Origin of the sequence: uncultured Vibrio sp. (assembly GCF_947488985.1) — a bacterium.
Lineage (GTDB): Bacteria > Pseudomonadota > Gammaproteobacteria > Enterobacterales > Vibrionaceae > Vibrio.
The window spans coordinates 1-57,671 of record NZ_CANLBV010000010.1 but is presented as its reverse complement, the minus strand read 5'-3'; the positions used below and the strand labels follow the sequence as shown (position 1 = coordinate 57,671).

Annotated in this window: 50 protein-coding genes and 2 pseudogenes; 26 read left to right on the top strand and 26 right to left on the bottom strand. The window is 44.2% G+C overall.

All coding sequences use genetic code 11. The features are described 5' to 3' along the window. Positions 1 to 51: 51 nt before the first annotated feature. The 6 genes from odhB to sdhC all read right to left on the bottom strand — a co-directional run bounded on the left by odhB (position 52) and on the right by sdhC (position 7,421). Entirely contained in the window at positions 52 to 1,260 is a 1,209-nt protein-coding gene (gene odhB, locus Q1A70_RS03935) for a 2-oxoglutarate dehydrogenase complex dihydrolipoyllysine-residue succinyltransferase (RefSeq protein ID WP_299687143.1), read from the bottom strand. Between the two features lie 21 nt (positions 1,261 to 1,281). Continuing rightward, positions 1,282 to 4,098, bottom strand: a complete 2,817-nt coding sequence (gene sucA, locus Q1A70_RS03930) for a 2-oxoglutarate dehydrogenase E1 component (RefSeq protein ID WP_299687145.1) — start codon at positions 4,096 to 4,098, stop codon at positions 1,282 to 1,284. A 96-nt stretch (positions 4,099 to 4,194) separates the two neighbouring features. Next, positions 4,195 to 4,908: a succinate dehydrogenase iron-sulfur subunit gene (locus Q1A70_RS03925; protein WP_299687147.1), complete on the bottom strand. Its 714-nt coding sequence runs from the start codon at positions 4,906 to 4,908 to the stop codon at positions 4,195 to 4,197. Between the two features lie 12 nt (positions 4,909 to 4,920). Beyond that, positions 4,921 to 6,687: a succinate dehydrogenase flavoprotein subunit gene (gene sdhA / locus Q1A70_RS03920; RefSeq protein WP_299687150.1), complete on the bottom strand. Its 1,767-nt coding sequence runs from the start codon at positions 6,685 to 6,687 to the stop codon at positions 4,921 to 4,923. Beyond that, complete coding sequence (gene sdhD, locus Q1A70_RS03915; protein WP_299687152.1) at positions 6,688 to 7,035, bottom strand: succinate dehydrogenase, hydrophobic membrane anchor protein; 348 nt, start codon at positions 7,033 to 7,035, stop codon at positions 6,688 to 6,690. Continuing rightward, positions 7,029 to 7,421 carry a succinate dehydrogenase cytochrome b556 subunit gene (gene sdhC / locus Q1A70_RS03910; RefSeq protein ID WP_299687154.1) on the bottom strand — a complete coding sequence of 131 codons (393 nt, stop codon included), beginning with the start codon at positions 7,419 to 7,421 and terminating at the stop codon, positions 7,029 to 7,031. Before sdhC ends, sdhD begins: the two co-directional genes overlap by 7 nt. Positions 7,422 to 7,837: 416 nt before the next feature. Here sdhC and Q1A70_RS03905 point away from each other — a divergent pair, with 416 nt between their 5' ends. Next, on the top strand, positions 7,838 to 9,127 hold the full coding sequence (locus Q1A70_RS03905; protein ID WP_299687156.1) for a citrate synthase: 1,290 nt from the start codon (positions 7,838 to 7,840) through the stop codon (positions 9,125 to 9,127). 282 nt (positions 9,128 to 9,409) lie between these two features. On the opposite strand, the gene Q1A70_RS03900 is transcribed toward Q1A70_RS03905, so the two are convergent. Beyond that, positions 9,410 to 10,168: a Nif3-like dinuclear metal center hexameric protein gene (locus Q1A70_RS03900; protein WP_299687158.1), complete on the bottom strand. Its 759-nt coding sequence runs from the start codon at positions 10,166 to 10,168 to the stop codon at positions 9,410 to 9,412. 168 nt (positions 10,169 to 10,336) lie between these two features. Between Q1A70_RS03900 and Q1A70_RS03895 the strand changes: the two genes are divergently transcribed. Further along, on the top strand, positions 10,337 to 11,095 hold the full coding sequence (locus Q1A70_RS03895) for a DUF1853 family protein (RefSeq protein ID WP_299687220.1): 759 nt from the start codon (positions 10,337 to 10,339) through the stop codon (positions 11,093 to 11,095). Positions 11,096 to 11,245: 150 nt separating this feature from the next. Here the strand turns inward: Q1A70_RS03895 and pgm are convergent, their stop codons facing one another. Then, the gene (gene pgm / locus Q1A70_RS03890; protein ID WP_299687160.1) at positions 11,246 to 12,892 is read right to left on the bottom strand and encodes a phosphoglucomutase (alpha-D-glucose-1,6-bisphosphate-dependent); all 1,647 of its coding nucleotides are present in this window, start codon (positions 12,890 to 12,892) and stop codon (positions 11,246 to 11,248) included. An 89-nt stretch (positions 12,893 to 12,981) separates the two neighbouring features. Next, positions 12,982 to 13,521 (bottom strand): replication initiation negative regulator SeqA, encoded by a 540-nt coding sequence (gene seqA, locus Q1A70_RS03885; protein WP_299687162.1) that lies wholly within the window; start codon positions 13,519 to 13,521, stop codon positions 12,982 to 12,984. A 93-nt stretch (positions 13,522 to 13,614) separates the two neighbouring features. Between seqA and Q1A70_RS03880 the strand changes: the two genes are divergently transcribed. The 3 genes from Q1A70_RS03880 (at position 13,615) to fldA (ending at position 15,294) form a co-directional block, all read left to right on the top strand. Further along, on the top strand, positions 13,615 to 14,376 hold the full coding sequence (locus tag Q1A70_RS03880; RefSeq protein ID WP_299687221.1) for an alpha/beta fold hydrolase: 762 nt from the start codon (positions 13,615 to 13,617) through the stop codon (positions 14,374 to 14,376). A gap of 107 nt (positions 14,377 to 14,483) precedes the next feature. Then, positions 14,484 to 14,702, top strand: a complete 219-nt coding sequence (locus tag Q1A70_RS03875; protein ID WP_299687163.1) for a DUF2788 domain-containing protein — start codon at positions 14,484 to 14,486, stop codon at positions 14,700 to 14,702. A gap of 58 nt (positions 14,703 to 14,760) precedes the next feature. Then, positions 14,761 to 15,294 carry a flavodoxin FldA gene (fldA, locus tag Q1A70_RS03870; protein ID WP_004737899.1) on the top strand — a complete coding sequence of 178 codons (534 nt, stop codon included), beginning with the start codon at positions 14,761 to 14,763 and terminating at the stop codon, positions 15,292 to 15,294. A gap of 85 nt (positions 15,295 to 15,379) precedes the next feature. Here the strand turns inward: fldA and Q1A70_RS03865 are convergent, their stop codons facing one another. Beyond that, positions 15,380 to 15,886: a DUF4442 domain-containing protein gene (locus Q1A70_RS03865; RefSeq protein WP_299687166.1), complete on the bottom strand. Its 507-nt coding sequence runs from the start codon at positions 15,884 to 15,886 to the stop codon at positions 15,380 to 15,382. Between the two features lie 204 nt (positions 15,887 to 16,090). On the opposite strand from Q1A70_RS03865, the gene fcrX reads away from it, so the two are divergent. Further along, positions 16,091 to 16,537 (top strand): ferric iron uptake transcriptional regulator FcrX, encoded by a 447-nt coding sequence (fcrX, locus tag Q1A70_RS03860; RefSeq protein WP_299687168.1) that lies wholly within the window; start codon positions 16,091 to 16,093, stop codon positions 16,535 to 16,537. A 169-nt stretch (positions 16,538 to 16,706) separates the two neighbouring features. Here the strand turns inward: fcrX and glnS are convergent, their stop codons facing one another. Continuing rightward, positions 16,707 to 18,374: a glutamine--tRNA ligase gene (gene glnS / locus Q1A70_RS03855; protein ID WP_299687170.1), complete on the bottom strand. Its 1,668-nt coding sequence runs from the start codon at positions 18,372 to 18,374 to the stop codon at positions 16,707 to 16,709. Positions 18,375 to 18,676: 302 nt separating this feature from the next. Then, positions 18,677 to 20,236, bottom strand: a complete 1,560-nt coding sequence (nagE, locus tag Q1A70_RS03850) for an N-acetylglucosamine-specific PTS transporter subunit IIBC (RefSeq protein WP_299687171.1) — start codon at positions 20,234 to 20,236, stop codon at positions 18,677 to 18,679. A 476-nt stretch (positions 20,237 to 20,712) separates the two neighbouring features. Between nagE and nagA the strand changes: the two genes are divergently transcribed. The 4 genes from nagA to asnB all read left to right on the top strand — a co-directional run bounded on the left by nagA (position 20,713) and on the right by asnB (position 26,642). Then, positions 20,713 to 21,849 carry an N-acetylglucosamine-6-phosphate deacetylase gene (gene nagA / locus Q1A70_RS03845; RefSeq protein WP_299687173.1) on the top strand — a complete coding sequence of 379 codons (1,137 nt, stop codon included), beginning with the start codon at positions 20,713 to 20,715 and terminating at the stop codon, positions 21,847 to 21,849. Between the two features lie 2 nt (positions 21,850 to 21,851). Beyond that, positions 21,852 to 23,066 carry an ROK family protein gene (locus Q1A70_RS03840; protein WP_299687176.1) on the top strand — a complete coding sequence of 405 codons (1,215 nt, stop codon included), beginning with the start codon at positions 21,852 to 21,854 and terminating at the stop codon, positions 23,064 to 23,066. Positions 23,067 to 23,149: 83 nt separating this feature from the next. Next, positions 23,150 to 24,751 (top strand): cation:proton antiporter family protein, encoded by a 1,602-nt coding sequence (locus Q1A70_RS03835; RefSeq protein WP_299687178.1) that lies wholly within the window; start codon positions 23,150 to 23,152, stop codon positions 24,749 to 24,751. 226 nt (positions 24,752 to 24,977) lie between these two features. Then, positions 24,978 to 26,642 carry an asparagine synthase B gene (asnB, locus tag Q1A70_RS03830; RefSeq protein WP_299687180.1) on the top strand — a complete coding sequence of 555 codons (1,665 nt, stop codon included), beginning with the start codon at positions 24,978 to 24,980 and terminating at the stop codon, positions 26,640 to 26,642. 134 nt (positions 26,643 to 26,776) lie between these two features. Here asnB and rfaH read toward each other — a convergent pair whose 3' ends face one another. Continuing rightward, positions 26,777 to 27,283 (bottom strand): transcription/translation regulatory transformer protein RfaH, encoded by a 507-nt coding sequence (gene rfaH, locus Q1A70_RS03825; RefSeq protein WP_299687182.1) that lies wholly within the window; start codon positions 27,281 to 27,283, stop codon positions 26,777 to 26,779. Positions 27,284 to 27,719: 436 nt separating this feature from the next. Between rfaH and Q1A70_RS03820 the strand changes: the two genes are divergently transcribed. Continuing rightward, on the top strand, positions 27,720 to 29,117 hold the full coding sequence (locus Q1A70_RS03820) for a peptide MFS transporter (RefSeq protein ID WP_299687184.1): 1,398 nt from the start codon (positions 27,720 to 27,722) through the stop codon (positions 29,115 to 29,117). A 198-nt stretch (positions 29,118 to 29,315) separates the two neighbouring features. On the opposite strand, the gene hemH is transcribed toward Q1A70_RS03820, so the two are convergent. From hemH to htpG, 3 genes are all read right to left on the bottom strand, one after another. Next, positions 29,316 to 30,278: a ferrochelatase gene (hemH, locus tag Q1A70_RS03815; protein WP_299687186.1), complete on the bottom strand. Its 963-nt coding sequence runs from the start codon at positions 30,276 to 30,278 to the stop codon at positions 29,316 to 29,318. Positions 30,279 to 30,654: 376 nt separating this feature from the next. After that, positions 30,655 to 31,299 (bottom strand): adenylate kinase, encoded by a 645-nt coding sequence (adk, locus tag Q1A70_RS03810; protein ID WP_299687188.1) that lies wholly within the window; start codon positions 31,297 to 31,299, stop codon positions 30,655 to 30,657. A gap of 347 nt (positions 31,300 to 31,646) precedes the next feature. Next, positions 31,647 to 33,551, bottom strand: a complete 1,905-nt coding sequence (htpG, locus tag Q1A70_RS03805; protein WP_299687190.1) for a molecular chaperone HtpG — start codon at positions 33,549 to 33,551, stop codon at positions 31,647 to 31,649. A gap of 268 nt (positions 33,552 to 33,819) precedes the next feature. Here htpG and Q1A70_RS03800 point away from each other — a divergent pair, with 268 nt between their 5' ends. From Q1A70_RS03800 to Q1A70_RS03790, 3 genes are all read left to right on the top strand, one after another. Continuing rightward, positions 33,820 to 34,719, top strand: a complete 900-nt coding sequence (locus tag Q1A70_RS03800; RefSeq protein WP_299687192.1) for a transcriptional regulator — start codon at positions 33,820 to 33,822, stop codon at positions 34,717 to 34,719. A gap of 1 nt (position 34,720) precedes the next feature. Then, the gene (locus Q1A70_RS03795) at positions 34,721 to 35,236 is read left to right on the top strand and encodes a regulatory protein ToxS (RefSeq protein ID WP_299687194.1); all 516 of its coding nucleotides are present in this window, start codon (positions 34,721 to 34,723) and stop codon (positions 35,234 to 35,236) included. 146 nt (positions 35,237 to 35,382) lie between these two features. After that, positions 35,383 to 36,138, top strand: coding sequence for a sulfite exporter TauE/SafE family protein (locus Q1A70_RS03790; protein ID WP_299687196.1), 756 nt, complete (start codon positions 35,383 to 35,385; stop codon positions 36,136 to 36,138). A gap of 166 nt (positions 36,139 to 36,304) precedes the next feature. Here the strand turns inward: Q1A70_RS03790 and yfcE are convergent, their stop codons facing one another. From yfcE to Q1A70_RS03775, 3 genes and pseudogenes are all read right to left on the bottom strand, one after another. Beyond that, positions 36,305 to 36,853 (bottom strand): phosphodiesterase, encoded by a 549-nt coding sequence (gene yfcE / locus Q1A70_RS03785; protein WP_299687198.1) that lies wholly within the window; start codon positions 36,851 to 36,853, stop codon positions 36,305 to 36,307. Between the two features lie 47 nt (positions 36,854 to 36,900). Next, a pseudogene (locus tag Q1A70_RS03780) lies at positions 36,901 to 37,035 on the bottom strand (CBS domain-containing protein); the annotation flags it as partial. 5 nt (positions 37,036 to 37,040) lie between these two features. After that, positions 37,041 to 37,172: pseudogene (locus tag Q1A70_RS03775) on the bottom strand (DUF1538 domain-containing protein); the annotation flags it as partial. A gap of 300 nt (positions 37,173 to 37,472) precedes the next feature. Here Q1A70_RS03775 and Q1A70_RS03770 point away from each other — a divergent pair. From Q1A70_RS03770 to Q1A70_RS03745, 6 genes are all read left to right on the top strand, one after another. Continuing rightward, positions 37,473 to 38,387 (top strand): TIGR01777 family oxidoreductase, encoded by a 915-nt coding sequence (locus Q1A70_RS03770; protein WP_299687200.1) that lies wholly within the window; start codon positions 37,473 to 37,475, stop codon positions 38,385 to 38,387. Positions 38,388 to 38,429: 42 nt separating this feature from the next. Beyond that, positions 38,430 to 39,257 carry an SDR family oxidoreductase gene (locus Q1A70_RS03765; protein ID WP_299687202.1) on the top strand — a complete coding sequence of 276 codons (828 nt, stop codon included), beginning with the start codon at positions 38,430 to 38,432 and terminating at the stop codon, positions 39,255 to 39,257. A gap of 398 nt (positions 39,258 to 39,655) precedes the next feature. Next, positions 39,656 to 40,510 (top strand): co-chaperone YbbN, encoded by an 855-nt coding sequence (locus Q1A70_RS03760; RefSeq protein ID WP_299687204.1) that lies wholly within the window; start codon positions 39,656 to 39,658, stop codon positions 40,508 to 40,510. 217 nt (positions 40,511 to 40,727) lie between these two features. Further along, entirely contained in the window at positions 40,728 to 41,657 is a 930-nt protein-coding gene (locus Q1A70_RS03755; protein ID WP_299687206.1) for an SPFH domain-containing protein, read from the top strand. A 3-nt stretch (positions 41,658 to 41,660) separates the two neighbouring features. Further along, positions 41,661 to 42,110, top strand: a complete 450-nt coding sequence (locus Q1A70_RS03750; protein ID WP_299687208.1) for an NfeD family protein — start codon at positions 41,661 to 41,663, stop codon at positions 42,108 to 42,110. 319 nt (positions 42,111 to 42,429) lie between these two features. Beyond that, complete coding sequence (locus Q1A70_RS03745) at positions 42,430 to 42,618, top strand: hypothetical protein (protein ID WP_299687210.1); 189 nt, start codon at positions 42,430 to 42,432, stop codon at positions 42,616 to 42,618. Positions 42,619 to 42,701: 83 nt separating this feature from the next. Here Q1A70_RS03745 and cueR read toward each other — a convergent pair whose 3' ends face one another. The 5 genes from cueR to zipA all read right to left on the bottom strand — a co-directional run bounded on the left by cueR (position 42,702) and on the right by zipA (position 48,977). Next, positions 42,702 to 43,094: a Cu(I)-responsive transcriptional regulator gene (gene cueR, locus Q1A70_RS03740; RefSeq protein ID WP_299687211.1), complete on the bottom strand. Its 393-nt coding sequence runs from the start codon at positions 43,092 to 43,094 to the stop codon at positions 42,702 to 42,704. Positions 43,095 to 43,216: 122 nt separating this feature from the next. Continuing rightward, positions 43,217 to 44,020: a DUF2057 family protein gene (locus Q1A70_RS03735; protein ID WP_299687212.1), complete on the bottom strand. Its 804-nt coding sequence runs from the start codon at positions 44,018 to 44,020 to the stop codon at positions 43,217 to 43,219. A gap of 95 nt (positions 44,021 to 44,115) precedes the next feature. Continuing rightward, positions 44,116 to 45,261, bottom strand: coding sequence for a porin (locus Q1A70_RS03730; protein WP_299687213.1), 1,146 nt, complete (start codon positions 45,259 to 45,261; stop codon positions 44,116 to 44,118). 525 nt (positions 45,262 to 45,786) lie between these two features. Next, a complete protein-coding gene (gene ligA, locus Q1A70_RS03725) occupies positions 45,787 to 47,799 on the bottom strand; it encodes an NAD-dependent DNA ligase LigA (RefSeq protein WP_299687214.1) in 2,013 nt (670 codons plus the stop codon). A gap of 92 nt (positions 47,800 to 47,891) precedes the next feature. Then, positions 47,892 to 48,977: a cell division protein ZipA gene (gene zipA, locus Q1A70_RS03720; protein ID WP_299687215.1), complete on the bottom strand. Its 1,086-nt coding sequence runs from the start codon at positions 48,975 to 48,977 to the stop codon at positions 47,892 to 47,894. Between the two features lie 229 nt (positions 48,978 to 49,206). On the opposite strand from zipA, the gene cysZ reads away from it, so the two are divergent. From cysZ to crr, 5 genes are all read left to right on the top strand, one after another. Then, positions 49,207 to 49,962, top strand: a complete 756-nt coding sequence (cysZ, locus tag Q1A70_RS03715) for a sulfate transporter CysZ (protein ID WP_299687216.1) — start codon at positions 49,207 to 49,209, stop codon at positions 49,960 to 49,962. Between the two features lie 219 nt (positions 49,963 to 50,181). Continuing rightward, positions 50,182 to 51,150 carry a cysteine synthase A gene (gene cysK, locus Q1A70_RS03710; protein ID WP_017061934.1) on the top strand — a complete coding sequence of 323 codons (969 nt, stop codon included), beginning with the start codon at positions 50,182 to 50,184 and terminating at the stop codon, positions 51,148 to 51,150. Between the two features lie 299 nt (positions 51,151 to 51,449). Further along, on the top strand, positions 51,450 to 51,707 hold the full coding sequence (locus Q1A70_RS03705) for an HPr family phosphocarrier protein (protein WP_004734263.1): 258 nt from the start codon (positions 51,450 to 51,452) through the stop codon (positions 51,705 to 51,707). A gap of 136 nt (positions 51,708 to 51,843) precedes the next feature. Then, positions 51,844 to 53,568 carry a phosphoenolpyruvate-protein phosphotransferase PtsI gene (ptsI, locus tag Q1A70_RS03700; protein WP_299687217.1) on the top strand — a complete coding sequence of 575 codons (1,725 nt, stop codon included), beginning with the start codon at positions 51,844 to 51,846 and terminating at the stop codon, positions 53,566 to 53,568. Positions 53,569 to 53,674: 106 nt separating this feature from the next. Beyond that, positions 53,675 to 54,184: a PTS glucose transporter subunit IIA gene (crr, locus tag Q1A70_RS03695; RefSeq protein ID WP_004737851.1), complete on the top strand. Its 510-nt coding sequence runs from the start codon at positions 53,675 to 53,677 to the stop codon at positions 54,182 to 54,184. 397 nt (positions 54,185 to 54,581) lie between these two features. On the opposite strand, the gene Q1A70_RS03690 is transcribed toward crr, so the two are convergent. Next, positions 54,582 to 55,715 carry a flagellin gene (locus Q1A70_RS03690; RefSeq protein WP_299687218.1) on the bottom strand — a complete coding sequence of 378 codons (1,134 nt, stop codon included), beginning with the start codon at positions 55,713 to 55,715 and terminating at the stop codon, positions 54,582 to 54,584. 294 nt (positions 55,716 to 56,009) lie between these two features. Continuing rightward, the gene (locus tag Q1A70_RS03685) at positions 56,010 to 57,143 is read right to left on the bottom strand and encodes a flagellin (protein ID WP_299687219.1); all 1,134 of its coding nucleotides are present in this window, start codon (positions 57,141 to 57,143) and stop codon (positions 56,010 to 56,012) included. A gap of 190 nt (positions 57,144 to 57,333) precedes the next feature. On the opposite strand from Q1A70_RS03685, the gene Q1A70_RS03680 reads away from it, so the two are divergent. Further along, positions 57,334 to 57,671, top strand: a 338-nt coding sequence (locus tag Q1A70_RS03680) for a transposase domain-containing protein (protein WP_299696570.1), incomplete at its 3' end; no start/stop codon positions are given.

Here is a 57,671-nt window from a genome sequence, read left to right as displayed (position 1 = left end):
TTGAAACTTTTTACGTCTAGCTAACGGGGTTAACTAGACGTTTTAGCGATACTAAACGTCTAATAGCAGACGTGCAGGATCTTCTAACAGCTCTTTAATGGTCACGAGGAAGCCCACCGATTCACGGCCATCGATGAGACGATGGTCGTAAGAAAGCGCTAGGTACATCATTGGTAGAATCTCTACCTTGCCATCAACTGCCATTGGACGGTCTTGGATTTTGTGCATACCCAAAATTGCCGCTTGAGGCGGGTTGATGATTGGCGTAGACATTAGAGATCCAAATACACCACCGTTGGTGATAGTGAAGTTACCGCCCATCAGTTCATCAACCGTTAGCTTGCCGTCACGGCCTTTGATTGCTAGCTCTTTGATGCCTTTTTCGATATCCGCGAAACCTAGTGTGTCACAGTCTTTCAGTACTGGAGTCACTAGACCACGTGGCGTAGATACCGCCATGCTGATATCGAAGTAGTTGTGGTAAACGATATCTGTACCGTCGATAGAAGCGTTCACTTCTGGGAAACGTTTTAGCGCTTCTGTTACTGCTTTCACGTAGAAAGACATGAAGCCAAGACGCGTATCGTGACGCTTCTCGAATTGGTCTTTGTACTGTTTACGAAGGTCCATGATTGGCTTCATGTTCACTTCGTTGAAAGTCGTCAGCATTGCTGTGCTGTTCTTCGCTTCTAGAAGACGATTTGCAACTGTCTTACGTAGGCGAGTCATAGGCACGCGCTTTTGACTACGAGCTGTGGCTGGCGCTTCAACGGCTGGTGCAGATGCGGCTGCCGGAGCCGCTTTCGCTGCGGCTAGGTGTGCGTCGATGTCTTCACGAGTAATACGACCACCAACACCAGTACCTTTAACGTCAGCGGGTTGTAGGTTGTGCTCTGCAAGCAAGCGACGAACCGCTGGGCTTAGTGCGTCGTTGCTCTCTTCGGTTAGCGCAGCTTTGTGGCGCTTATCAGGAGAAGCTTCTGTATCTTCAGTTGTATCTTTCGTTGGTTCACCAGCGACAGCACCCGGCTTAATTTTAGCCAGGAGTTGCTTAGAAAGTACCGTCGCACCCTCTTCTTCGATGATTGCTTCCAGAACACCCGCTTCAGGAGCTGGTACTTCTAAAACCACTTTATCTGTTTCTATATCTACAATGACTTCATCACGTGCAACCGATTCACCCGGTTTTTTGTGCCAAGTAGCAACGGTTGCATCAGCCACAGATTCAGGTAAATCTGGAACCAGAATTTCAATTGTCATGTCTGTGTTTTCCTTTTACTTCTAGTTCTTAAGTAGGGTCAAAGCGTCGTCAACTAACGCTTTTTGTTGTTTCAAGTGTACCGACATATAGCCAACAGCGGGGGACGCTGATGCAGGACGACCTGCATATTTAATATCAGCGCCCACAGGAATCGCAGCTCGGAAATTATGTTGGCTGCTGTACCAAGCACCTTGGTTCTGTGGCTCTTCTTGACACCATACGTAGTCAACAACATTCGTGTACTGTGCGATGGCAGCTTTCACGTCCTCGTAAGGGAACGGATAAAGTTGTTCAATACGCACAATCGCGACATCGTCTTGTTCGTTCTTGCGTCTTTGCTCAAGCAGGTCAAAGTAAACCTTACCGGAGCAGAACACGACGCGTTTTACGTTTTCAGGCGCGAGATCATCAATTTCGGCGATAGCGGGTTGGAACGTGCCCTCTGCTAAATCTTCCATTGAAGACGTACACAGTGGGTGGCGAAGCAAAGACTTCGGTGACATTACGATCAGAGGACGACGCATTGGTCGCACAACTTGACGACGGATCATGTGGTAAACCTGCGCTGGCGTTGAAGGCACAACAACCTGCATGTTTTGTTCAGCACATAACTGAAGGTAACGCTCAAGGCGTGCAGATGAGTGCTCAGGGCCCTGACCTTCATAACCGTGTGGCAACAGCATAGTTAGACCACATAAACGCGCCCACTTTTGCTCACCTGATGAAATGAACTGGTCGATAACCACTTGTGCACCGTTTGCGAAGTCACCAAATTGTGCTTCCCAAAGGGTTAGACCGCTTGGCTCCGCAGTTGCGTAACCATACTCAAATGCGAGTACCGCTTCTTCAGACAACACAGAGTCAAACACTTGGAATGGCCCTTGTTTATCATGAATGTTCGCCAGAGGCACATAGGTGCTTGCGTCTGATTGATTGTGCAGTACTGAGTGACGGTGGAAGAAGGTACCACGGCCTGAATCTTGGCCTGAGATACGGATACGCTTGCCGTCATCAACCAGTGTTGCGTAAGCCAGAGTTTCAGCCATACCCCAATCGACTTGTTTCTCACCATTCACCATGGCAGTACGATCGTTGTACAGTTTATTGACTCGGCTTTGCAGCTTGTGGCTGTCTGGGTATTGGCAAAGTTTGGCACCAAGCTCTTTCAGGCGCTCGATATCAATCTTGTTGTCCCACTCAATGTTCCAGTCGTGACCTAGGTAAGGAGACCAGTCTACGGAGTGAAGAGCCATTGGACGCCACTCTTTAACCACAACTTCACCGTGATCAAGGGCATCACGATATTCGTTAACGAGTTGAGTCGCGGTATCAATACCAAACTCCCCGCGCTCCATCAGCACGTCAGCGTAAAGCTTACGTGGTGTTGGGTGCTTTTTGATTTTTTGGTACATCAAAGGCTGTGTTGCATTAGGCTCATCGGCTTCGTTGTGACCGTGGCGACGGTAACAAACCAAGTCAATAACCACATCACGCTTAAACGTATTACGGTAATCTAATGCAAGGCGTGCTACGAAAGCCACGGCTTCTGGATCATCAGAATTAACGTGGAAAATCGGAGCCTGAACCATCTTCGCAATATCAGTACAGTACATCGTAGAGCGTGTATCGCGCGGGTTAGACGTTGTAAAACCGACTTGGTTATTAACAACAATACGTACCGTACCACCAACACAGAAACCACGCGCTTGAGACATATTAAACGTCTCTTGTACGACACCCTGACCCGCAATCGCAGAGTCACCATGGATGGTAATTGGAAGTACGCTGCTGCCATCTTTATCGCCTAGACGATCTTGACGAGCACGTACGGAACCGATAACTACCGGGTTGACGATTTCTAAGTGAGATGGGTTAAAGGCAAGTGCTAAGTGAACGTTGCCGCCTGGCGTTGCGAAGTCCGCAGAGAAACCTTGGTGATACTTCACATCACCCGTACCCCATGTGTCATCGTGCTTACCCGCAAACTCGTCAAACAAGTCTTGGGGCTTTTTACCCAGCACGTTAACCAACATGTTAAGACGACCACGGTGAGCCATCCCAACAACCACCTCACGCATGCCCTGACCACCCGCATGGCGAATGATTTCTTTCGTCATTGGGATAAGCGCATCACCACCTTCCAACGAGAAGCGTTTCGCGCCAGGGAATTTTGCACCAAGATAACGCTCAAGACCTTCAGCTGCTGTTAGCTCTTCGAGAAAAGCTTGCTTTTCTTCTTGATTGAAAGAGGGTTGACCAGATACAGACTCTAAACGTTGTTGGATCCAACGTTTTTGTTCTGTATTTGTCATGTGCATGTATTCAGCACCAATCGAGCCACAATACGTTTGTTTTAAAGATTTGTAGAGATCTTTTAGCACCATCGTCTCTTGGCCAATGGCATAAGAGCCGACGTTAAACGTCTCATTGAGGTCATCTTCGGTAAGAGTGTGGAAAGAGGGATCCAGTTCAGCGACTGTCTCTCTTTTCCATAAACCTAGGGGGTCTAAATTTGCAGCTTGATGCCCTCGGAATCGATAAGCATTGATAAGTTGCAGAACCTTTACTTGTTTCGCATCGACATCTGGATCACTAACTTGGACACTGTAATGCTTTGTTTCTTGAGCGAGTCGACGGAAGTATTCACGAACACGAGAGTGTGGTTGTTCCACTGTCTGAGAAGCTTGCACAGGCAGTGCTTCAAAAACACTTCTCCATTCGTCACTTACCGAATCGGGATCACTTAGATACTGTTCATAGAGTTCTTCTACGTACGTTGCATTGGCGCCAGCCAAGTGTGAAGACTCGAGCCATGCCTTCATCACGCCGTTGTGCATATTTTCCCTTAACCAGTAGTTTTCACGTTTGCTGCGGTCTTAAAGCCGAGCTATTAAAAGGCCGCCCAACACGATTAGGGCGGCAATTTTTGTTTCTTAAACCGAACGATTCACAAGCATGGTCTTAATGTGACCAATCGCTTTCGTCGGATTTAATCCCTTAGGACAAACACTTACACAATTCATGATACCATGGCAACGAAAAACACTAAATGCATCATCAAGATCGGACAAACGTTCATCTGTCGCTGTATCTCGGCTATCAATTAGCCAACGGTACGCTGCCAAAAGGCCTGCTGGTCCGATAAACTTATCCGGATTCCACCAGAACGATGGGCACGATGTTGTACAACAGGCACACATGATGCATTCGTACAAGCCATCTAAATGCGCTCGCTCATCTGGACTTTGCAAGTTTTCACGCGCCGGCGGCACATTGCCATCAGACACTAAGAATGGCTTCACTTTTTCGTAGTTATCGTAGAACTGAGTCATGTCGACAATCAGATCACGAACAACAGGCAAACCCGGCAGTGGACGAATCACAATCTTGCCTTGACCAGAAAGTGCAGACAACGGTGTGATGCACGCTAGGCCATTTTTACCATTCATGTTCAAGCCATCTGAGCCACATACCCCTTCACGGCATGAGCGACGAAATGAGATAGTTGGATCTTGCTCTTTCAACAGAATAAGCGCATCCAGTAGCATCATGTCTGAACCTTCATCCACTTCGAGTGTGTATTCCTTCATATAAGGCTTCTGGTCGACATCAGGGTTGTAACGGTATAAAGAGAAATTCAGTTTCATGGTCATATCTCCTTAGTACGTACGTGCTTTTGGTGGGAACGCTTCACGATGGATAGGTTCCATGTTTACACCACGCTTAGTCATGCTCTCTGACTCTGGGTTGTAAAGTGAGTGGCATAGCCATTGCTCATCATCACGGTCAGGGAAATCGAATCGAGCGTGTGCGCCACGGCTTTCTGTTCGGAAGTTTGCCGCTACAGCGGTTGCGAATGCGGTTTCCATCAAGTTTTCAAGCTCTAGACACTCGATACGCTGAGTGTTGAACTCGGTAGACTTATCAGATAGGTGTGCATTTTTTAGGCGCTCGCGAATCGCTTTAAGCTCTTCTAGGCCTTCGGCCATGGCTTTGCCTTCTCGGAATACTGAGAAGTTATTCTGCATACATTGCTGAAGATCTTTACGAATTTGCGCAGGGTCTTCGCCGTCAGTACTGTTTTCCCAACGGTTGTAACGTTCTAGTGAACGTTCAATGTCAGCTTCAGTTGCGGGTTTGGCTTCGTCTTGTTTCTTCAGTGTCTCACCAAGGTGCAGACCTGTTGCACGACCAAATACCACCAAATCAAGCAGTGAGTTACCACCGAGACGGTTGGCACCGTGTACCGATACTGATGCGATTTCACCACAAGCAAATAGGCCTTGGATTTCAACATCGCTGCCGTCTTCACTTTGCTTAATCGCTTGACCAGAAACTTGGGTTGGAACCCCCCCCATCATGTAGTGACAGGTAGGAATCACTGGGATTGGTTCTTTCACTGGATCAACGTGAGCAAAGGTACGAGACAGCTCACAGACGCCAGGCAAACGAGATTCGAGCGTCTCTTTACCTAAGTGGTCTAGCTTAAGCTTGATGTGTGGACCCCAAGGACCATCGCAACCGCGACCTTCACGAATTTCAACCATCATTGAACGAGCAACAACATCACGACCCGCTAAGTCTTTAGCGTTTGGTGCGTAACGTTCCATGAAGCGTTCACCGTCTTTATTGAGAAGGTACCCCCCTTCACCACGACAACCTTCCGTTACCAATACACCTGCGCCAGCAATACCCGTTGGGTGGAACTGCCACATTTCGATATCTTGCATAGGAACGCCAGCACGAATCGCCATGCCAACACCGTCACCCGTATTGATGTGCGCGTTAGTTGTTGAAGCGTAGATACGACCAGCACCACCAGTAGCAAGAATGGTTGCCTTCGCTTTGAAGTAGCAAACTTCGCCTGTTTCCATACAAAGCGCAGTGGTACCTAAAATTGCACCGTCTTCGTTCTTAACAAGATCCAGTGCATACCACTCAGAGAAAACCGTCGTTTTGTGCTTAATGTTTTGTTGGTAAAGCGTGTGAAGCAATGCGTGGCCAGTACGGTCGGCTGCAGCTGCAGTACGAGCGGCTTGCTCACCACCAAAGTTTTTAGATTGACCACCGAAAGGACGCTGGTAAATCGTACCGTTGTCAAAACGAGAAAAAGGCAGACCCATTTTTTCAAGTTCGATTACCGACTCAGGACCGTTTTTACACATGTATTCGATAGCGTCTTGGTCACCGATGTAATCCGAACCTTTGACTGTGTCATACATGTGCTGTTCCCAATGGTCTTCGTGCGCGTTGCCAAGAGCAACAGTGATACCACCTTGCGCTGAAACCGTATGAGAACGAGTAGGGAAAACTTTAGAAAGCAATGCACAAGATAGGCCTTGCTCAGAAATCTGCAGTGCAGCTCGCATACCAGCACCACCAGCACCGATAACTACGGCATCAAACTCACGAACAGGAATAGTCACTTACGCACCCCACAAAATAAACAGACCAGAGAAAAAATATCCAAGAAGAACCGCAACGACACCGACTTGAAGAGCGACGCGCAATTTAGCGCATTTGATGTAGTCAGTGAGTACTTGCCATAGGCCGATCCACGCATGAACCAGAACAGAGGTAAGCGCTAACATAGTGAAGACTTTCGTGAAGGTTCCACCAAAAAATTGCGTCCAAGATACGTAAGAGATATCACCAGAGAAAACACAAAAGCTCACTAGGTAGATAGTGTAAAGTGTCATAATGATGGCTGTTGCACGAATCAATAGATAATCGTGGACACCATTACGACCAAAAGTAGAAACGTTGTTTACCATACTAAGATCCCCGCTAGTAGAGACAATACCGCTGTTGCTGCGAATGCAACCTTCGCACTCTTAGCGCCAGATTCCAGCTCTTCAAAGTGACCTAAGTCCATAAGAAGGTGACGAATACCACCAGCAATGTGGTAAGCCAACGCGGTTAAAATGCCCCACAGAACAAACTTCACGAAGAAGCTGTCGACAATGTCGCTCGCTTCCATAAAGCCGACTGGGGATGAGAGGGAAATGGATAGTAACCAAAGCAAAATTCCAATCGCGACAAAAGTTATCACCCCAGACACACGGTGTAGGATGGAAGCTATTGCGGTGATGGGAAAGTGGATGGTCTGTAAATCTAAATTAACAGGTCTTGTCTTTCTTTCTTTCACGGGCTTGCTCACTCAGCTCCATTGAGCATTATGGTCATTAAATAACCTTAGATATTGTTATGGACAAAATTCGATCGCAAACCGTCAAAAATTAACACTAACCTAACAATTAGCCCAGGTTGAGCCTCAGATAATTGTAAAAGCATTGTTAACTACTAGGATGATAAAGATACCTTAAATATCTCCTCAGCCTAGCGTTTATAAGGTTTTAACCAAACTTTTCAGTGCCACTATACGACTGGCAACATTCTAATACAATTGATGCAACAAATAATGCTACATAGAACAGATTTTTAACGAATTTAATGTAAAAAGTACTAACAAGTGCACACAAAGCTGCAGAAAAATTGACTTTCGCACCTAAGACCAGTAAAAAAATGGCATATAAACATCCTGGACGGATTAAATAATAAACAAAGGAGATTGTTATGGCGGATAAGAAAGCTACCCTTCATATTGAAGGTCAAGCGCCAATCGAGCTGCCGATTACAGAGGGTGTACTCGGTACACCAGTGATCGATGTTCGAACACTAGGTTCTAATGGTTTTTTCACTTTTGACCCTGGTTTTCTTGCCACTGCATCTTGTGAGTCTCAAATCACTTTTATTGACGGTGGAAAAGGTATCCTTTTACACCGCGGTTATCCTATTGACCAACTTGCCAATAACGCTGATTACTTAGAGGTATGTTACATACTTCTTTACGGTGAAGCCCCATCTCGAGCTGAATACGAAAAGTTCAAGACTACCGTGACACGTCACACTATGGTGCACGAGCAAATCGCGAGTTTCTTCCACGGCTTCCGTCGTGACGCTCACCCTATGGCTGTAATGTGTGGTGTTGTCGGCGCTCTGGCGGCGTTCTACCACGACTCACTTGATGTCAACAACGACACACACCGTGAAATTGCGGCTTACCGCCTGATTTCCAAAATGCCAACCTTGGCTGCAATGTGTTACAAATATTCAATCGGCCAACCGTTTATTTACCCACGTAACGACCTAGGCTACGCAGAAAACTTCTTACACATGATGTTTGCTAACCCATGTGAAGAGTATGAAGTGAACCCTATCGTTGCTCGCGCTATGGATAAAATCTTTACCCTGCATGCTGATCACGAACAGAACGCTTCAACGTCTACCGTACGTCTAGCAGGCTCATCGGGTGCTAACCCGTTTGCGTGTATCGCCGCAGGTATCGCATCACTTTGGGGCCCTGCTCACGGCGGTGCAAATGAAGCGTGTCTGCGTATGCTTGAAGAAATTGGCAGCGTAGATAAGATCGAAGAGTACGTGGCAAAAGCCAAAGACAAAGATGACCCATTCCGTTTGATGGGCTTCGGTCACCGTGTTTACAAGAACTACGATCCACGTGCAACCGTTATGCGCGAAGCGTGCCACGAAGTGCTTAGAGAATTGAACATTCAAGATCCACTGCTTGATGTTGCAATGGAACTGGAGCGTATTGCCCTTTCTGATGAGTACTTTGTTTCTAAGAAGCTATACCCGAACGTCGATTTCTACTCAGGTATCATTCTGAAAGCGATTGGTATTCCAGTATCTATGTTTACTGTAATATTTGCGATGTCTCGCACTATCGGTTGGATTGCACACTGGAACGAAATGCACAGCGATCCTACCAACCGTATCGGTCGTCCTCGTCAGCTATATACTGGTGAAGAGCAACGTGACTTTAAAGCGCTTCACGAACGTGAATAGTTGCTATAGAGCATAATGTTAAAAGGGGTTGATGTAAGAACATCAACCCCTTTTCTTTTGTACGAGATGCGAGATGCGAGATGCGAGATGCGAGATGCGAGATGCGAGATGCGAGATGCGAGATGCGAGATATTTTAAGGCTTAATCTAGCCTCATCAACCACAATCTAGTAGAAATATCTTCCTATACAATAATTATCAGCGTCTAGAGATTCCCTACTTCTTTCCCCATCCAAGCGGACAAATTTACAGTTTGCCATTATCCCTCATCTCGCATCGGCTCTTATACCGGGTTATCGATATCGATAAACTCGACATCTAAACCGTGCTCTTTCGCTAACCATTCACCTAGAGCTTTCACACCATAACGCTCTGTCGCATGATGGCCTGCTGCAAAATAATGAATGTCTTGCTCACGCGCTGAATACGTTGTGCGTTCTGAAATCTCACCAGAGATAAACGCATCGATACCTTGAGAAGCTGCAAGCTCAATGTAGTCTTGGCCACCGCCAGTACACCAACCTACTGTTTCAATCATTTTATCGGCGTTCTCCGGGGCAATATGTAACGGCTTACGATTCAGAACTTGATCAATTTTTGCTGCAAACTCAGTACCTGTTATTGGCGCTTTCAACTTACCAAACATTGCAACCGATTGTGGGTGCCCTTCCAGACCACCTTCTACTTCAATATCAAGCAGTTCAGCGAGCTTGGTGTTGTTACCAAGTTCAGGGTGGATATCGAGAGGTAAGTGATAACCTAGCAGGTTGATATCATTCTTAATCAGAGTACGAATGCGCTTGCCCTTCATGCCACGAATGGCTTCTGACTCACCTTTCCAGAAAAAGCCGTGATGGACCAACAAAGCGTCTGCGTTCAGTTCTACCGCTTTATCAATCAGGGCTTGGGAAGCGGTCACACCAGTAACGATTCGCTCCACTTCTGTTGCACCTTCAACTTGCAGGCCATTAGGACAGTAATCTTTAATCTGCTGTGGCTGCAGTTTTTCATTAAGTAGCGTTTCTAATTGTAAGTTATTCATTTTTCTTTTCCGGCTTACCTTTATAATAACGTCGTTATATCAATTTACGGGTAGAATGTCGAAAGCCCTTGGGGCGATGTTTATAAAGATCTACGTTTACAAAGAGCTATGTTTATGAAGAGCAGATCTATTTATCAAGACCATATGACTGAAGTTGATGAGGAACCGATGACTGCACTGCAACGTTTTTACCAATGGGTCATCGACTCACCACCGCTACTCGACATCAAACCACCAATATCTGATATTAGTGCATTCTCAAGCCAGCATGCCATCGACGCATCACAGGCTTATCATGGTAACCCTAGACTCGGCTTCCTCTACCAATATCTATGTCAACAAGTGATCACTGCCTCAGCGAATTACTCAATAAAACATGATGAGATTCAGATCAACGTGGAAGGCCGAACACTAGGCGCTATCGACTTTATTGTTGAAGAAAAGAACAGCCACAAACTGCAGCATTGGGAAGTGGCGATTAAGTTTTACCTACTCTATGAACAGACCTGGTTTGGCCCCAACTCTCACGATCAATTGGATAAAAAGCTCGACCGGATGCTCAGCCACCAGCTCAGTATCTCCTCTTCAGCTGCTTTTGTTGAGCAATATCCAGAGATCAATGTCGACTCTAAACACTTACTCATGCAAGGCCGTTTATACACCAACCCATTCTTGGAGCAAAACGTACCTAATGAGTGTTTGGGTTACGACATTAATCCAAGCCAAGTAAACGGTTTTTGGTGCTATCAAAATCAAGTTCATCTAATCACTGAAGCGCTCTACCCTCTCACCAAAGAACAATGGGCTGCGGGGACGGATGATTTCAGCGGTGAGCCTATTACTGAGTTTGGTGAGCGCTTCGTGCATGGGCAAACCAAATCTGGGCAATTCTGGTTTGTGATGCCACAAAGCTGGCCACACGGTTAGTCATCTAAGCTAACTCACTCACCTTTTCACTCTTACACTAAACTAGCACCTAGCACCTAGCACCTAGCACCTAGCACGAATAAAAAAGGGCTGATGCTTTCACATCAACCCTTCGACTATTTGCTTGATAAATCCATGAATCTTATTAGATTATAGACCGGCTGCGGCAAATACTTGGTTCACAATCTCTTGAGCTTCTGCTTCGATGGCTTTCAGGTGCTCTTCACCCTTAAAGCTTTCACAGTAGATCTTGTAGATGTCTTCTGTACCTGATGGACGAGCTGCAAACCAACCGTTCTCAGTCGTCACTTTTAGGCCGCCAATCGCAGCACCGTTACCTGGAGCGTGTGTTAGGCGCGCAGTAATGGTATCACCCGCAAGCGTCTCAGCAGAAACCATCTCTGGAGATAGCTTTTTAAGCACGTCTTTTTGCGCGCCATTTGCGACTGCTTGAATACGGTTGTACTTAGACTCACCGTGTTTCGCCGCTAGCTCTTCATAGTATTCTTGTGGGTTCTTACCAGTAACCGCTGTGATCTCAGCCGCAAGTAGGCAAAGAATCAGGCCGTCTTTATCTGTTGACCAAGGCGTACCGTCTTTACGTAAGAAAGAAGCACCTGCACTCTCTTCACCGCCGAAACCAAACTGACCGTTATATAGGCCGTCAACGAACCATTTGAAGCCAACCGGTACTTCACAAAGCTCACGGCCTAAGTCAGCAACCACGCGATCGATCAGTGCACTTGATACGAGTGTCTTACCAACTGCAACGTCCTTACCCCAGCCTTCACGGTGACGGTATAGGTAATCAATACACACTGCTAGATAATGGTTTGGATTCATCAGGCCTTTTGGTGTCACGATGCCGTGGCGATCGTAATCCGGATCGTTACCAAACGCTAGAGCGTACTCGTCTTTAAGAGCCAATAAGCCAGCCATCGCGTATGGAGAAGAACAGTCCATACGAACCACGCCGTCTTTATCCAGAGACATAAACTGGAATGAAGGGTCAATCGCTTCACTCACCAGAGTAAGATCTAAGTTGTACGCTTTGCTAATTTGACGCCAGTAATCGATACCACTGCCACCTAGAGGATCAACACCAATTTTGATGTTGGCTTTCTGGATCGCTTCCATATCGACCACATTAACCAAATCAGCGACGTATGGGGCAACCAGATCCACTTCTTTTACCAGCTCTGACTGTTTGGCTTGTGCGATAGGCGTACGCTTAACACCTTGCATTTGCTCGGCAATGATCACGTTGGCACGGTCTTCAATCGCTTGAGTCAATTCAGCTTCAGCTGGGCCACCGTGTGTCGGGTTGTATTTGATACCGCCATCTTGAGGTGGGTTATGCGAAGGCGTGATAACAATGCCGTCGGCTTTTTTGTCATTCACTAGATTGTGCGTAAGAATCGCGTGCGAGATACCAGGAGTTGGAGTAAAGCCATTGTTTTCTTGAATAATAACTTCAACACCGTTCGCTACCAGCACTTCGATAACCGTAGAGAATGCAGGCTCAGATAGAGCGTGAGTATCTTTACCTAAGAAAAGAGGGCCAGTTGTACCTTGCTCGGCACGAACTTCAGCGACCGCTTGTGCAATCGCTAGAATGTGGTTTTCGTTAAATGTGGATTTGTCTGCTGTACCACGGTGACCAGAAGTACCGAAAAGTACTTTATGGTCTGTGTTCGTCGCATCCGGTTGCTGTAAGAAATAGTTAGCAACTAAAGCCGGAATATTATGAAGATCTTCCTGTTGAGCTTTCTGCCCAGCACGAGGGTGCATAGCCATTTTTGACATCCTTATATAAAATTTAAAAACAAAAAAACCTCATAATATCTTCTTATCCATGGATATTATGAGGTTTAAATCAGATTTCTTTAAATTGAACCTGTTACTTTTTCTATCAATTCTGCTGGGAAACTCATGCGGCTCATCAGCTGCTCAACCATCTGTCTTTTTCGGCTTGTATTGTTATTTGTAATAACCCAAAAAGGACTTTGTGGAATGGCTTTCGGCTTTGTTGTGTTGCCGTTTGCTAGCAAGGTTGCTTCGTTATCTGCAAAGTAAACACGCTTACGGCCTTTTACTTGAGTCGCTTCTGAAAAGCGTTCAGGGTCGATTTTATGCAGTGTTGATAACACCAGCATGAAACGATCAATGGCTTTCTTTAGTGACGCAAACTCATCTGATATAAGTAATGAGCGCATTTCTTTAACACCATCGAGCTTCTCTAGAGTAAAGCCTACCTCTTTGCTAACCACGATGCCTTTTGGCTCAACGATCTCTTCAATCGGAGCCGTACCTTGGCTATCAACCTTTAACAAGCGACGCAGAATATCTGAAGCGCTTTCGCCAATACGTTCTGTCTGGCCCGCTATAAAACGGTATAGGTCCTCATCAACCTCAATTGTTTTCATTCGCTTTTCACAATCTCAATGTTTAAACTCTGGGGGATTATAGCGAGATCCGCGCGGATACTCTACGTCAAACCCACCATGAATAAGATAAAAATGTCAGTACAGCTCAACTATAAATTGGAAGGTGAGGGTCACACCATTGTTTTGATCCATGGATTATTTGGTAATCTCGACAACCTTGGCATACTGGCTCGGGATCTAAAATCCGATCACCAAGTGCTTAGCATCGATCTCCGCAACCATGGTCAATCTTTCCATAGTGATAGCCATGACTACCGAGTGATGGCACAAGATGTCGCCCAACTATTGAGTGATCTTGAGTTGAAAGACGTCACTGTAATTGGGCACTCAATGGGTGGCAAGGTCGCGATGGCACTGACACAATACCTCACATTGCATAAGCTGATTGTATTAGATATGGCACCCATCGCGTATACTCAAAATCGTCACGACAACGTATTCGCAGGCCTACAAGCAGTGATAGAAGAAAAGCCAACATCACGCTCAGATGCGCTCAAGGTTCTCGCAAAACATATTGAAATAGACGGGGTGCGCCAGTTCTTAACTAAGTCTCTATTCAACACTGAACAAGGTATTATGGAGTGGCGCTTCAACGTCGCTTCACTGCTGACTAATTACTCGCATATTCAAGGTTGGCAACCGATCCCGCTAACCTCAGTGAAAACTTTGCTCATAAAAGGCGGGGATTCCGATTACCTCACAGCAGAGCATCAAGTAGCCGTTCAGCAGCAATTTTCCAGCGCCAAAGCACACGTCATTGCCAATACGGGTCACTGGCTGCATGCTGAAAAGCCAGTGGAAGTACTCAGAGTCATCCGAAAATTCATCGCTTAAATACACTTTTTAATGCAGATAAATGAAAGCGGCTAATCACTGTCGATTAACTTTATCTCACAACAGTGATATAGTGCGCCAAAGCAAATTTGGTATATAAGGTTCCCATGCTTTACGACTACATGAACATCATTGAATCTATTGGTTTAGATCTCATGTTTGCCGCGATTTTCTTTTTGATCGGCATGGCAATTAAGGACGTTCTTAAGCAAGGAAATGTTCCTGCATTTGGTCGTCGCATTGTGTGGCTAGTGCTTTTCCTTGGTTGTGCGGGTTTTATCGCCAAAGGGATAATCCAACTAAGCTGGGAAGGAACTGGGATCTAACCATCCCCTTCCGAACTTTATTACACCGACAACAGACAAAATGAAAGGTAATGATTCTATGGCAAGTGTAGGTCTCTTCTTTGGTAGCGATACAGGTAACACTGAAGCTGTTGCTAAGATGATTCAAAAGCAATTGAGCAAGCAGCTCGTTCACGTTCAAGACATTGCAAAAAGCAGCAAAGAAGATATCGATAACTTCGATCTACTGCTGCTTGGTATCCCTACGTGGTACTACGGCGAAGCACAATGTGATTGGGATGACTTTTTCCCAGAGCTAGAAGCGATTGATTTCTCAACCAAGCTTGTTGCTATCTTTGGCTGTGGCGACCAAGAAGATTATGCAGAATACTTCTGTGATGCTATGGGTACTATACGTGACATCGTTGAAGCGAAAGGCGGTACGATTCTAGGTTACACTTCAACTGAAGGCTACGAGTTCGAAGCATCGAAAGGTTTAGTTGAAGGCGATGACAGCCAATTCGTTGGCCTATGTATCGATGAAGATCGTCAACCTGAGCTAACTGATGAGCGTGTATCTAACTGGGTTAAACAAATCCACGAAGAGATGTGCCTAGCAGAACTAGAAGACTAATTTCTAGTTATTGTCTGTAATGACAACTCGCTATCAATAAAAAAACCTCCTTGTTGGAGGTTTTTTGCTTTCTAGTTCATACCAATCAACACTCGGCCTCTAGACCTTGGTCCTCTTCCCTAAATTGAGGTTTCTTTCTCACATAGAGGGTGCGTTGAATTTCTGAAACCACATTCCCCTGCTTATCTTTCACGTAGATAATAAACTCAGGGAAACATTTTTCTCCAAGCTGTGTCTGACGATAGATCTCATCAAGCTGCTCTTGGCTTATCTCAAAGTCGGCATACAAATCAGATTGCCCCGGTTTGATAAAGTTGATGCTCGCCTCTTTATCCCACACATAATATCGTTCACCTAGAATGCCCATTAACATCAATGAGTAAACAGGATCGGTCAGAGAAAAAATACTGCCACCATATTGGGTACGATTGGCATTTTTATTCCACCAACGCAGCTTGAGTACTGTCTTTACTACCCTAAAATCAGCGCTAATATGGGCAATCTTGATGCCTGCTCCCCAGAACGGAGGCCAAATATTGAGTGCGAATTTGACAATGTTTGGTTTATATACTTTTGCAAGTTGCTTATTCATAATAACATTCCGTGTTCATATGAGAAATACCACCTTAACTGGTCTTACCTCTACTATAAGTGAGATATTTCCAATTTACAAAACAGATTGTGATTTGGGCAGGTAACCCTTTGAAGTTCGTGGTTTATTGTTATGCCTGACTCAACTATAATGGTTTTAATATTGAATTCTGTTAATTGCTGCAGATCATCAACAGGAAAGTATATGTCAGACAATAATCAAGCGCTAAAAGATGCTGGTCTTAAAGTGACCCTTCCACGGCTCAAAATTTTAGAAGTATTACAACAGCCAGACTGCCAACATATTAGTGCTGAAGATTTATATAAAAAGTTGATCGACTTAGGTGAAGAGATCGGGCTTGCAACGGTTTATCGAGTGCTCAACCAATTCGATGACGCTGGCATCGTTACTCGCCACCATTTTGAAGGTGGCAAATCGGTATTTGAACTTTCAACACAACACCACCATGATCACCTAGTGTGTCTAGACTGTGGTGTTGTGATCGAATTCTCTGATGAGGTTATTGAAGAAAGACAAAGAGAAATCGCATTACGTCATAATATTAAACTGACGAACCACAGTTTATACCTGTACGGTAAATGCATTAGCGAAGATTGCAAAGGCAATCCAGATGCACATAAAGTGAAATAAAACACAACGCCAGCTTTGCTTAGCTGGTGATAGCGTGGGAAGGTAATGGAATTCGTGTAACAAACTCAACCACTCCCGAGCTCATCTCATCCGCATTCAAACACAAAAAAACCGGCTTAGTAAGCCGGTTTTTTATTGGGTCGTTTTTAACAAGCTAAGCACTCAAGCATTAAGCTTCAGTTTTACCCCAAGTGTCACGTAGACCAACCGTACGGTTGAACACGAGCGCGTCTGCTTTAGAGTCTTTCGAATCTACGCAGAAGTAACCTGTACGTTCAAACTGGTACGCTTGCTCTGCTGCACCTTCCGCTAGGCTAGGCTCAACAAAACCGTTCAACTTAACCAATGACTCTGGGTTGATCGTTGCAGCGAAATCATCCGCAGCAGCTGGGTTTGCTACAGTGAATAGACGATCGTATAGACGAATTTCAGCTGGCAGTGCTTTATCAGCAGATACCCAGTGGATAACACCCTTCACTTTGCGGCCATCTGCTGGGTTCTTACCTAGCGTTTCGTCATCGTAAGAACAGAAGATAGTAGTAATGTTATCTTCTGCATCTTTCTCGATACGCTCTGCTTTAATTACGTAAGCACCACGTAGGCGAACTTCTTTACCTAGAACCAAACGCTTGTACTTCTTGTTTGCTTCTTCACGGAAGTCATCACGCTCGATCCAAACTTCACGAGTAAACGGTACTTCACGAGTACCCATTTCAGGTTTGTTCGGGTGGTTAGCAACCGTTAGTGTTTCTACTTTATCTGCATCGTAGTTTTCAATCACGATCTTAACCGGATCTAGAACCGCCATTGCACGGGGTGCATTTTCGTTCAAGTCATCACGGATACAAGACTCAAGTGAACCGAACTCAATCATGTTCTCTTGTTTAGTCACACCGATACGCTTACAGAATTCACGAATAGACGCAGAAGTGAAACCACGACGACGTAAACCAGAGATAGTTGGCATACGTGGGTCATCCCAACCTTGAACTAGATTTTCAACCACAAGTTGGTTCAGCTTACGCTTAGACATCACTGTGTATTCAAGATTCAGACGGCTAAACTCGTACTGACGAGGTTGGCAATCGATCGTGATGTTATCTAGAACCCAATCGTACAGGCGACGGTTGTCTTGGAATTCAAGCGTACAGATAGAGTGTGTAATACCCTCTAACGCATCAGAAATACAGTGAGTGAAGTCGTACATTGGGTAAATGCACCACTTGTCACCCGTCTGATGGTGGTGAGCAAAACGAACACGGTAGATAACAGGATCACGCATCACCATGAATGAAGAGCTCATGTCGATCTTAGCACGTAGACACGCTTTACCTTCTTCAAAGCCACCGTCACGCATTTTTTCAAATAACGCTAGGTTCTCTTCTGGGCTACGGTCACGGTACGGGCTCGCTTTACCTGGCTCTTTTAGCGTGCCACGGTATTCACGGATCTGCTCAGGACTTAGCTCGTCAACGTACGCTAAGCCTTTATTAATTAATTCCACAGCATAAGCGTAAAGCGTATCGAAGTAGTTTGATGAGTAACAAATGTCACCAGACCATTCAAAGCCTAACCAGCTTACATCATTCTTAATTGACTCAACGTATTCAACGTCTTCTTTTTCAGGGTTTGTATCATCGAAACGAAGATTACATTGTCCCTGGTAGTCCTGAGCAATACCAAAATTCAAGCAAATAGATTTAGCGTGACCAATGTGCAGGTAGCCGTTCGGCTCCGGCGGGAAACGAGTATGCACGCTACTGTGTGTACCATCCGCTAAATCTTTGTCGATAATTTGGCGAATGAAATTCGATGGACGAGCCTCAGCTTCACTCATCTATAGCACCTCTATGTATTTAGTATTGTCAGAGAAAGTTATCTTTCATCTCCAAGAAAACGGACGCTTATAGCGCAAGTCAAAGATAGAAAGATCATTGTTGCTAATCATCCACAATTCTTTGCCTTTGCACAATAAGAACTATCCGTTAATTGCGATTATTTAGTCTATTAGATGAAGAATAGAGCGAACCGTATCAATTGACATTCCTCAGCAGGTACAAAAAAGCCTCCCATGTAGGAGGCTTTCAATTTGAAACTTAGTTAAGCGCAGTTACTACGCCTTAATAAGTACTTCCTTTACTATGGAAGTTTTACATCAGATAGGTCTTCACCTGCACCAATAGCTTTCATTTCTCCAGCAACGATTTCAGCTAGAGGGCCTAGGATAACCTGCAGGTTGTTCTCGCCCAGTTTAACCACACCTTTCGCGCCCAGTTTCTTAAGTACAACTTCATCAGCGATAGAGCGGTCTTTAAGAGTTAGACGTAGACGTGTGATACAAGCATCAATTGAAGTTAAGTTGTCGTGACCACCTAGAGCTTTCAGGTATTGGCGTGCAACTTCACCTTTTGCAGCTTCACCAGCAGGCGTTGCTGCAGCTTCGTCATCATCTTCACGGCCTGGCGATTTCAGGTTGAAAGCGCGGATTGCGAAAGAGAAAGTGAAGAAGTATAGAGCACCGAAACCAAGACCGATTAGCAGTAGTACGAATGGTTTAGTTGCTAGACCCCAGTTCAGTACGAAGTCGATAAGACCCGCAGAGAAACCGAAACCGTGCAGAGTACCAAACATGTTAGCAACGACTAGCGACAGACCAGTAAATACAGCGTGCATTGCGTACAGTGCAGGCGCTAGGAATACGAACATGAATTCTAGCGGCTCTGTGATACCTGTTAGGAATGAACAAAATGCAACTGAGAATAGTGCACCACCAACTTGGCTACGTTTTTCAGCCGGAGCAGCTAGGTACATTGCAAGTGCAGCACCTGGTAGACCAAACATCATTACTGGGAAGAAACCGTTCATGAATACACCAGCGCCTAGATCACCACCGAAGAAACGGTGTAGGTCGCCAGACTTAACTGTTTCAGTCACTTCTTTAACTACCGTTGTAATTTCTGGAGTAACAGAGTTAGCGAATGTAAACGTGTGTTCTTGACCAACAACCAGAGTTTTCGCTAGTGATGGGTCAACACAAAGTTGAGTGATGCTAGCGAACGCGCCTTGACCAGCAACAACGATTTCTTGACATGTACCCATACCAAACCAGAAGTATGAGTTCAATACGTGGTGTAAACCTACAGGGATAAGTGCACGGTTAAGCGTACCGTAAACGAATTGACCGATAGCGCCAGATGTTGATACAGCGTGAGCCAGTGCGTCTAGACCAGACTGAACACCAGGCCAAACCACACCAGAAACCGCACCTGCAACAAGTGCAAACAGACCAGCCATGATAGGTACTAAACGCTTACCTGCAAAGAAAGCCAGCCACTCTGGAAGGCGTGTTGCATGAAAAGCGTTGTAAGAGTGACCCGCAATGATACCCGCGAAGATACCACCAAAGAAAGACATGTTAACGTCAGCATTAATTGTTGTTGCTGTCGCTGTTAGTACAAAGTAAGCAACTGCACCAGCAAGACCTGCTGCGCCGTTACCGTCCTTAGAAAGGCCAATTGCGATACCTAGACCGAATAGCAGTGGTAGGTTGCCAAAAATAGCGCCACCAGCTTCTGCCATAAATGGAATATCAAGTAGATCGCCTTGACCTAAACGTAGTAGAAGCGCCGCAATCGGAAGCGTTGCGATAGGTAGCATTAATGCCTTACCCAGCTTCTGTGCATATCCTAGAATATTCACCAGTTGTTTCCCCCTATAGGATTTTTTAGAATTCGTTTGAGAAACTTATTTTAGTAGCTCAATTTAGTCGTAATCAGTGTATTCAATTAATTTTGCCCCGCAAATTAAAAGCTTACCATTTGTGATCATAATCACCAGTTTTCACCAAATCAGAAGGTTTTTGCTAGCGAGATCATAAAACTTATTTTATCATTAAAAAAAACAAAGGAATGCGGATAGAATCCAAACCTAATTGATAGAAAACAGGATGGGAATTTCACTCTGTTTTAGTCGTATGAATATAAATAACTCCTAATCAAGAACGTAAAAAACACACTTATTTATTCATTATATTTTAAACACTTATATCAAATTACACATTTAAATTGTTTACCCATACAAAGATAAATCGTTACGTAAATGATGCTCGAAAACTAAGTCTACATTTAGGTAACGAACAAATTTAAAAGATCTCTCGAAATAAGGATTAGCTGACTATGTACGCGCTAAGTAACTGTAAAATTTACACGGGTAGTGATGTTCTAACGGATCATGCTGTTGTCATTGAAAATGAACTGATTAAAACAGTCTGCCCTATCTCTGAATTACCAGAAGGTATCGAGGTTCGCGATCTAGATGGTGCAAACCTAAGCCCGGGCTTCATTGACCTACAGCTGAATGGTTGTGGTGGTGTGATGCTGAACGATGAGATCACGGCAGACACTATGCAAATCATGCACAAAGCTAACCTTAAATCAGGCTGTACGAGCTTCTTGCCAACACTTATCACCTCTTCAGATGAAGATATGCGTGCAGTGATTAGCGCAGCGCGTAAATACCACAATCAGTACCAAAACCAATCTCTAGGTCTACACCTTGAAGGTCCATACCTGAACGTTGCTAAAAAAGGCATTCACAGCGTTGATCACATACGCAACTCTGACAACGAAATGATTGAGCTTATCTGTGAGAACAGTGATCTTGTGGCCAAAGTGACACTGGCTCCTGAACTGAACGATCCAGAACATATTGAGCGTCTGCATAAAGCTGGCGTGGTCGTTTCTATTGGTCACACTAATGCAACATACGCCGAAGCACGTCAAGGCTTCGAATCCGGTATTACCTTCGCCACTCACCTATTCAATGCAATGACACCTATGGTCGGTCGTGAGCCTGGCGTTGTTGGGGCCATCTACGATACCCCAGACGTTTACGCGGGTATCATCGCTGACGGTTTTCACGTTGATTACGCAAACATCCGAATTGCGCACAAAATTAAGGGAGAAAAGTTGGTATTAGTGACGGATGCCACAGCTCCTGCAGGTGCTGACATGGAATACTTTATTTTTGTCGGTAAGAAAGTATATTACCGTGATGGTAAGTGTGTTGATGAAAATGGCACACTAGGCGGCTCAGCTCTGACTATGATTGAAGCAGTTCAGAATACAGTTGAGCACGCTGGTATCGCTTTAGACGAAGCTCTTCGCATGGCTACGCTATACCCAGCTACGGCTATTGGTGTAGAAAGCAAGCTAGGTCGAATCAAAAAAGGCATGGTTGCAAACCTCGCCGTATTCGATCGAGATTTTAACGTTAAAGCGACTATTGTTAACGGAAAATACGAGCACAATTAAGTATGAATGGCGGACAAATAGGTAACGTAGACTTAGTTAAACAACTAAACAGTGCGGCAGTATACCGACTGATAGACCAACAAGGTCCTATTAGTCGTATACAAGTGGCTGATGTAAGCCAACTCGCACCGGCAAGTGTTACAAAAATTACCCGCCAGCTTTTAGAGCGCGGCCTAATTAAAGAGGTGGCGCAGCAAGCGTCTACTGGCGGTAGACGCGCTATCTCCCTAACCACAGAAGTGGAACCCTTCCACTCTATCGCTGTGCGCTTAGGTCGAGATTATATACAAATAAGCCTTTATGACCTCGCTGGTCGTGAATTGGCTTTCCAACAGCAAGATCTTGATTATTCTCATCAATCCGATCTGATTCAAGGCTTAGTTAATACCTTAAAAGCGTTCATTGCAGAGCATCAACCAAAGATCGACCAACTGATTGCTATTGGTGTCACGCTTCCAGGCTTAGTTAACCCAACGACCGGTGTTGTTGAGTACATGCCGAATACCGACATCGATAACCTCGCATTAAGCGACATTATTCGCGATACATTCCATGTCGCTTGTTTTGTTGGTAATGACGTTCGTGGAATGGCGCTTGCTGAGCACTACTTCGGTGCAAGTAAAGACTGCCAAGATTCTATTTTGGTCAGTGTTCACCGAGGAACGGGGGCAGGAATTATCGTTAATGGTCAGGTTTTCTTAGGCCATAACCGCAACGTCGGTGAGATTGGTCATATCCAAATTGACCCATTGGGCGAGCAATGCCAATGCGGTAACTTTGGCTGCCTTGAAACCGTCGCCGCAAACCCTGCCATTGTTGATCGAGTACAGAAGCTGATTAAACAAGGGTACGAGTCCTCTCTTACCGAGTTAGACCGTATCACTATTCAAGACGTATGTGATCATGCTAACAATGGTGACGAACTTGCGAAGCAGAGTTTAGTTCGAGTGGGGAATCAGTTAGGCAAAGCAATAGCAATGACGATTAACTTGTTCAACCCACAAAAGGTCATCATTGCTGGTGATATAACAAAAGCACAAGATATTGTATTCCCTGCAATTAAGCGCAATGTAGAGAATCAGTCGTTAACTGCTTTCCATAGCGGTCTGCCTATTGTAGCATCACAGATCGATAAACATCCTACGATGGGAGCTTTCGCTATGATCAAGCGCGCCATGCTCAACGGTGTGTTACTTCAAAAGCTTCTCGAAGATTAAAGAAAACCATTTTGATTTTCCACGGGCCGTGTTTGTATGAACACGGCCCGTTTTTTTAAGTTAGGGAACTAAAACAACAAGTTATGGAACTTATACTCATCTCTACTGCGTTTATTGCAGGCTTTATCGCTTTAAAGTGTCACCTTCCTCCACTCGTTGGCTTTTTGATTGCTGGTTTTGCGCTGTATGCCTTTGGCTTCGAAACCAATAACACCATCATTACCTTAGCGGATCTTGGCGTCACCTTGCTGTTATTTACCATTGGCTTAAAACTCGACATCAAAACCCTACTCTCGAAAGAGATCTGGGCTGGGGCGACCATACACAACCTCCTATCGACCCTATTTTTTGCCGCTGCTCTATTTGGTTTTAAGCTACTAGGTATTTCATCGTTGGCTGCAATGTCAATGGAGCAAATCGTTCTACTCGGTTTTGCCCTCTCCTTCTCAAGTACCGTATTTGCGGTGAAGTCTTTGCAAGAGAAAGGTGAAATGAACTCAACCTACGGTACGCTAGCAATCGGTATCTTGGTTATGCAGGATATCTTTGCCGTTATCTTCCTAACCATATCAACGGGCAAAGTTCCAGAATGGTACGCTATCTTCCTATTCGTACTACCAATTTTACGCCCTCTTTTTTATCGCCTGCTGGATAAAGTCGGTCATGGAGAAATGTTGGTTCTCTGTGGGATATTCTTCGGCTTAGTCGTTGGCGCTGGACTATTCAATTTCGTCGGTATCAAACCAGACTTAGGTGCTCTGATACTCGGTATATTGCTAGCAGGTCATAGCAAAGCATCAGAACTGTCAAAATCCTTGTTTAATATTAAAGAGCTACTTCTGGTATGTTTCTTCCTAAGTATCGGTCTATCGGGAGCTCCTACCCTCTCCGCGATCTCTCTTTCAATCCTATTTCTATTACTTCTGCCAATTAACGGTATTCTTTACTTTTTGGTACTCAATGCCTACAAATTCCGCGTTAGAACATCGCTGTTAACATCTCTATCACTCTTTAACTTTAGTGAATTTGGCCTGATTGTTGGCGGGTTAGCCTTTAAGAACGGTTGGATGTCGAGTGATATTCTGATTGCATTAGCATTGACTATATCTCTCTCATTTATTATTGCCGCGCCTATTAACCATATAGGCCATAAGCTCTACCAACAATCAGGAAAATGGCTCAAAGAGCATGCAGCAGAGAAGCTCCACCAGCGTGACCAGCTTATCGACCCGGGTCATGCTCAAGTGCTTATTCTTGGTATGGGACGGATTGGTTCCGGTGCCTATGATGAATTACGAGCCCGCTACGGCAAAGTCAGCTTAGGGGTTGAAGTTCGTGAAGAGGCGGCACACGCTCACAGAAGCCAAGGAAGAAACGTTATTTGTGGCGATGCGACTGACTCAGATTTTTGGGAACGAATCTTAGACACAACTAATGTAAGCTTAGTGCTCTTGGCGATGCCTCACCACCAAGGTAATCAAACGGCTCTCGAACAGCTAAAATCACGTAACTTTAAAGGTCAAATAGCCGCGATTGCTGAATACTCAGATCAACTAGACACACTGAAAGAAAGTGGTGTTGATGCCGCTTTCAATATTTACAGCGAGGCGGGCAGTGGTTTTGCTCGGCATGTCTGCGAGCAACTAAACCCAAAAATCAATAAAATCAATAAAATCAATCCTTAAACACACTCAACTTCGCCTCTCAAGAAGACTTTTTTGGGAACTTTTGAGAGGCTATTGTATAAAAAACCAACCGCAATTAGATATCGACCACCAAAACAACTCAATAATTAGATAATTTCTAACATAACCCCCTTTATATAATTTTTTTACTGATATCTGGTTGCTTTTTTTAGCCAGAGTGGCAAATTAAAGACAGTTGAATTAGAAATTATTTAAAGGAAGTTCTATGTGTTCAGTATTTGGCATTCTCGACATTAAAAGTGATGCCGCAGCACTTCGCCCTATTGCTTTGGAAATGTCTAAAAAGCTTCGTCACCGCGGCCCAGATTGGTCTGGTATCTATGCGGGTGAAAAAGCAATCCTTGCTCACGAACGTTTGGCTATCGTTGGTCTTAACAGTGGTGCACAACCACTATACAGCCATGACAAAAAACACATTCTTGCAGTGAACGGCGAAATTTATAATCACAAAGAACTTCGTGCACGCTATGAAGACAAGTACCAATTTCAAACAGATTCTGACTGTGAAGTCATCCTTGCACTATACCAAGAATTAGGCACAGAACTACTCGAAGAGCTTAACGGTATTTTCGCGTTCGTTTTATACGACGAAGAGAAAGACGAGTACCTTGTCGGCCGCGACCACATTGGTATCATTCCTCTTTACCAAGGCTACGATGAGCACGGTAACTACTACGTTGCTTCAGAAATGAAAGCACTGGTTCCTGTGTGTAAAACGATCAGTGAATTCCCTCCAGGTAGCTTCTACTCTTCGAAAGATTCAGAGCCTCAACGCTACTACATCCGTGATTGGAACGAATACGCAGCAGTACAAGGCAATACAACCAGCAAAAAAGAGCTAACGGAAGCTTTAGAAGCCGCAGTTAAGCGTCAACTCATGACAGACGTACCATACGGTGTGCTGCTTTCTGGTGGCCTGGATTCCTCTATCACTTCAGCCGTCGCTAAACGTTTTGCAGCCATGCGTATTGAAGACGATGGTCAATCAGAAGCTTGGTGGCCACAACTACACTCATTCGCTGTTGGCCTAGAAGGCGCACCTGATCTCATCGCGGCTCGTGAAGTTGCGGATAAGATTGGTACCGTACACCACGAAATGACGTACACCATTCAGGAAGGCCTAGATGCTATCCGTGACGTTATCTACCATATCGAAACTTACGATGTAACGACAATTCGCGCTTCAACACCTATGTACTTGCTTGCTCGTAAGATCAAAGCGATGGGCATCAAGATGGTATTGTCTGGTGAGGGTGCTGATGAGATTTTCGGTGGCTACCTGTACTTCCATAAAGCGCCAAACGCAAAAGAGTTCCACGAAGAGACGGTACGTAAACTGCTTGCGCTAAGTATGTTTGACTGTGCTCGTGCTAACAAATCACTGGCGGCATGGGGCGTAGAAGGTCGTGTACCATTCTTAGATAAAGAGTTCATCGATGTCGCAATGCGTCTGAACCCTGAAGATAAGATGTGTGGTAACGGTAAGATGGAGAAACACATCCTACGTGAGTGTTTTGAAGACTACCTACCCGATTCAATCGCATGGCGTCAAAAAGAGCAATTCTCTGATGGCGTTGGCTACGACTGGATTGATACATTGAAAGCAACGGCGGAAGCAAAAGTCACGGATCAACAAATGGAAGCGGCTAAGTTCCGTTTCCCTTACAACACGCCAACAACCAAAGAAGGTTACGCTTACCGTGAAATTTTTGAAGAGTTGTTCCCGCTAGACTCTGCAGCTGAATGTGTACCGGGTGGTCCATCTGTTGCGTGCTCATCAGCAAAAGCGATTGAGTGGGATGAGTCATTTAAAAACTGCGTAGACCCTTCAGGTCGAGCTGTACAAGCGGTCCACAACGACTCTTACTAAGCAAGAGTGTTGAGATAATTTCTAAAGAACACAAAAGGCGCATAATGCGCCTTTTTGATTAAGCCTATTTTCTACTCTTGTGCTTATCTTGGTGTTGCACTTTTCTTACTGTTGCCGTTATTTTATTGCTGTGCCTATACGTGAGCTTGTAGCGCCTCGTTCTCAATGCTAATTGGCACCACCTGGCTGATCATCTTAACCAGCATAATAGAGCGTGCCTCACCATCTTTTTGATGGAAAATCGCTTCAATACCCGCAAACTGACCGCTGTTAATTGTCACGATCTGCCCTGACTGAAACTCAATACAAGAAGCTTCGGTTTTTTCGCTACAACACTTCTCTAACTCTTTCAGTTCAAAGACCAAGTCAAATGGGACCTCATGTGGCTTAGCACCAAATCGAATAAAATCGGCAACCCCGCGAGTTGAACGGACGGTTGTAAAGCTCGGGCCTTGCTCATAATCAAAACAGACAAAAAGATACGATGGAAACAACGGCTCTTTGACTTTCTGCTTTTTCCCACGAACCACCTTTCTGACTTCAATTTGGGGGTAAAAGCACTCTACCCCCTGATTTTCTAAATGCTGTTGCGCGCGCTTTTGATCACCACGCTTACAGTAAAGTAAGTACCAACGTTTCATTTAACTAGCCATTTTCTATTTTAGATACTTTACCACATACTTAAAACGGTTGAATCACCATTAAGAAAATGAATCTCAATGGACAATAAATTATGTGTCTAAGGCCAACTTCTCAACGCAAAATAATCGGAGCTAAAGGAGAATTGAGGGAATGGTCAGAAAGTTGGCAGATCAATCAATAGACAACACCTATATATTAGCTCATTACCATTCACCAAAAAATCAAACCAGGAAGAGAAATCCATCAACTCATATTTGAAAAGTTAGTTTGCAGCACATCTAAAATGGGCAACATTCAAAATAAAAACATTAAATATCAACACATTACACACTTACAATTAATTACACTAATAAATACAACCGTTGCAAAGCATTATTCCACTCTGTATACATAAGTGACTATAAAATCTTTTCATACCTAAAATTAGTATAACTTATGCAAAGCAATCACAACATATTTGGCCATCCTAGAGGCCTATTTCTATTATTTAGCACAGAGCTATGGGAACGTTTTTCCTACTACGCAATGCGCGCTATTCTTGTTTTATTTTTGACAGACGCCACGATCAACGGTGGGCTTGGCTGGTCAACAAAAGAAGCACTCGATCTCTACGGTATCTACACTGGTTTGGTCTACATCACACCACTTATTGGTGGTTGGATTGCAGATAATTACCTAGGTCAGCGTAAATCGATCCTAATTGGTGGCTTTTTGATGGCATTGGGCCAATTTACACTCGCCCTACCTAACGGCTTGATTGGGTTAGACCAAGCCAATGCTTTGTACCTAGGTTTAGCCCTGCTTATCATAGGTAATGGTATGTTTAAGCCAAACATCTCGACCATGGTGGGTGATCTTTACCCTGATGGTGATAACCGACGTGACGGGGCTTTCACTATTTTCTATATGGGCATCAACTTAGGTGCACTACTTGGCGGCCTAATTTCAGGCGCAGCAATCGACTCATTCGGTTGGAAAGCAGGCTTCCTTGCTGCTGGCATTGGTATGGTGATTAGCTTGATCATGCAAATGACCATGGCCCAATCCTGGTTAGGCAATATCGGTACGGTACCTGCCGCAGCACGAGCAAGAGAGCTGAACAAGTCGAAAGAGAAAGTGCCGCTGACCAAAGAAGAGTTCGACAGATTAAAAGTCATTCTGGTTATGGGCCTATTCGTGATTGTTTTCTGGGCGGGCTTTGAACAAGCTGGCGGCCTGATGAACATCTACACTCAGCAATATACAGATCGCATGATCGGTGATTTTGAAGTACCCGCAGCGTGGTTCCAATCCCTGAACCCATTCTTCATCATCACACTTGCGCCACTGATTGCCGCATTCTGGATCAAACTTGGTAAGCGTGAGCCAAACTCTCCTGTAAAATTTGCGATGGCTCTGTTCTTCTTAGCGCTAGGTTTTGTGTGCATGATAGGTGCTGCAATGGAGCAAGGTGGCGACCTAAGCGTGAAAACTTCCATGCTATGGTTAGTGGGTGCTTTCTTCTTCCATACCCTTGGTGAACTTTGTCTATCGCCGATTGGTCTGTCGTTGGTCACTAAATTAGCGCCGCTTCGTTTAGCATCATTGATGATGGGTGCATGGTTTGGCTTCAACGCGATTGCAAACTACGTAGCGGGTCTTGTGGGCTCTCATGTTGGTGAGCTTGGTGCTATGTCTATCTTCAGTGGCATCGCGGTTGCCGCTACGGCGAGTGGTATATTACTGCTGCTTTGCGCGGGTAAACTCGTATCATGGATGCACGGCGTAGAGACGGACATGACATTCAAAACAGAAGCAACTGCTGAGCAAGTATCTGAAACCTCAGTTGCTTAAACTCTAAAACGGTTCCAAAGCGATATATCCCGATCAAAAAGGGCTGCTCAATGAAAATGTGCAGCCCTTTTGTTATTTGCCAAATACATCTTACTGTTAATGATAAGCTGTCGTTCGTAATAACCGCTAGTTAACGATAAGCAATAGTTAACGATAAACAGTGGTTAACTATAAACAGCTGTTGACGCTCAACCACAGCTAGCGATATTGCGCTACCAGTTCTGACATCATATCGATGTGTGAATCTCGGTCATTGAGGCACATAATGTAGCTAAAGTCCGAACCACCAGCGTCGATGAAAGTCTCTTTACATTGATCTGAAATCTCTTCCAGCGTTTCCAAGCAATCCACCGAGAAGGCCGGTGCCATGATATCGATCTTCTTGATGCCTTTGCGCGGCAGTGACGCAAGCGTTTCATCCGTGTATGGCTTCAACCACTCTTCTCGACCAAATCGAGACTGGTAGGTCATGGTAATATCCTCAGCGGACATACCGAGCTCTTTCGCAAGCAACTCGGTGGTCGCTTTACAATGCTCAGGGTAGATATCGCCCTCATCCGCCAAGCGTTTAGGAATGCCGTGGAACGAGCAAACTAAATGGTCAGCCCTACCGTTTTTCTCCCAGTGGCTACGAACGCTCTCAGCCAAGGCTTTTGCATAGCTTGGGTGCGCGTAGTAATCGCGAATAAAGCGATAGCTCGGGATCACAGGCATCTGTTTAAAGGCTTTGGTTAACCCATCAGAAACGGCGGCGGTGGTTGTGCCTGAGTACTGAGGGTACAGAGGCAATACAATGATGTCTTCGACGCCCTGCTCCATCAACTGCTCAACGCCGCTCTTAAGGCTTGGATTGCCATAGGTCATACCAAGGGCAACTGGCATCGCTAATTTGTTCTGAAGCTTCTCAGCTTGTCTTTGCGAGTACACCAACAACGGTGATCCATCATCCATCCAAACAGACTGATACAGCTTGGCAACTTTAGGCGCACGAATCGGTAGAATTACCCCATGTAAGATAGGACACCACAGCCAGCGAGTAAGATTAACCACTCGTTTGTCGTGCAAAAACTCACTCAAAAACTGACGTACACCCGCCGGGGTTGCCGAATCTGGGGTGCCTAAATTAACCAGTAGCACGCCCTGCTTTTTATTATTTTCCATAGATACCTGAAGCCAATATAATTTTCTGAAAAGTAATACCAATCACAGTAAGTTAAGTGATCAGAAATAGCGTAGGAAAAAAGCTTGAGAACAAGGCAGCTCTTTTCGACAAGAAGTTTCGATAAGTAGTTATCTACAATCAAAAATTCTAACGCAGTTATCGAGCGTTCTAACCAGCTAGGGTGACCAGTTATTTACTACAATTGGTATAAGATACTAATCTACATAAGTTAACGATCACTGCTGCCATTCAATATCCGATCACAGGTTGACGTGACATATGATAACTCAGCAATCGCACTAAAAATTGATACAAAAAAAGCGACCCATAAGGTCGCTTTCAATATATCAAATTCTAAAACTGGCTGTTAACCAATTATGCTAGTGCTTTCTCAAGTTCTGCACTAACTTCAGCAACTTGCTTAGTACCGTCAAATTTAAGGTACTGAGTGTTACCTGCTTCTGCTTCTTTACCGTAGTAAGAGATTAGCGGAGCGGTTTGATCGTGGTATACACCTAGACGTGCACGAACGGTTTCTTCTTTGTCGTCATCACGTACTACTAGATCTTCGCCAGTTACGTCATCTTTACCTTCTACTTTAGGTGGGTTGTACACATTGTGGTACGTACGACCAGAAGGAAGGTGAGCACGACGACCCGCCATACGCTCAACAATCACATCGTCAGCTACGTCGAACTCAACAACGTAATCAACAGCGATGCCCATTTCTTTTAGGCCATCAGCTTGTGGGATTGTGCGTGGGAAACCGTCTAGTAGGAAACCTTTCTCACAGTCATCTTGAGCGATACGCTCTTTGATAAGACCAAGGATAATTTCATCAGAAACTAGCTGACCAGCGTCGATTACTGATTTTGCTTGCTTACCAAGCTCAGTACCCGCTTTGATAGCAGCACGTAGCATATCACCAGTTGAAATTTGAGGGATACCAAATTTGTTCATGATGAAGTTAGCTTGAGTGCCTTTACCCGCGCCAGGAGCACCTAGAAGAATGATGCGCATGTTTAATCCTCTTATAAAATTATGATTTATACCGAAGCTCACTATCCCAACTTCCTTATCCGCCCTTAGGTAAACAAACAGAAGTAAAACGATAAGTTTCGGTATAATGTTTAAAAATCATATAACTGGGATCGATAAATCTCTAACCCCAGTCGAATAGGTCGAGCATTCTATCACATTAAGATTCAATTGGGCTGAATTTACGACTAAAGAATGCATTAACCTCATTTGTGGCAACGGTAACGGTCGCGTTAATCACGTTTGCGCAATTTTCAACGACGTTCATAAAAAAAGCCCGCATTTGCGAGCTTTTTATTACATGGATAGCCTTACCCTAAAGTCGAAGACTAACGCTTTGTCAGTAGCTCGTTGATTGCACCCAAAAATTGCGATGGATCTTCCATCGAGCCCTTCTCCGCTAACATCGCTTGTCCAAGCAGTAACTCAACCCAACGACCAAATGCTTGCTCATCCGCTTCGTCTGCCATTTGCTTAACCAAGGCATGCTCAGGGTTAATCTCAAAGATGTATTTCACTTCAGGTGCCGCTTGACCCGCAGCTTCAAGAAGCTTAGCCATTTGCGTGCCCATCTCGAAATCGTCAGTCACCACAACCGCAGGCGTTGTCGCTAGTTTGAAGGTAGTACGAACTTCTTTTACGCGATCGCCTAGGTAAGATTGAGTACGCTCAACAACAGATTTGAACTCTTCTTCTGTCTCTTTCTGCTTCTCTTTCTCTTCTTCACCTTCAAACTGACTGAGATCTAAGCCCGCTTTTGTGATCGATTGGAACTGTTTGCCGTCGAAGTCAGTCAGATAGTTCATCACATACTCGTCGATGCGATCGTACATTAGCACCACTTCGATACCTTTAGATTTGAACTGTTCCAAGTGTGGGCTGTTCTTCGCTGCAGCGTAACTATCAGCCGTTAGATAATAGATCTTATCTTGGCCTTCTTTCATGCGCTCAACGTAAGACGCTAGGCTAACCGTCTGCTCTGAAGAATCAACTTGCGTTGAAGAGAAACGCAGTAGACCCGCGATCTTCTCTTTGTTCGCCATGTCTTCCGCTGGGCCTTCTTTCATAACTAGGCCAAACTCTTTCCAAAATTCTAGGTACTTATCGTTATCGTTCTTCGCCATACGCTCAAGCATAGTCAGTACACGCTTAGTACAGGCACCACGCAGGGACTGAGTGACCTTGTTATCTTGCAGGATTTCACGTGATACGTTCAATGGCAGATCGTTTGAGTCAATTAAGCCGCGAACGAAACGCATGTAAGACGGCATGAACTGCTCAGCGTCATCCATAATGAATACGCGCTGCACGTATAGTTTCAAGCCGCTCTTATGATCACGGTTCATCATGTCCCATGGTGCTTTCGCTGGAATGTATAGCAGGCTTGTGTAGTCGTTCTTACCTTCTACTTTGTTGTGGCTCCACGTGAGTGGATCAGCAAAGTCGTGAGAGACGTGCTTGTAAAACTCTTGGTACTCTTCTTTCTCGATATCAGACTTGTTACGAGTCCAAAGCGCTTGCGCCTTGTTAATCTGTTCCCAATGCTTCTCTTCGGTGTCTTTACCTTCGTCATCTTTAACGGCTGTTAAGATAGAAACAGGGATGCCTATGTGATCAGAATACTTACCAATCACTTCACGCAGGCGCCATTCATTTAAGAACTCTTTACCGTCTTCGCGCATGTGCAGAATGATGTCAGTACCGCGAGATTCTTTGGTGATGTCTTCGATGGTGTAATCGCCTTCACCCGCAGAGTGCCATTGAACGGCTTCATTGCTCGCTAGGCCCGCTGCACGAGTGCGAACAGTTACTGCGTCTGCCACAATAAATGCAGAATAAAAACCAACACCAAATTGACCGATCAGCTGAGAGTCTTTGCTTTGGTCTTCAGACAGCTTTGAGAAAAAATCAGCCGTGCCTGATTTAGCAATGGTGCCTAAATGCTCAATAACGTTATCTCGGCTCATGCCAATGCCATTATCAGAAATCGTCAAAGTATTGGCTTCAGCGTTAAATGACAGTTTTACACCTAAATCTGCGTCACCTTGGTATAGATCACCGTTTGATAGTGCTTGAAAACGAAGCTTATCCGCCGCGTCAGATGCATTAGAAATCAACTCACGTAAGAAAATCTCTTTATTTGAATATAGTGAGTGAATCATTAGATGAAGTAGTTGTTTTACTTCAGATTGAAAGCCACGAGTCTCTTTATTTTGCGTTGCCGTTTCGCTCATTTTTACTCCAAAACATCTATATTTATGTTGAATAACCTAGAAACATGGTACTTAATGCCGGTCTTATATCCATTAACATGAGGATGACAAATGTAAATTCAAGGTCAAAAACCATAAAAACACTGTTTTTTTTATTTGTTTTGATTATCCTTAGCCTAATAAATATAAAATAACATAAAACAAACCATGATTTAGTGAAGTCCAAGCTGAACTTCACCCAAGATTTGTCTATTTTGTCCCCAAAAACATCCAAAAGTAGAAGAGTTCAATGAGCAATATCGGCACAAAGTTTATTATCGCGCAGCGGTTCGTATTCGACCCAAATAGTAATTCACTGGTTGACCAAGCAGAAGACGGGGAAATAGTACGTCTGGGCAGCAATGAAAGCCGCATTCTGCTGATGCTGGCTGAAAGACCCAATGAAGTGATCACTCGTAATGAGTTACACGAATACGTATGGCGAGACCAAGGCTTTGAAGTCGACGATTCAAGCTTAACGCAAGCAGTATCGACGCTTAGAAAGATGCTTAAAGACTCAACCAAGTCTCCAGAATTCGTCAAAACTGTTCCCAAACGTGGTTACCAATTTATTGCAAGCGTTGAGCGTTCTGTGCCTCTTTCATCTTCATCGAGCGATCAACCTACCTTGGCTGAAGTTGCCGAGGACGAAGTAGAAGCAACCATGACACCTTCGACCACAAACGAAGAAATAGTGATTGAAAATCCTGAGCCAGAACTCACTAAAGTTCAAGAAGTAAAACAGGAAGAAGAACCTAAGTCTGTCACTCCTGAAACGCACAATAGTAAGTGGTTAAGCTTGGCTGTTTTACTTGCCGCTATTATTTTACCGATCCTGGTTTTAACGTTTACAAACCCTGCAGAATCAGAGTTTCGTACTTTAGCTGAAGTGGATGGTGTCAAAGTTCAATCCCCATTCAACCACCCTGATTTATCAAGTTGGCTACCAGCGATTGAGGCATGTGTGATTCAATACAACACCAGTCATACAGGTAAACTGAAGCCAACAGAAGTGATTGCAACAGGCGGACAAGCCGACGACCTAGCACTCAACTATATTCACCCACAAGATTACTCTAGTGAGAGTGTAACCCTAAGAATTTACGCGAATCAGTCGGATCTCAGCGACATTTGTACAGGTGGACAGTAACATGAAATTAAATGTCTCAATTATTTTACTGGTTATTTCAGCTTCTCTAAGTGGTTGGTTATATTGGAATAGCGATGCAAAAGTAGAGCGCTTGCTCACCCAACATGAATGGCAGTCAAAAATGGTGACCTTAATCACCGACAATAGGCAAACGGACTCAATTGGCCCGCTGCGTAAAGTCGACTTGTCATCCAATGCTAAGTATTTACCTAACGGTACTTATCTTAGAATGTCAGTAGTTAGGGTATACAGTACTGAAGACGATCAGGCCAATGTAATCAACATTTCTGAAACGGGCCAGTGGGATATCAATGATCACTACTTGCTGATTTCTCCTGAAGAATTCAAAGACGTCACCTCAGCTCAGGGCAAAGATTTTTCACAAGAGCAGCTAGACTTGATCACTCAGGTCATTAAGATGGATTCAGAGCAAAGCCGTCGTATTGATATTGTTAACCCGAAAGCATTACTGCTGACGAGCCTAAACCACGGCTCTACCGTGCTGTTTTCAAACTAATACTCAGAGTCGGTAATCGGTAGAAAACCCTTTCGACAGCTTCTTAAAAAAACAGTAAACCTGATAGTATTTAACGCTATACCAATTGAATAAAGGGGCATTATGCCCCTTTTTTGTTCGCCGCTTTTCACACATACGAAGACTCTATGGACTGGATAAACTCACTCACCCTGTTCTTTGGCTCATTAGTCGCCAACACCCTCGCTTCCTTATCGGGTGGCGGTGCCGGGCTCTTACAATTCCCACTGCTTATCTTTTTTGGCCTGCCATTTTCGGTTGCTCTCGCCACTCACAAAGTGGCCAGTGTTGCTTTAGGTTTGGGCGCTGCATATACCCATATCAAAGGGGGAACTCTCAGTTGGAAGCTTTGTTGCTACTTGATTGTGGTTGGATGTATTGGCGTGGTTATTGGGGCAAATATTGTTCTATTGATTCCAGACCATATTGCACAAAAACTGCTTGGAGCAATGATCTTAGCGCTAGGCATCTACTCTCGATTAAAGAAACAATTAGGCCAAGAAGAACACCTAAAGAACCGCACAACCAAAGGTTGGATCATCGGAGGCGTTGGTCTGGCATTAATCGGCGTTATTAATGGCTCACTCACTGCTGGTTCTGGGCTTTTGGTCACCCTATTTCTTGTGCGATGGTTTGGTTTTACTTACAAACAGTCGGTTGCCTTAACCATGATATGTGTTGGCTTGTTCTGGAACGGCATCGGCGGGATAGCCATCGTTCAGGCTGGCGCACCCGTCTACTGGTTATGGCTGCCCATATTATTAGCGAGTTCATTTTTAGGAGGCAGTTTGGGAGCCTACCTCGCCAACCGTTCAAGTAATCAGCTCGTCAAGACAGCCTTCGAAATATTGACGTTTGCCGTTGGCATAAAACTACTGCTTTAGCATTTAAAAAACAGATGGTGGCTTTCCTGAAGCGAAGATTCTGAAGCAACAGCTCTGAAACAACAGCTCTGAAGCAAAGAGTGCATAACATCATTGCTCCAGACAGAGACTTTGGCCACGTAGACTCAAAATAAACCTTTTTGAAACAGAGACCGATTCAGTTTATTTAAAGCTGGCCACTCACCAGTACATCATCACCTGCAAGGCTAATCACTTTGAAAGTGCTGTTTTCGTATATGCCGTAGCTCGCGGCATGACCCTCTCGTGGAAATGTCACCGAGCTAGGGTTAAAAATAAATATGTCGTCTTGGTATTCAGCAACGGGAACATGAGTATGCCCGTGAGCAATAATATCACCCGCTTTCAGCGCAGGGCGCTTACTGGTGTTGTACAAGTGTCCGTGGGTTAGGAAGATGCGCTGACCTGACTCAAGCAGTACCCACGAATAATCCATCATCATAGGAAAAGACAGCAGCATTTGATCCACTTCACTGTCGCAGTTGCCACGCACGGCAATGATCTCTTGAGAGAACGCATTCAACTTATCTGCAACCGCCGGCGGGTTGTACCCTTCTGGAACCGGGTTTCTAGGGCCATGATTCAGAATGTCACCCAATAGAATTAAACATTGCGCACCAGATGCTTGGTATAACTCTAGTACCTTTTCTGTTGCTGGTAGTGAACCGTGTAGGTCAGAAGCAAAAAATAATTTCACACGAACTTCTCCATAAAATTTGTGAGCCTATTGTACGTATCTAACGGCTACACGTCATCTCTCGCCATACCGTTGAATACGATATTATTGTAACTAACCATACCGACTATTTTATGGTCACTGACCACAGGGGCACGGCTGATACTAAAGCGTTCAAACAGACGAGCGCAATACCGCTAATTGAAAGCAAAATAGATAAAAGATGAGGAAGCGGCTCTTGCAGGACAGCAAGCGGAAAGAAAGTGATCACTGCCACGATTAGCAATAGACCCCTCAGGCTGCCTAACATGGATCGAAACAAAGCAAGCACTGCCGCCATCGTAACTCCTTTTTGCTAAGATTAGACTGCGTTATCACTCACTAGCAATCATGGCAATGACCTTATCATTGCTGATGTGACAAATATTACGCAGTGGGTAAGCGGTTCGAGTAAAGTGCATAAATGTGATACCAGTCCCCCCGAACTCCATCGACCTGAATTCACTGAGGGAGCCATTTTAAGGCGCGGTGATTTTGTACCACATGATTGAAACCGTATGATCGCTATAGTGATTTTTTTGTATTGGTTGGCGATAAAAAACAAGCCATGTCTATAATGATGTTTAATAGGGAGATTGGTATGAAAATATTGTTAACTGGCGGTACTGGGTTTATAGGCTCTGAATTGGTCAAGAGTTGGAACACTGACAACGTGACACTGCTGACGAGGGATCCTGAAAAAGCGAAACAAAACCTAAGCCATCTAAATCAGAATAACCTTCATTACATTCAATCCCTTAATGAACTCAGTGACCTGAATCACTTCAATGCTGTAATCAACCTTGCTGGTGAACCCATCGCTGACAAGCGCTGGAGTAAAGAGCAAAAAGAGAAGATCTGCCATAGCCGTTGGCATATCACGGAAAAACTGGTCGAATTGATTCATGCCAGTAGCAAACCACCGGAGATATTTATCAGTGGTTCTGCGGTTGGCTATTATGGCAACCAGCAGCAACAACCCTTTGATGAATCACTGCAAGTGGAGGGAGAGAGCTTTCCGCATAAAGTCTGTGCACACTGGGAAGACATCGCAAAAAGAGCACAATCAGACCACACCCGCGTGATACTGCTACGAACGGGGATTGTATTAGGGGAAAACGGGGGGGCCTTAAAGAAAATGCTCATGCCGTATAAGCTTGGTGTCGGTGGGCCACTCGGCTCTGGAACGCAATATATGCCGTGGATCCACATACTTGATATGGTGAGAGCTATCAATCACTTGCTAGCCAGCCCTCACGCGCAAGGTGAATTCAATATGTGTGCCCCGCACCCAGTCACCAACAAACAATTCAGCAGCACGCTCGCTAAGCAATTACGCCGGCCGCACTTCCTGTTCACCCCTAAATGGGCAATGTCATTGCTGATGGGCGAGTCTTCCTGTCTGCTATTTGACAGTATTCGATCTAAACCCAAAAAGCTCACAGAGATTGGCTTTATATTCAGCTACTCTCGGCTCGGGCCTGCGCTAAAAAACTTATTACAACATCAGGGTTAATTCTTTACTCTATAGCAATAGAGACTCTAAAAAGGATTAAGTGTGAACAAGTCGATTCTTATCACGGGCAGCTCAACGGGCATTGGCTATACCTGTGCTCATGCACTTCAACAACGTGGTTTTCATGTCATCGCATCTTGTCGTGACCCACAAGATGTACAACGCCTTCTAGACGAAGGGCTCACCTGTATCCAGCTCGATCTTGCCAATCAAGAAAGTATTGAAAGTGCCGCTGAGCTGGCGATAAAACTCGCACCAAATGGCTTGTATGGGTTATTTAATAACGGTGCTTACGGTCAAGCAGGCGCGCTCGAAGACTTGCCAACCCAAGGGCTAAGAGAACAATTCGAGACGAATTTCTTTGGTTGGCATCATCTCGTTTGCCAAATCCTTCCTCATATGCGTGAACGCGGTGAAGGACGCATCGTACAAAACAGTTCAGTGTTAGGCTTCGCCGCTATGAAATATCGCGGTGCTTACAACGCATCAAAGTTCGCAATCGAAGGTTGGACAGACACTCTACGTTTAGAGCTACATGGCAGTGGCATACACATTTCATTACTGCAGCCCGGCCCAATCGAAACCCAATTTAGAACCAACGCCTTAAAAGCTTTCAATAAGTGGATCAGCATCGAAGGCAGTGTTCATCAAAACGCTTACCAACAACAAAAAGTCCGACTTGAGAAAGAGTCATCGAATAACGCGTTTGTTTTGCCTGCCGAAAGCTGTATCGAACCTGTTTATCACGCGCTCACCGCCAATAAGCCAAAATTAAGATACCGAGTCACTACCCCCACTAAGGTGTTTGCTGTATTGAAAAGATTACTTCCGAGCCGTTTGCTAGACCCTATTCTCAGAAAAGCCGCATAATTTACTAACTTTGAATCAACAGTCGCAAGCTTTAATGTAACGATGTAATTTATTCGTAACAATAAGATGTCATGATTTAGCCTATCTCATCAATTATTCCCAATTGATGAAGCTACTTCTGGATAATTCATGACTTTAAACCGCCTCAATTGGGTAGGTGTGGGGCTGGCTATTACGTTGTTTATTCTGTTTTGAATATCTTTAGTAATACCTCACTGAACACCTCAATGAGAACGCTGTGTCTTCCGTGTTGAGATAACAACCCTATCAACATCGAAGCATGGCGTTTTTCTATTTTTGGCGCTTTTTATCTAAGATAACCGAGTTAGATCTTGAAGTTACCGACTTCTCACCCCATATTTGCAACGTATCCACAAAACAAACCTCAAGGAACGTAAATGCAATCTCCGCATATTGTTGAACTTAATGAGCAGAACTTTCGTCAAGTATTAGAAGGTTCGATGCAGACCCCTGTACTCATCCATTTTTGGGCACCAATGAGCCAAGAGAGCGCCCAAGTCATTCCTGAACTCCAAACGTTAACTCAGCAATACAATGGCGCGTTCACGCTAGCACTATTAAATTGCGAACAAGAGCAAGCCATTGCGAGTCAATTTGGTGTTCAAGCACTGCCTACGATTGCCCTGTTTGTTAACGGTCAGCCTGTCGACGGGCTTGGTGGGCCTCAAAGCTTAGAAGCCATCGTTGATATGCTAAGCAAACACCTTCCTAGCCAAGATGAATTAGCATTGCGTCAGGCTCTTGAACAGATGCAAGCCGGTGAGCACACTCAAGCATTTGCGGCAATGCAACAGCTTCCTGCAGAACTCACAAATAAAGGTGAAGTAAAACTGGCAATCGCAGAGTGTTTGTTAGAAACGCAGCAATTTGACCTAGCCGACACTCAACTAGCAACCATCCCGCTTGAGTACCAAGACAACTACTACAAAGGCTTGGTTGCGAAGCTGGAACTTCATAAACAGGCAGCAGACAGCCCTGAGATTCAAGCACTAGAATCCGCTCTTCAGCAAAACCCAAGCGATGCTAAAACAGCCTCTGAATTGGCACTGCAATACCACCAAGTGAACCGTAGCGAAGAAGCAATGGATCTGCTGTGGTCTTTCCTAGCAAAAGACCTTAATACTCTCGATGGTGACATGAAGAAAGAATTCATGGATATCTTAAGCGCGCTTGGACAAGGCAACACGGTGGCGAGTAAGTACCGTCGACAGTTGTACTCTCTACTTTACTAGCCCTGTAGACCTAACAATCGTCAACGTCAGTTAAACATTGTAAAACACTTCGAAAACTAACAATTCAATCAATTAGTTTATCGAATATAAAAATGCCAGTAGGGCCATGAAATCAATATTTTATGGCCCTACTTTTTATTTATAAATTTGCTCCGATTTTAAATCTGAGCCAATATCAATAACGAACTATCAAAACTTAACTTGCAAAGGATTTTGTATGGCTATTGATACACTGATTACTATTGGCGTCTTTACCGCCGTCGCACTGTTGTTTATTTTCGCCGGCGTAAAAACCGTTCCACAAGGCAATAACTGGACAGTAGAACGCTTCGGTCGTTACACACATACCCTAAGACCGGGCTTAAATTTGATCATTCCATTTATTGATAAAGTTGGACAACGCATCAGCATGATGGAGCGTGTTCTCGACATCCCAGCTCAAGAAATCATCTCTAAAGACAACGCGAACGTAGTGATTGATGCTGTGTGTTTTGTTCAGGTTATCGATGCCCCTAAAGCAGCCTATGAAGTGAACGATCTTGAACATGCGATTCGTAACTTAACCCTCACCAATATCCGTACTGTACTTGGTTCTATGGAATTGGATGAAATGCTCAGCCAGCGTGACATGATCAATACCAAACTGCTTAACATCGTCGATGAAGCAACCAACCCTTGGGGTGTAAAAGTTACGCGTATTGAAATTAAAGACGTACAACCACCAGCCGATCTTACCGCTGCGATGAATGCTCAGATGAAGGCCGAACGAAACAAACGTGCAGATATCCTAGAAGCAGAAGGCGTAAGACAAGCAGAAATCCTAAAAGCGGAAGGTCACAAGCAGTCAGAGATCCTGAAAGCAGAAGGTGAAAAACAAGCCGCGATACTTCAAGCTGAAGCTCGTGAACGTGCTGCAGAAGCAGAAGCTAAAGCAACAGAAATGGTATCTACGGCGATTGCTCAAGGTGACATGCAAGCAGTAAACTACTTCATAGCACAAGGCTATACCGACGCACTAAAATCAATTGGCCAAGCTGAAAACGGCAAAATCATCATGCTACCACTTGAAGCAACAGGCCTAATGGGCTCTGTCGCTGGTATTGCAGAAATGTTCTCGCATAAGAATGACAAAGGTAGTAAGGACTAACTTATGGTCGAATTACTGGAGCAAGTAAACCACTGGCACTGGCTAGCATTTGGTCTAGCTCTGCTTGCACTTGAACTGATTGGAACCGCTGGTTACTTTTTATGGATAGGTATATCTGCCATGTTGGTCGGTGCACTTTTGGGGGCTCTACCTATTGGCTGGCAGATGCAATGGCTGTCCTTTGCCAGCTTCTCTCTTATGACTACTTGGTTGTGGTGGAGAAGGCAACTGTCGAATGATAAACAATCGGATGCGGGGCGCGAGTTAAACCAAAGAGAAAAACAACTGGTAGGTCAAACCGTGTTTCTTACTGAAGCAGTAAAAAGAGGGAGCTGTCGAATTAAAATCGGCGACTCCTCTTGGTCCGCAAGAGCCAGCCAAGATATCCCATCAGGCACCGAAATTAAGATTGTCGCATTAGAAGGAATAGTTCTAATAATAGAACCGTTATAACATAAAGAAATATAAAATCTGTACTGTTAATAAATGCGGACTCAGCCAGTCTAAATAGTGCAATAATATTATATTTATCATTAAGATAGATTGGATTAAAAATAAAATAAGTATTTATTTGGTAATGTTAAAGAATTAAATAACAGCCAAAAGGCATAAGAAAGCCCGTTATATTGACAAAAATACATATGAATACTGAACCGTGCAATTGCTTAATTAGAATTATTAAAAATGTTAAGTTCGTCGTATTTTTGATTTTTTTTTCTACTTGTTCATACTAAGACTTATCTCAATCAGAGATAAATCTTATGGAGTTCATATGAAACATATTTTAATTATTGTAACAGCGATCTTCAGCTTATCATTTGGAAGTGCTATTGCGAGCACAGGTAATGGTAATGGCAATGGCAATGGTAACTTGGGACCTATTGTGAAGTGTTCAGATGGAAACGCAGTCACTCATGTGCCATTGCTGATTTGCAAACACTATGGCGGAAAGGTTCTTTGATAGGTAACGAACGTCAGGCCAGTAATACTCTTTACTGCCTGACACACTGTTTGATTGCCAGACAAATTTTAAAGAAAGGTCATCTATTTTCGGCCTGACAAATTATTCAAAATAGGACATTCGTTTGAGGCATCTCCAGGGCAATCATGCACCCAAGATTGCAACTGAGCCTTAATCGTATTTAATTCAGCAAGCTTCAATTCTATTTCATCTAACTTTTGCGTTGCCTTCTTTTTTACCTCATAGCTTTCTCTATTGGGGTTCATTGCCAGCTCAACCAGTGATTTGCACTCATCAAGGGTAAATCCAACCATTTTAGCTCTTAGCACGAACTCTAACTGTTCGATGTGAATCTCGCTGTATTGCCTGTAGCCGTTTTCTGAACGATGTGGGGGGCTCATCATGCCTTTACTTTCGTAAAAACGAATGGATTTCGCTGTTGTACCAACACGTTTCGCTACTTCACCAATATTCACTCTATTACCTATAATTCAAACGTTACCGAAAACAAAGAGTGCGATCTAAAACGAAAAACCGCAGTACTGCTGTTATACAATACTGCGGTTGAAAAACATAGTTTGAGGCTTAGGCTAAAGGCTTACTCTTGCTCTAACAACCAAATCATCGTTTGAGATTTTTCTTCACTGTCTAGCTTATTGAACCAGTATGAAACCATTTCGATCTCTTTTGAGCCTTCTAGTGATGCTGGGGTAGCGTTCTTACGATTCTTGAATGCCCAATCCGTCACTTTTGACTGTTCTTCTGGCGTCGCTTGTCCATACCAGTAATTTACCATCTGTTGAGCTTGAGACGCTTTTGGTTCTTCAGCAACTACAGTCGCAACAGGTACCACTACTGGAGCAACAGCGATAGCTGTATGATTATTTGCGCCATTATAGATTGTGTCGATATACGCTTTCGGCACAATGAACGTTGTACTCATTGCTGAGTTTTGTCCATCAAGTGTAAATTCTAAGTTCTTTTCTCTTGCTTGCTGGATGTCAGCTTCGCTCAATGGAAATTTAATATATTGAGTCTTTGTGCAGTGTTCACTGCAGGTCTCTCTTGGAACCTGTCTCTCTTCAAGATCTATCGTCTTGCCAAAAAAGCTTACAGTTTCGTATTCTTTATAGCTCTGGAAGTAACTCACATCCATGATAATTGAAGATTCTGGAGCCGAGTTCTGCGTTACTTCTTTGTTGTATGTAAAATAGAGTGAAGATTTCAGGATATCAGCACCGACGTTCGCTTTACTTTCCGCGACATAAGATTGTCCAGTCACTTGAATATAGTCACCTTTTGACTGTACATCTGCAACTGAATCTGCAAAATTACTTTGTGAATCGAGTGAACTACAAGCTCCCAAAAATAATGATAATACAACTACACTAACTTTATTCATTATGACTAATTCCTTATGTTCACTATGGAAAAACGCTGGCAAAAATTTACCAGCGTTTTGATTTTTATCTAACTGTTTAAGCTGATGATTCTAGCTTAAAAACCGTATTCTAGACCAATACGAGTTACGATATCTGATGATACTTCACCACGGTCATTATCAGTAAAACTGCGGCTTGCTACACGTAGGTAAGGTACAAAACCATTGTTCACGTACATAAGCTGACCAGAAATAGTATCACTCTTATCTGTTGCACTCGCTTTTAGCGATGAATTAGAAGCAGTTGTACCAGATAACTCTGCATCATCATTCGCTGCGTAGCCTAATTTAAAGCCCCATGGACCGTTCCAGTATTGACCAATGATAGAGTATGAATCTTGGGTGTACTTACGAGTACCGTTATCAATTTCTTCGCCTTTGTATGCTGCTGCAATACCGAAGCCTGCTGGTAGGCTTGCTTCAAAGCCAACAATATAAGCAAATGTGTCATCCTTATACCCATCTACCGCAGCTGTACAATCCGGTGTACCTGGTGCATCAGGGTCAAATACACAAGACTCAGCTGTATCGCCAACGACACGTGTACCAGATTCTACACCACCCATGAATGTTACTTTTTCAAAGCTGTACTTTGCGCTTGCACCGACAAAGTTTGCATCACGAGTCGCCGCACCACCACCGTTGTCGTTATCATCACGACCAACAGAAGCTGCAAAAGAAAAACCGCCGAATTTTGGAGAATCGTAACGAACTTGGTTAGATTGACGATCATAGTGGCCGTTGATGCCGCCCCAATCGAATACAGAGCCTAGACCTGGGTTAGAGTATGGCCAATCAACGATTTCGTATAGTGGCGTAAGAACACGACCCACACGTAAGTTACCCCAAGAGCCAGATGCACCGATGAAAGTATCACGGAAACCTAGCACACCACCTGAAACACCACCATGAGGCCAGTCTGTGCTATCTACATAGCCAGATTCGATTTGCATTGTGATTAGTACATCATCAAACATATCTTTATGAGCACGGAAGCCGATACGAGATTCGTTTTCGACCACATAACCGCTGCTCGCATCATCTTGATCTGTAGTGTTGTAGTTAACTAAAGAGATAGCTGCAACACCGTATACGTCAACGTTGAAGTCAGAGTTGATACCAACTTCTTTCGCCATTACGCCTGTCGATAAAAGAGCAACGGATGTACCTAGTAGAGTACGTTTGAAAATTTTTTTTTCCATGGAATAAAACTCCTAAAAATGGATATAGCTGTTTGAATATTTCCCGCCTAAAGTTGGCCGCCGTAGACAGAAATACCTTTTCTTGTTTGAGAACCCCCTAGTACTGAATTCTCTATTTCCTTTTCTGGTCATACACATCGTGTATCCATGACACTAAGACTAACTTCACCAAAAAAAATATCAATGAGAACTTAATTTTTATCTAAAAAAATATGAGTTGGTGCAAATTTACACCCTAGTTAGTGATCCTGATCTACAAATAAAGGAATTAATAGCTAAATTAATATAAACACATAAATAACAACAACTTAACCAAAGTAACTCATGCAAAATATAGATATGACTCGCAAATTTTGTGCAATTAGAACGATGTATAATTAATATTGAGCAGCGTCACAGTCCTGATTTAGCAGTTCGTATATAGACAAAGTTTCCAATGATTAAAAAGCTCAACACTTTATAAAAGTTACAAAAAAGGCACGCCTTAAAAAGGAGTGCCTTTATGGTTTATTTCGCTGAATTAACTTATGAAATTAGAGCGAGTAAATCTTGTTCTGTTCTTATTTCGATACCCAAATCTTGTGCTTTGGTTAATTTAGATCCTGCCGCTTCACCTGCAAACAAGATATCGGTTTTCTTAGAGACGCTACCTGTGACTTTCGCACCCAGCGCTTGTAATGCGGCTTTCGCTTCACTTCGACCTAACTGAGATAAAGACCCAGTTAATACCACCACTTTACCTTCTAATGGTAATTCTTGGTCATCTGCCGTTTCTTCAATAACTGGCCAATTAACGCCAAGTTCTAGCAATTGCTCAACTACGGCTCTATTTTTCTCTTGTGAGAAGAAACTGGTAATGTGACTAGCCACAATGTCACCAATATCGGACACTTCAACTAATTGTTCATGAGTCGCGGCTTGAACCAAGTCTAACGTTTTAAAGTGTTGTGCTAGATTCATCGCCGTTGCTTCACCGACTTCACGAATACCCAATGAATAGAGGAAACGCGCCAAAGTTGTGTCTTTGGCTTTATTAAGTGCATTCACTACATTCTGTGCCGATTTCGGTCCCATACGGTCAAGAACCGTAATCACGCCCGCACTGAGTTTAAATAAGTCTGCTGGCGTTGCGACCATTTCACGGTCCACAAGCTGCTCGATCACTTTTACGCCAAGGCCGTCTACATCCAGAGCTTTTCTCGACACAAAGTGCTTAAGCGCCTCTTTACGCTGCGCCTGACACACTAAACCACCAGTACAACGCGCTACCGCTTCACCTTCAACACGCTCAACCGCAGAACTGCATACAGGGCAAGCATCAGGGAAGACAATGTCTTTCGCTGTCTCAGGACGACGATCTTGTACAACCGCGACGATCTGTGGAATGACATCACCAGCGCGACGAATAATAACGCTATCACCGACCTTCACACCTAAACGAGCAATCTCATCGGCGTTGTGTAGCGTGGCATTACTCACCGTCACACCACCGACAAAGATCGGTTCAAGCTTAGCAACGGGCGTAATAGCGCCTGTACGGCCTACCTGAAACTCAACATCGTTAAGCAGAGTGATCTCTTCTTGAGCTGGGAACTTGTATGCAATTGCCCAGCGAGGTGCTCGCGCAACAAAACCGAGAGTTTCTTGTGCGGCAATGTCATCAACCTTAATCACCACCCCATCAATTTCGTAAGCGAGAGCATCACGACGAGTCATGATATCTTGGTAGTACGCCTTTACGTCCTCAAGCGAACATAGCTGCTTAGTTTCTGGACACATCGGCAAGCCCCACCCTTTCAACTGCAGGAAGCGTTGATAGTGGCTATTTGAAAGCTCAGCGCCTTGTACCACACCGACACTGTAAGCGTAGAAAGCCAGTGGACGTTTCGCTGTAATACGTGAATCGAGTTGACGCAAGCTTCCAGCGGCGGCATTACGCGGATTAACGAAGACTTTCTCACCCTTCTTCAACGCTAGTTCATTCAGCTTGTCAAAGCCTGCTTTTGGCATAAACACTTCACCACGAACTTCGATACGCTCTGGCCAGCCTTCGCCTTGCAACTTAAGTGGAATCGAGCTGATGGTGCGTACGTTTTCAGTGATATTTTCACCCGTCGCACCATCTCCTCGTGTCGCAGCCTGAACTAAAGTGCCATTCACATAGAGTAAGCTCACCGCTAGGCCATCAAGTTTAGGCTCACAACAGAAGGTTTTAAGGTTGGCTGCTGGCGCTCTGTCAGACATACGTTTATTAAACGCATCTAAATCCTCATCAGAGAAAGCGTTGTCTAGAGAAAGCATTGGGATCTCATGAGTCACTTGCGTGAACCCGTCTAATGGCTGTCCACCCACACGCTGGCTCGGTGAGTCTACCGTCACCAACTCTGGGTGCTCAGCTTCGATCGTTAGCAACTGTTGCATTAATCGATCGTACTCTACATCAGGGATCTCTGGGCTATCTTCTACGTAATAACGAACGGCATGATAGTGCAGTGTTGCTCTTAACTGCTCTAAGGTCACTTGAATCGATTCTTTCATATCATTCTCTGTCGTGATTGAAATATCAAAAAGGGCTCCCTGAGGAGCCCTTTTCTATAAATATAGATTATTTACAAGGCTAAACTATACGTCTAAGCATCCGCTTCCGTCATAAAGTCCCTGATCTGCTTACGGTAATCAGACAATCGATTTGGCGTCATCAAATTACGCGACTCATCCAAAACGTTACCACCCATATCATCGGCGATTTTCTGCGCCGTTCTTAGCATCACATTAAAGTTTTGATCGGCTTGACCGTAACATGGCAACGTCATGAAGAACGAAATGCCTTTGGTGGTAAAGCTGGCAGGATCATCATGCTCTAGCGTACCCGGCTGCATCATGTTCGCAACACTGAATATAACTTTAGGTGTGTTAGTCGATTGTGCAAAGCAGTGGTAGATAGACATCTCACCATAGGTTAAGCCGTTATTCTCCATGCTACGGAAAAGTTGAGTCCCTACAAACGGCGCGTCACCCGCACAATGAACGTTAAGTACGATGACCTCTAACCCAAGCTCTTCATCTGAACTCGTATCTTCAATAGAGGCAGAGCTTTGCGAAACAACCGCTTCTTTCACGGCCAAAGGTTCACTCGTCGACGGCGCATTTGTTGCCGCCAATGCATCGGTTGAATTAAAGGCATCGGTTGCCGTTAATGAGGCATTAATAGCTTCATCGGTTTGTTCATTAAATGAACCGTATTGCTCTTGAAAACCTGCGTGGTTTTCTTTTTGTTCATCGGTTAACTCAAAGCTAGGCACTTCAGGCTCAATCACCTTCTGCTCCTCAATCACTTCAGGTTCGCTTTCAACCTTAATTGAGTCTTCAACGCTGAAAGAGGGAAGATCATTCAATTCGATGTCATCTTGATGCGCTTCTTTCATGACTGGTGCGGTGAGTGGATCTGAGTCGATCAGCGGATCAGCCGCAGACGGTGAAACAGCAAAGTCCGGCTCTTTACGTTCTTTTCGGATTATCTCAAAATCATCTTCTGGGGCGAATGAACGGTTTGGGATCGTTTCTGCTTCATCTAAGTCGTCGTTATCAAGCTTACCAAGCGGCTTATCGCCAAACTTTGCTTTCCCTTCTTTTTTACTCGTCCATAGACCATGGAACAATAATGCGGCGATAGCTAATGCGCCAACAATAATGAGTACAAATCGCAATTCCTGCATTTTTCGCTCTCAGCTTTCTTAGTCAACTAGCGATACGCACGCTGTCACTAAGTTGGGTTAATTTGGCTAATCTCACTACTCTATCAAAAGTAGCCACTGTTTTAGAACAACTTAATACAATTAGTTCCTTACATGGTGTGATTTTCACCACGCTTTTTTTCTTAATTTTGGTCGAGTACACTAGACATGTTTGCTATTTAACCAAATTCACATGTGACCTAATTTAAATATGACTATTGAATCTGTTCCCCGCTCCGGCTTTGGCTATTTTATTTTCGGAATAAAAATCGCTTTATCACCGAGCATTCGTAAGTTTGTACTACTGCCTCTTCTCGCTAACGTATTGCTGGTTGGTGGTGCCTTGTTTTATATTTTCTCCAACCTAAACATTTGGATCGAAGGCTGGATAGGCGCACTGCCAAGCTTCTTATCTTGGTTGTCATACATTTTATGGCCACTATTAGTATTGACCGTCTTAGCGACGTTTTCTTATTTTTTCAGTACGCTCGCTAACTTCATTGCCGCCCCTTTCAACGGCTTGCTCGCCGAAAAAGTCGAAGAGCTACTGAGTGGCCAAAAAGTCAATGACGATGGTTTACTGGATGTACTTAAAGACACCCCCCGCATACTCGCAAGAGAATGGCGCAAGCTGGTTTACGTTTTGCCCAAAGCGATCGGGCTATTCTTGCTATTGTTAATTCCAGCGCTAGGGCAAACCGTTGCACCATTTTTGTGGTTTATCTTCACAGCATGGATGCTTGCTATCCAGTACGCGGATTACCCATTCGATAACCATAAGGTTAAATTTGATGACATGAGACTGTGTTTGAAGAAAAAACAAGGCAAAAGCTACAGCTTCGGCGCACTGGTCTCGGTATTTACGACCATTCCAATTTTAAACCTGATTGTAATGCCCGTAGCCGTATGTGGTGCAACCGCGATGTGGGTTGTTGAGTTTAAAGACCAAGCTCTACGCTCTCGCTAATTCTCCCCCTCTGTATTCGCCTATCTTTTTGAAGTTCTGATTTCAATAAAGATAGGCGTGAATTCTGCTACATATCTATATGATATAACTTTTTAATCCTTTTACCTTTTTTTCAACTTGTTTAATCTAAATTCACGCTAAACAAACATCAAAAGACACTAGACGGTAAAGTGATTGATATACTACGTTTAGTTCTATCATTAAATGAAGGAATATCGCATGAGCAAGATCTACGAAGACAACACCCTAACGATTGGTAACACACCGCTGGTACGCCTTAACAAAGTAAGTAAAGGTAACGTCCTAGCGAAGATCGAAGCACGTAACCCAAGCTTCAGTGTTAAATGTCGTATCGGTTCAAACATGATCTGGGAAGCAGAAAAAGCGGGGACTCTGAAACCAGGTATCGAGCTTGTTGAACCTACCAGTGGTAACACAGGTGTTGCACTTGCATTCGTAGCAGCAGCGCGCGGTTACAAACTCACGCTCACTATGCCTGAATCAATGAGCCTAGAACGTCGTAAACTACTTAAAGCACTTGGCGCAAACCTAGTACTCACTGAAGCACCAAAAGGTATGAATGGCGCGATTGCTAAAGCAGAAGAGATTGTTGCTTCAGACCCAGACAAGTACCTACTATTGCAACAGTTCAACAACCCAGCAAACCCACAGATTCACGAGCAGACGACTGGCCCTGAAATTTGGGAAGCAACAGACGGCGAAATCGACGTATTTGTCGCGGGCGTAGGTACAGGCGGCACTATCACAGGTACAAGTCGTTATATTAAAGGTGAAAAAGGCAAAGCGATCACTTCAGTTGCGGTTGAACCAGCAGAGTCTCCAGTAATTGCTCAAGCGCTTGCGGGCGAAGAAATCAAACCTGCGCCACACAAAATTCAGGGCATTGGTGCTGGTTTCATTCCTGGAAACTTAGATTTAGAGATTATTGACCGAGTAGAGTCAGTGACCTCTGAAGAAGCGATTGAGATGGCTCAACGCCTGATGAAAGAGGAAGGTATCCTTGCCGGAATCTCATCAGGAGCAGCGGTAGTAGCAGCAAATAGAATTGCGGAACTTCCTGAATTTGCAGGAAAAACTATCGTCACTGTTCTACCAAGTTCGGGTGAGCGTTACCTAAGTACTGCACTCTTTGCTGGTATCTTTACAGAGAAAGAGAACCAACAGTAATATGTTGTCAAATCAATTTTTCATACAAAAAAGCCCCTTTTAGGGGCTTTTTTGTTGATCCCTGCCCTACCTTTGGTACTATCAAGTCTGTTTTATTTTTCGCTTCAAAATAAAAGAAGCAATAAACAAATTCTGAAGGTCATGAGTGCTCAACAAAAGAGAACCGTGGCTGGATAAAAATTTATAACCAGTCTAAGTTCTAACACGAATATTGCGTACTACTTAGCACATTAGAGCTAAAGTAGTTAAGCTAATCTGGTTACAAACTTACAAAAAATAAATTAATTGGGGTATATAAAATGTACGAGAAGCAAGTAGAAATTACAGCAGAAAACGGCCTTCACACTCGTCCAGCTGCGCAGTTCGTAAAAGAAGCAAAATCTTTCGACGCTGACATCACAGTGACTTCTAACGGCAAAAGCGCTAGCGCGAAAAGCCTGTTCAAACTACAAACGTTAGGCCTAGTAAAAGGCACTAATGTTACTATTTCAGCTGAAGGTCCTCAAGCTCAACAAGCAGTAGACCACCTAGTTGCTCTTATGGATCAACTACACTAATACGGTCTCCTTCTTTCAAAGCCATTTTGCATAGCAAAGTGGCTTTGTTCGAAATAGGTAGCAACAAGCGCGACATTGGTCGACGACTTAAAGTCACTCACTCTCCCGTTTACAGTTGAACAACTAAGGTAAGGCTATGATTTCAGGCATCCTAGCATCTCCAGGTATTGCTTTCGGTAAAGCACTACTACTTCAAGAAGATGAAATTGTCCTAAACACTCAATCTATCTCTGACGATCAAGTAGAAGCAGAAGTTCAGCGTTTCTTTGACGCTCGCAACAAATCTTCTCAGCAACTTGAAGTTGTTAAGCAAAAAGCACTTGAAACTTTTGGTGAAGAAAAAGAAGCCATCTTTGAAGGGCACATCATGCTGCTTGAAGATGAAGAGCTAGAAGAAGAGATTTTAGCACTCATCAAGAAAGACAAGATGCACGCAGACAACGCGATCCACACGGTGATCGAAGAGCAAGCTGTTGCACTAGAGTCTCTTGATGATGAGTACCTAAAAGAACGTGCAACTGATATCCGTGATATCGGTACCCGCTTCGTTAAAAATGCACTAGGCATCAACATTGTTTCTCTAGCAGACATCGATGAAGAAGTGATCCTAGTTGCTTACGACCTAACGCCATCTGAAACGGCACAAATCAACCTAGACTACGTTCTTGGTTTTGCTTGTGACATCGGCGGTCGTACCTCTCATACTTCAATCATGGCACGTTCTCTTGAGCTTCCAGCTATCGTTGGTACTAACGATATCACTAAGCAAGTTAAGAACGGCGACATGCTTGTGCTAGACGCGATGAACAACAAGATCATCATCAACCCTTCTGAAGCTCAACTAACCGAAGCTAAGAAAATCAAAGCAGATTTCGAAGCAGAAGCGGCTGAACTAGCAAAACTAAAAGATTTGCATGCTGAAACTCTAGACGGTCACCGTGTAGAAGTTTGTGGCAACATCGGTACCGTAAAAGACTGTGACGGTATCCTGCGTAATGGCGGTGAAGGCGTTGGTCTGTACCGTACTGAATTCCTATTTATGGACCGTGATGCACTTCCTACAGAAGAAGAGCAATACGTGGCTTATAAAGAAGTCGCTGAAGCCATGAACGGTGAGTCAGTGATCATCCGTACTATGGATATCGGTGGCGATAAAGATCTCCCATACATGGATCTTCCACAAGAGATGAATCCTTTCCTAGGCTGGCGTGCAGTACGTATCAGCTTAGATCGTCGTGAAATCCTACGTGACCAACTGCGTGGTATCCTACGTGCATCTGCACACGGTAAACTGCGTATCATGTTCCCAATGATCATTTCTGTTGAAGAGATCCGTGAACTGAAAAAAGCAATCGAAGAGTACAAAGTTGAACTTCGCACTGAAGGCCTAGCTTTCGATGAAGAGATCGAAATCGGCGTAATGGTTGAGACTCCAGCAGCTGCTGCAATCGCACACCACCTAGCGAAAGAAGTCTCTTTCTTCTCTATCGGTACTAATGACCTAACGCAATACACTCTTGCGGTAGACCGTGGTAACGAAATGATTTCTCACCTATACAATCCACTATCTCCTGCTGTTCTGACAGTCATTAAGCAAGTGATCGACGCATCACACGCTGAAGGTAAGTGGACTGGTATGTGTGGTGAGCTTGCGGGTGATGAGCGTGCAACGCTGCTTCTTCTAGGTATGGGGCTTGATGAGTTCTCGATGAGCGGTATCTCTATCCCTAAAGTGAAGAAAGTCATCCGTAACTCTAACTTCGTTGAAGTTAAAGCGATGGCAGACGAAGCATTATCGCTACCAACAGCTGCAGAAATTGAAGCTTGCGTAGAAAAATTCATCGCTGAGAAAACTCAGTAACCACCAATAGCTTAATAAAGTTGGGCGGCTAAAAGTAGTCGTCTAATTTATTAGATTGGTATAGTATATTCTTCAGGATAAAACTAAACGTTAGGAGCATGACACAATGGGTCTGTTTGACAAACTGAAAAAGCTTGTATCTGATGACAGCGCTGATGCTGGTGCAATCGAAATCATCGCACCTCTTTCTGGTGAAATCGTAAACATCGAAGACGTGCCAGATGTCGTTTTCGCAGAGAAAATCGTTGGTGATGGCATCGCTATCAAACCAGCTGGCGACAAAATGGTAGCTCCAGTTAACGGTACTATCGGTAAAATCTTCGAAACTAACCACGCATTCTCTATCGAGTCTGACGACGGTGTTGAGCTTTTCGTTCACTTCGGTATCGATACGGTTGAACTTAAAGGCGAAGGCTTCACTCGTGTAGCGGAAGAAGGTCAATCTGTTAAAGCTGGTGACACTATCATCACTTTCGACCTAGCACTTCTAGAAGAGAAAGCGAAATCTACGCTGACTCCAGTTGTTATCTCTAACATGGACGAAATCAAGGAGCTGAACAAGCTTTCTGGTTCTGTAACGGTTGGCGAAACTCCAGTTCTTAAAGTAACTAAGTAATTAAAATTACTTAAAGACTTTAATTAAAGCGCTACCTAAGGGTAGCGTTTTTTGTGTCTGCTATATTTGTTCCAATATCTGACACCAATCGCACTGATACTTTCAAAAGATACTAGGGCGTGTTGATCTTTCGTGGTTAAATTTTGTTCGAGATAAAAGCGTTTTAATCGCGGCGAGGGAGAAGTAGCCTAGTCACTCTAAGCAAATCTCCCTCAACAAAGAGTAAAACGCTTTTAGCCGAACCCTTCGGGCAGCGTTTGCTGAACCGCAGGCAATAAAAAACCCAGCCGAAGCTGGGTCAGTTTAGCGCTCATCTCTCACCACGAGCTAATTTGTGGAAGCCGAACGTTAACGACTATGATAAACAACGCTATAGTCAACGCGGCCTATCAATCGATTAACCTAGTAGGCTAAGTGCCGAGTTCGGCGCTTGCTTCGCTTGAGCAAGAATCGAGCTTGAAGCTTGAGAAAGGATTTGAGACTTAGTCATCTGAGTCGTTTCTTTCGCGAAATCGGTATCTTTAATACGGCTCTTAGAGGCGTTAACGTTCTCGTTAATGTTGTCTAAGTTGCTGATAGCGTGGTCGAAACGGTTTTGGAAAGCACCCAGTTCTGCACGGTGGCTGTCAACATACTTAAGCGCTGCATCAATGACTGCTACCGACTCTTGTGCGCCGCCAACAGAAGTTACATCAATCGTATCAACCGTTACATCTTTAGCTGGTTGCATACCAAGTTCACCTGCTAGGCTGCCTGAGAATGCCACTTCACCTTCAACGTTGTTGTTGCCCGCAAACATTTGCAGCTTACCGTCTTCAGTAACCGACGCTTTAATCGAATCTTGCTGACCGTTGATGTAGGTTGCGAGCTCTTCGATGTCGTCACCCGCTTTTGCGTTGATATCGATTTCTTGCGCTTGACCGAAGTTGTCAGTGAACGATAGTTTCAGGTCGTTAGAGCCCGCTTGAACACTCCAGTCTTTGTCTTTTGCGTTATCCGTTTGGTAGCTCTTGCCACCCATCTGAGCGTTGTCAGAGCGCATGTCTTTCAGTTGAAGCATCACAGCTTCACCGTTATCCGCACCGATTTGGAATGATTTAGTACCGTGAGTACCGTTAAGCAGCTTGTTGCCACCAAAAGATGTCGTTTCCGCGATACGGTTTAGTTCGTCGTTTAGCGCGGTGACTTCTTCTTGAATCGCGACACGCTCAGATTTAGAGTTTGAGCCGTTTGAAGATTGTAGAGACAAATCACGCATACGTTGCAGGATGTTAGTTGTCTCGTTCATTGCACCTTCCGCTGTTTGTGCAATAGAGATACCGTCGTTCGCGTTACGTACCGCAACATCTAGGCCACGGCTTTGAACGTTCAAACGGTTCGAGATTTGTAGGCCCGCAGCGTCATCTTTTGCACTGTTGATTTTAGAGCCAGAAGCAAGACGCTCCATTGATGTTTGCTGTGCGCTGTTTGCGTTGTTTAGGTAACGTTGTGCAGTCATCGCTGAAACGTTGGTATTTACATTCACTGCCATGTGGTTTCTCCAATTGATTTTCCGGTATCGCGGTTTCCGACGTCTCGGAAAACCAAGTTGTTATCTCTAAGTTACTTTTAATAACGGCACTGATGGCGAAAGCTTTAGAAAAAAAACAATAAAATTAACAAAATAGCGTTAAAGGATGAGAAAGCGTGACAGGTCGTTAAATTATCAAAAAAAGATAAGAAAAGCGCTAAAGTTGTCGGAAAGTCGGTCGGGCAAAAAATACGATATTGATTCAGCAAAATCCGAAGCAAGCCCAAATTACATCAAACAAACGAGAAGAATGTATTAGCCCAGTAGGGTTAGAGCGAGGTTTGGCGCTTGCTTTGCTTGAGCCAAAATAGTGGTACTAACTTGTTGCAGAATTTGTTGCTTGAGCATTTGCGTGGTTTCTTTAGCGTAGTCAGTATCTTTGATTCGACTGTTTGAGGTCGCTAAGTTTTCATGAACGTTTTCGAGATTATTGATGGCATGATCAAAACGGTTTTGCATGGCACCAAGTTCCGAGCGATGACTGTCCACATACTTCATTGCGGTATCTAAGATAGAGACTGCGCGTTGCGCCCCACCAACATCCGTGACATTGATGTCATCGACGGACTCATAATAACCCGCAGACATTGAGAGTTCATTGGCTAACGAACCTGAAAAAGCTATCGTGCCTGCGGTGTCTTCACCTGACATGTAAATCTGTAGCTGGCCGTCATCATTGACAGAAGCGGACACGAGATCCGTTTGACCATTGATATAAGTCGCCAGCTCTTCGATATCATCACCCGCTTTCGCGTTAATGGTGATCGCTTGTGGCTGGCCAAAACGATCCGTGAAAGACATCGTCATATCATTCTGATTGGATTTCACTTGCCATGAGTCACTTGCCATACCACTGGCAACATAACTAAAACCACCCATATTGATGTCATCAGTACGCATGCTTTTCAGGCCAATTTGCACTGCTTCACCAGAACTGCCACCAATCTGAAATGATGTGCTACCAAAGCTACCGTTAAGGAGTTTTTTTCCACCAAATGAAGTCGTCTCTGCGATGCGATTTAGCTCATCATTTAAGGCGGTGACTTCTTCTTGAATGGCGATTCGTTCCGATGAACTGTTCGAACCGTTGCTCGCTTGTAGAGACAAGTCACGCATGCGTTGCATGATATTGGTGGTTTCATTCATCGCGCCTTCTGCAGTCTGCATAATTGAGATGCCGTCGTTAGCGTTTCGAACTGCGACATCAATACCGCTCATCTGCGCTTCTAGTCGATTCGAGATTTGTAGGCCTGCAGCGTCGTCTTTGGCACTATTAATACGACTCCCAGAAGCCAAGCGCTCCAAAGATTGATTCAGCATGTTGTTGGCATTAGAGATATTTCTCTGAGCCACCAGCGCTGAGACATTTGTATTAACAGTTATAGCCATAGACCTTCGCTTACAAAAATATGAATAAAACTCACGATTGCTCTTATATCGACCAATTCATGTAAAGCTTTAATAAAAAAGGAGCCTCCGAGGCTCTAATGCCGATCAGTTAAGACAATAATCGGCAGATCAGTTGAATGATCCTACCAACATGTAAAAATCCGATAGACCCTGTTTATCGGATTTTTTTATGCACGTTTCTCAAGCCCTCGATATCATCAATAACTACAAACCAAATAAAGTTGAAACTCTCGCTGACCTCCTACCGATTGAGTTAATAAAAAATGCCTATGAGCTGACAGATACTGTCACCCTGAGAAAGCGTAAACTGACTTTGGAGTCGATGGCGTGGCTATTAGTTGGAATGGCTATTTATAACGACAAATCTATGGCTGATATCGTCAACATGCTCGACATTGTTGACCGCTCAGGTAAGCCATTCGTTGCGCCCAGTGCATTAACACAGCGTAGAAAAAATCTCGGTGAAGCAGCGGCTAAAGCCCTTTTCCAATGTACGCAACAGCATTG

Excerpts from the sequence above, each read along its gene's own strand:
- odhB (WP_299687143.1), bottom strand. The coding sequence starts at position 1,260 with ATGACAATTGAAATTCTGGTTCCAGATTTACCTGAATCTGTGGCTGAT.
- sucA (WP_299687145.1), bottom strand. The coding sequence starts at position 4,098 with ATGCACAACGGCGTGATGAAGGCATGGCTCGAGTCTTCACACTTGGCT.
- Q1A70_RS03925 (WP_299687147.1), bottom strand. The coding sequence starts at position 4,908 with ATGAAACTGAATTTCTCTTTATACCGTTACAACCCTGATGTCGACCAG.
- sdhD (WP_299687152.1), bottom strand. The coding sequence starts at position 7,035 with ATGGTAAACAACGTTTCTACTTTTGGTCGTAATGGTGTCCACGATTAT.
- Q1A70_RS03905 (WP_299687156.1), top strand. The coding sequence starts at position 7,838 with ATGGCGGATAAGAAAGCTACCCTTCATATTGAAGGTCAAGCGCCAATC.
- Q1A70_RS03900 (WP_299687158.1), bottom strand. The coding sequence starts at position 10,168 with ATGAATAACTTACAATTAGAAACGCTACTTAATGAAAAACTGCAGCCA.
- Q1A70_RS03895 (WP_299687220.1), top strand. The coding sequence starts at position 10,337 with ATGACTGCACTGCAACGTTTTTACCAATGGGTCATCGACTCACCACCG.
- pgm (WP_299687160.1), bottom strand. The coding sequence starts at position 12,892 with ATGGCTATGCACCCTCGTGCTGGGCAGAAAGCTCAACAGGAAGATCTT.
- seqA (WP_299687162.1), bottom strand. The coding sequence starts at position 13,521 with ATGAAAACAATTGAGGTTGATGAGGACCTATACCGTTTTATAGCGGGC.
- Q1A70_RS03880 (WP_299687221.1), top strand. The coding sequence starts at position 13,615 with ATGTCAGTACAGCTCAACTATAAATTGGAAGGTGAGGGTCACACCATT.
- Q1A70_RS03875 (WP_299687163.1), top strand. The coding sequence starts at position 14,484 with ATGCTTTACGACTACATGAACATCATTGAATCTATTGGTTTAGATCTC.
- fldA (WP_004737899.1), top strand. The coding sequence starts at position 14,761 with ATGGCAAGTGTAGGTCTCTTCTTTGGTAGCGATACAGGTAACACTGAA.
- Q1A70_RS03865 (WP_299687166.1), bottom strand. The coding sequence starts at position 15,886 with ATGAATAAGCAACTTGCAAAAGTATATAAACCAAACATTGTCAAATTC.
- fcrX (WP_299687168.1), top strand. The coding sequence starts at position 16,091 with ATGTCAGACAATAATCAAGCGCTAAAAGATGCTGGTCTTAAAGTGACC.
- glnS (WP_299687170.1), bottom strand. The coding sequence starts at position 18,374 with ATGAGTGAAGCTGAGGCTCGTCCATCGAATTTCATTCGCCAAATTATC.
- nagA (WP_299687173.1), top strand. The coding sequence starts at position 20,713 with ATGTACGCGCTAAGTAACTGTAAAATTTACACGGGTAGTGATGTTCTA.
- Q1A70_RS03840 (WP_299687176.1), top strand. The coding sequence starts at position 21,852 with ATGAATGGCGGACAAATAGGTAACGTAGACTTAGTTAAACAACTAAAC.
- Q1A70_RS03835 (WP_299687178.1), top strand. The coding sequence starts at position 23,150 with ATGGAACTTATACTCATCTCTACTGCGTTTATTGCAGGCTTTATCGCT.
- asnB (WP_299687180.1), top strand. The coding sequence starts at position 24,978 with ATGTGTTCAGTATTTGGCATTCTCGACATTAAAAGTGATGCCGCAGCA.
- rfaH (WP_299687182.1), bottom strand. The coding sequence starts at position 27,283 with ATGAAACGTTGGTACTTACTTTACTGTAAGCGTGGTGATCAAAAGCGC.
- Q1A70_RS03820 (WP_299687184.1), top strand. The coding sequence starts at position 27,720 with ATGCAAAGCAATCACAACATATTTGGCCATCCTAGAGGCCTATTTCTA.
- hemH (WP_299687186.1), bottom strand. The coding sequence starts at position 30,278 with ATGGAAAATAATAAAAAGCAGGGCGTGCTACTGGTTAATTTAGGCACC.
- adk (WP_299687188.1), bottom strand. The coding sequence starts at position 31,299 with ATGCGCATCATTCTTCTAGGTGCTCCTGGCGCGGGTAAAGGCACTCAA.
- htpG (WP_299687190.1), bottom strand. The coding sequence starts at position 33,551 with ATGAGCGAAACGGCAACGCAAAATAAAGAGACTCGTGGCTTTCAATCT.
- Q1A70_RS03800 (WP_299687192.1), top strand. The coding sequence starts at position 33,820 with ATGAGCAATATCGGCACAAAGTTTATTATCGCGCAGCGGTTCGTATTC.
- Q1A70_RS03795 (WP_299687194.1), top strand. The coding sequence starts at position 34,721 with ATGAAATTAAATGTCTCAATTATTTTACTGGTTATTTCAGCTTCTCTA.
- Q1A70_RS03790 (WP_299687196.1), top strand. The coding sequence starts at position 35,383 with ATGGACTGGATAAACTCACTCACCCTGTTCTTTGGCTCATTAGTCGCC.
- Q1A70_RS03770 (WP_299687200.1), top strand. The coding sequence starts at position 37,473 with ATGAAAATATTGTTAACTGGCGGTACTGGGTTTATAGGCTCTGAATTG.
- Q1A70_RS03760 (WP_299687204.1), top strand. The coding sequence starts at position 39,656 with ATGCAATCTCCGCATATTGTTGAACTTAATGAGCAGAACTTTCGTCAA.
- Q1A70_RS03755 (WP_299687206.1), top strand. The coding sequence starts at position 40,728 with ATGGCTATTGATACACTGATTACTATTGGCGTCTTTACCGCCGTCGCA.
- Q1A70_RS03750 (WP_299687208.1), top strand. The coding sequence starts at position 41,661 with ATGGTCGAATTACTGGAGCAAGTAAACCACTGGCACTGGCTAGCATTT.
- Q1A70_RS03745 (WP_299687210.1), top strand. The coding sequence starts at position 42,430 with ATGAAACATATTTTAATTATTGTAACAGCGATCTTCAGCTTATCATTT.
- Q1A70_RS03735 (WP_299687212.1), bottom strand. The coding sequence starts at position 44,020 with ATGAATAAAGTTAGTGTAGTTGTATTATCATTATTTTTGGGAGCTTGT.
- Q1A70_RS03730 (WP_299687213.1), bottom strand. The coding sequence starts at position 45,261 with ATGGAAAAAAAAATTTTCAAACGTACTCTACTAGGTACATCCGTTGCT.
- ligA (WP_299687214.1), bottom strand. The coding sequence starts at position 47,799 with ATGAAAGAATCGATTCAAGTGACCTTAGAGCAGTTAAGAGCAACACTG.
- zipA (WP_299687215.1), bottom strand. The coding sequence starts at position 48,977 with ATGCAGGAATTGCGATTTGTACTCATTATTGTTGGCGCATTAGCTATC.
- cysZ (WP_299687216.1), top strand. The coding sequence starts at position 49,207 with ATGACTATTGAATCTGTTCCCCGCTCCGGCTTTGGCTATTTTATTTTC.
- cysK (WP_017061934.1), top strand. The coding sequence starts at position 50,182 with ATGAGCAAGATCTACGAAGACAACACCCTAACGATTGGTAACACACCG.
- Q1A70_RS03705 (WP_004734263.1), top strand. The coding sequence starts at position 51,450 with ATGTACGAGAAGCAAGTAGAAATTACAGCAGAAAACGGCCTTCACACT.
- ptsI (WP_299687217.1), top strand. The coding sequence starts at position 51,844 with ATGATTTCAGGCATCCTAGCATCTCCAGGTATTGCTTTCGGTAAAGCA.
- crr (WP_004737851.1), top strand. The coding sequence starts at position 53,675 with ATGGGTCTGTTTGACAAACTGAAAAAGCTTGTATCTGATGACAGCGCT.
- Q1A70_RS03690 (WP_299687218.1), bottom strand. The coding sequence starts at position 55,715 with ATGGCAGTGAATGTAAATACCAACGTTTCAGCGATGACTGCACAACGT.
- Q1A70_RS03685 (WP_299687219.1), bottom strand. The coding sequence starts at position 57,143 with ATGGCTATAACTGTTAATACAAATGTCTCAGCGCTGGTGGCTCAGAGA.